Origin of the sequence: Alteromonas sp. MmMcT2-5 (assembly GCF_022348315.1) — a bacterium.
Taxonomy (GTDB): domain Bacteria; phylum Pseudomonadota; class Gammaproteobacteria; order Enterobacterales; family Alteromonadaceae; genus Alteromonas; species Alteromonas macleodii.
Genome location: NZ_JAKRFB010000001.1, coordinates 57672 through 115342 on the forward strand (window position 1 = coordinate 57672; position 57671 = coordinate 115342).

Genomic DNA, 57671 nt, shown 5'->3' on the forward strand with positions numbered 1-57671 from the left:
CCACTGTGATTTGAACCTATTTGAGTGATTTCTTATTGTCTGCATCCTGCGTATAAACGTCGATGCCTTCTTCGAGATCGTGATAATAAGTAAGTTTGCCTTCATCTATGATAACGGCAGACGTACAGAACTCGCGGATTTGGTCAAGTTCATGGCTAACCATAATAACGCCCGCTTGTTCACTTTTTTCTTTTAGCGATAAACGCGCTTTTTTTCTAAAAAGCGGATCGCCTACAGATGTCGCTTCATCGATAAGGTAAATATCAAAATTAATATTCATGCAGCACGCAAATACGAGTTTGGCGCGCATACCAGATGAGTAAGTTTTTACAGGAAGGTCGAAGCGTGCGCCGAGTTCGGCGAATTCTTGCACTTGCTCTTCGTATTCTGGAAGCGATTTGACGTTGTTAATTCGGCCCACAAAACGCGTATTTTCACGCCCTGTCATTTGCGGGTGTACACCTGTTTGAAGGGCAACCGGCCACGACATGGATTTATTCGTTAAAACTCGGCCTCTGTCAGGGTATTCGCTTTTTGCTAGCATCCGGAAAAGAGTCGACTTACCCGCGCCATTTTTACCCAAAATTGCGACGTTGTTTTCCGTAGGAAAATCAAAATTCAAATTTTTGAAAATATATTGAGGGCCCATTTTACTGGGATAACTCTTTGTTAGATTCTCAATTCTTATCATCGAGACAACACCTTCTTCCATGTGATGTGATACATCGAAAGGCTTAGGAAGAGAAAAATTATAGTAATTTCAATTAGAAAGCCAAGGGATACGCCCTTTGTTCCATAGGATTCGAAACAAGCGTAACGGGCGAGTTCATTGAAGTGAACAAGAGGATTCCACGTTAAGTAAGGCCAATATTCTTCAGGCAGATCTTGAAGACTGAAAAAAACGCATGAAATAAACATTAATGGGCGGGTAAGCATTGATTTTATCTTATCCACTTCCGGCACGAATGCGGCAGCGATAGCAAAAATCATCCCTATGGATATTGAAAATACCCACAAAAGAAGAAACAGAGATATCAGCAGCAACGGGTCATTTACCGTAAAGGTCTCGCCCATCAGGTAAAGCGCAAGACATAGTAATGCGACAACCACTACCTTTACTGAAAACTCGAGGAAGCCCGCTGTGAGTATCGCTGAAATAGGTTGAACCTGTCTGAACGCATAGAGCGGCTTATTTCTGCGCACAGAAGTTGATACTGACTGGAGGCATGTAGTCAAAGACTGCAGGCCGACCATTCCGATCATCATAAATAGAAAAAGAGGAATAGAGTGGATATCATCGCCGCTGATCAGTCCACGAAGGTACGACAGCGCGAAAATAAAGGCGAAGGGCTCTAAAAATGCCCAGCCTAAGCCAAATTTATCGTTAAATTTACTTTGAAGCTCGCGCAGGAAAAGCGCGAATATCACGCCTCTCCATGCGTAGAGCTGGTCTTTAAACGTTACCATGTTTAGTTAGTAGCTACGTTGGCTGCAATAGCAATCTGATAAACAATCTGAGTAATGTCTTTAACCGCTTGCAATAGCTTGGTATCGATAGCAGGCAATACAATGATCTGATCACCTGGTTCTAACTTACTATCGTTGCTAGCTAGGAATGAGCTGTTGATGCTGGTAAAGGTAACATTACCATTCTTACGAACAATAAGGATTCGTTCGTCTTCAGCACGTTCAGTGAATCCGCCGGCCCAAGCAACATAATCTTCAGTCGTGGCTTCTGGGTTAAAGACTACTGACTGAGGAAGTAACACTTCACCACCTACGTGCACTAAGTCAGTTACCTCTGGGATGACAATGGTGTCATTCGGTTCTAGCAGAATGTTTGCGATATCACCATTTTCAGAAACTACGACTCTGCCTTGAGGCTCAATTTGGCGAGCACGTGCGATAAAGTCAGCGACAAGCTGAGCTTCTTGGGCACGGATGGCTCCTTCACCCGTCGAGCTAATGGGAGCGGTATACATGCTCCGCTCAAGACGCTGAAGACCTTCTTCGATGATTTCTTTTTGCTTTACAGCAACGCTTTCTCTTAACAGATAAATGTTCTGGGTATCAGAAAGGGCTGTATCTGCTTCGATGTGATCTAGTACATCGATAAGGCGTGTGCCTTTATCAACCATAATCTGAGAGGCGCCAGCAAACGCGCCAGCTACATTAATGCGATAGATTTGGGGCTCGTGGTCAGCAAGGTATTCAACCGTGTCGCCTGCACTTAGTTCGAGTGAAGCAAATTCATCCAAGCTCAAGTAGCGAGCAAACTGTTTGTTATTTCGAATACCAGATACCGAAGCATGGGAGGAAAACTCACCTGGTCGCGCAAAGTAATTCACCACGCCGCCGTTCAATTCTTCGTTAAGAAACTCAAAGGTGAAGCTATTTCGAGCGCCTGTTTCAACGACAATAGTGTTGCCAATTGGGTGCACTAATATGGTATCGCCATCTTTAAACGACATCTGAGGCAACTTACCATTTCTGAAAAATGCATATAAATCGGCAGTAGCGACTACTTTACCATTGCGCACTACGTCTATCTGCCTAAAACTTCCGCGCTGAAAATCAATACCACCGGCGCGTTTTAGGTAATACAGCACGCTATCTGAGGCGAGGCCTGCATATTGACCTGGTCGTAGCACCGGACCGGAAACAAAAATTGACACGGGCGTTGACGTAAGAAGGTTTACGTAAACATTTACATCGTTTGTGTAAACCTGTCTGATTTTTGCAGTAACGGTTTGATTTACACTGCCAGCAGGTGTATTTGCAATACGAATAGGACCAATGTTAGGAATAAAAATATTGCCTTGATTATCAACGGTTACTACGTCAGAAAAGTTAACCGCCCCCCACAGCCATATTGAAATTTTATCGCCTGGCGCAACGAGATAGTTATCATTTAGACCTGTGCTGCGTTCCGACTCAAATCCACCAATAAATAAGTTGGCTGCAAAAGGTGGGTTTTCCATAGGCGCTTGCGCAGGAAAAACAGTATCAATAGTTGGCTCGCCAGGTAAGTTTACGCCATTACGAGGCTGGGTTGAAAACTGTCCCATGGTATTTGCAGAACTGCTAGCGCCTGGAAGCGTTCGCTGGGTTGAAATACTCAGTGGCGATACGGACTGATTAGCAATGCCGCTACTCTGGCTCTGCTGAGCTCTTTCTCTTAATTGCTGCAATTGTTCCACGCTTTGCGCGCTTGCAGTGCCCACATAAGCGAAAAGAAGTGACGTTGCACAAGCCGCTAGCGTCAGGCGCTTTAAAGTTTTTTTGATGCTGGTTGACTGCATTTATCTATTCACCTTGCACTGTTGCCGAAGCTACTAAGGGAGTAATTACTCGCCATTGACCGTTTCGCTGACATGTCGTCATTTTACGCTGAATATCAGAAGACGCTGTTTCACCGTCTTGTAAAGAAAATCGGATACATTTATTGCCTGTGGCGGATATATAGTGCTTCAAGGACTCGTATTGGTGGCCATTGAAGCGTATTGAAAATGATTCCTGCGTATCATGATAAATGTTGGCTTTTGGAATATTTATTGCAAGCTCTTTGTCCGGTGCAAGGGAATAAGCAAGAGAAGAATGCACCAAAGGAATGTCAGCCTTAGTGGCGGTAGGAGTGTTAGAACACCCAGCTACACCTACCGTAACTACGATAGGTAAAATTAGACGAGATAATTGTTTGAACATTAGCTTTCATATCCATATAGCAATTTCGCGCTAGGATAACATAAGTTTTAAAAAAAGCATGTTCGCTATCGCAGTTGCTGAATTGTCTGAGTCTTCACCAAGACCGCAATATAGAAGACAAGTTCATATCAATAGTGTAACTCGATATGTTTTTGGCATTGCAAAGGCTGGAAATAGACGAATAAGTTAACAGGTTAAAGGAATAAAGTAGTTATTCAATCGTTACAACAGAAGCTGAGATAGTTCGAGAGAGGCGGCGAGAAGACGCACAACAGGTTCTCTTTTTAGCGGTGATTAAGGTAATTCTCGCAACAAATGAGTTTTTAACACGTTTTGATACGTTATTTATGCATGAAGGGTGGTTACTTAGACAAATGTTTTATATTATATCGAAGTTTTCTATCCGCATACTCATAACAAGATGCCCTCATCGCGCTGGAAGAAATGGAAGTTGTAAATAAATGGAAGCAACATTTAGTTTTTTATCAAAATTTGCATGTGTATTGACAGAAACTATTACAAATAGCTGTGTTTTTGTCGGTAACGCGAGGTTGTGTGTTTTATGCTAGCTTATTTGCAGTTTGTCCCGCTTTTTACTGCATTTTTCGTCGCCCTTATCCTTTTGGTGGTCATGACGCCTTTAGCGCATCAATTTGGCTTAGTTGACCAACCATCAGCGCGAAAACGTCACGCCGGAATTGTACCTCTAACAGGTGGTGTGGCTATTTTTATGGCCGTGCTTGTTGCCAGCGTCGCGACTGATGTGTGGATGAAAAACAATCCTCTGTTTTTCACCGCATCAGCATTTGTTGTCTTGCTTGGTATGTTGGATGACCGTTTTGACCTGAGTGCCAAAGGCCGCCTTATGTGCCAATTTGGTGTTGCAGCGATCATGGCATGGAGCGCGCAAAACTATATTACATCTTTGGGTAATATCTTCGGAACAGGTGAGGTATTTCTCGACCTAGGTGGGTATTTCTTTACGATCATTTGTGTGGTCGGTGTCATCAATGCGTTTAACATGATAGACGGTATTGATGGATTAGCCGGCGGTATGAGCCTTGTTATTCTATTAACAGTTGCGGGCTTTTTGATCTTTACTGGTAACGGAGCCTCCATCATGGAGCCGCTTATCATCGTTGCAGCTATTGTTCCTTTTCTTGCTTTTAATTTGAGTTGGAAAGGGTTTAAAGGCAATAAGATATTTATGGGTGATGCTGGCAGTATGTTCGTTGGGCTCACTATCGTATGGTTGCTTGTTGATCACACTCAAGGTGAAGCTGCTGCATTTAGGCCCATTACTGCGGTGTGGTTAGTCGGCCTTCCATTAATGGACATGGCCGCGATCATGTATCGCCGTGCGCGGAAGGGGCAATCAATGCTCAAACCTGACCGTCAGCACCTTCACAATATCTTTATGCGTGCAGGGCTTAGCAGTAGAAAGTCACTTGTTGCTATCCTTTTGCTCGGAGCATGTTATTGCTTAATCGGTATATTAGGAGAAGTCTATCAGGTAGCTGAAGCCGTCATGTTCTGGGGCTTTATTGGGCTACTCGTTGTGTACAGTCTTGTTATCCAACATATTTGGAGTGTACTGCGCTTTGTGAAGCGATTAACCGCATAGTTTGAGTAAAATCGTGGCAGGCTTAGTAAAATCTCTGTAACATGCCAACAAATAAAAGCGCACAGTTAAGGCGCTTTTATTTTCTCTGTTACTTTTTTACGTTGGTAAAATTTCTTGATAAATCAATTCTCTATTCTTCAAAATAACAATAAAAAACAGCATGTCGAATCGATTATTGCTATGGCGGTTTACCAAGCTGACAATGCGAAGTGGCTTCGCGAAGCCATTGAAAGCATGACTGAGCAGTCTTACACAGATTTTCTTTTCGTTATTGTCGCCGACGGACCTGTACCTCAACAAATAACTCGCCTACTAGAGGATGTAGCAAGTAAAGACGACAGGGTAATAATAGCGTCGAATAGTCACAATGTGGGGCTAGCAAGTAGCATGAACTCAGTTGCTGACTTCGGTATGCAGTTTAACCCATCGTTTTTCATAAGAATGGATGCGGATGATATTTCTGAAGAAAACCGCCTTCTACGTCAAATCACCTACCTTAAAAAGCACAGCAATATTTCTGTACTAGGATCAGCACTAACGGAAGTTAATGAAAGTGGTGTTAAAGTTGGCGCGCGAGTAATGCCCGCTTCGCACAGGCAGATCGTTCGTATCTTGCCGAGACGATGCTCGCTAAACCATCCAACAGTAGTTATTCGTTACAATGTATTTAATGATGGGCATCGTTACGACAGTGACTTGTTAAACACACAAGACTATTTTTTCTGGATAACCTTAGCGTCTAAGGGGTATATCTTTAGGAACTTAAAAGATCGACTTTTGAAGTTCAGACGAGTCAATAACTTTTATAAACGTCGAGGCTTAAGTAAGTCGCTCAACGAGTTCAGAGCTCGTTTATATGCCATACGTAAATTAAAGCAACTTTCACTCTATAACTTTTTTTACGCTTGTGGTGTTTTAGCATTGAGGTTAATGCCTGGAAAAGTGGTTAAACTTGCCTATAAACTTGATAGACATTTACTGGAAAGGTTTGGTAAACATTGAGCGTCGGCGTTGTTGTTATACTATTTAATCCTGATGTTGAGCACGTGCGTAGTCTCATCGATGCGTTTTGTGCCCCTGACTGGAACGTCATCTTAGTTGATAATTCTCCAAGTCCTCAGCAGGCTCTTTTAACAACTGATGTTACTTATCTTCATTACCCCTCAAATATTGGTATCGCCCACGCTCAGAATGTCGGCTTGAAAGTGCTCTTTAATGAGGGAAGCGACTACGCCTTTTTGCTTGATCAAGATAGCTTGTTCTCTCCCGATATTGCTGTTGAGTTAGTGAGGCAATTCCAAGACCTTGAGCAACGTTCCCCAATTGCAGCCATAGGCCCTTCTATCTATTGCCAATTTTCAGAGTGTGTCGATCAGGGTGTTCTGCAAAAAGGGAAGCAGGTTTCCGAAAAGTTAAAAACAGTAAAGCAAATCATTGCCTCAGGCATGTTAATTTCCAAACGTGCTTTTGAACGTGTGGGTGAAAAAGAAAATGAGCTCTTTATCGATGGCGTTGATCACGAGTGGTGCTGGCGTGCTCGAGCCAAGGGCATGGTTATCTATCAGTCGCTCAGTGCATGTATGCCTCATCGACAAGGCGATGATAGAGTGAAAGTTTGCGGTGTGACATTCAAGCAGGGCGCACCGATAAGGCTCTACTATCAGTTTCGTAATGTACTCATTTTAGCGCGCCGCCATTACGTTCCTCTTTATTGGAAACTTCGTCATGTTTGTGCAATACCTCTGAGGTATCTTGTAAACAGATATTGCTTTGAGCAAGGAAAAACGCGAGGCGCTTTCATGTGGGCAGGACTCAAAGATGGATTAAAACGCAAAACCGGCCCCATAGAGCATGCACTAATTCCAAAAAGTAGTGTGAAAAAAAGCGACACTTGATGTGTAGGAAAGGAAGGACAAATCATAAACGCTTTCACTATTATGGTGCATTAGATATTATTTATCCCTAATTTTGTGCTTTTATCGGTGGTTTTGAGCTGTTTTGCCCATTTTCAATACACAGACGCTCTAAAAAGGTAATTGGAACATCGATTGCATTAGTCTTGCGAACAACAGTGAATATATCTCAGCTTAAGGAATAACAAACGGCTGAAAGTCGACTTAGGCGTGTATTTAGGATTTTAAAAAAGGATATTAACTATGAGTCAGGTTAAAAAAGCGGTAATCCCTGTAGCGGGCCTTGGGACGAGAATGCTCCCAGCAACGAAAGCTATTCCAAAAGAGATGTTGCCAGTGGTTGATAAGCCATTGATCCAATACGTGGTAAGCGAATGTGTTGCTGCAGGACTAAAAGAAATTATCCTAGTAACGCACGCGAGTAAAAACAGCATTGAAAACCACTTTGATACCTCTTTTGAGCTAGAAGCCACGCTAGAAAAGCGTGTAAAACGCCAACTGTTAGAAGAAGTTCAGTCAATCTGTCCAAAAGATGTAACTATCATGCATATTCGCCAAGGCGTTGCTAATGGACTTGGTCACGCAGTACTTTGCGCCCGACCTCTGATTGGCGATGCGCCATTTGCGGTAGTATTACCTGACGTCATTATTGATGATGCAGCAAGTAATCCTAAAAAGGATAACCTTGCAGACATGGTTGCCAAATTTAACACCAGCCGAGTAAGCCAGGTCATGGTTGAGCAGGTACCAGACGAAGATATCTCTAAATTTGGTATCGCAGACCTAGATGGCGCGGCAATTGCGCCAGGTGAGTCAGCGAAGATTCACAAAATGGTTGAGAAGCCGCCTCGCGACGAAGCACCTTCTGACCTTGCCGTTGTAGGCCGATACGTTCTGTCAGAAAAAATCTGGGATCTGTTAGAGTTCACGCCTCCAGGAGCCGGTGGTGAAGTTCAGCTTACTGATGCTATTGATGCATTGATGAAACTTGAACAAGTTGATGCTTACTACATGAAAGGTAAGAGTCACGATTGCGGTAGTAAGTTGGGTTACATGAAAGCTAACGTTGAATATGCGTTACGTCACCCATCGTTAGGCGACGAATTTAAAGAATACTTAGCTTCTGTTGTTAAATAGTCTTACTAGGGCTTGTTGATCTTTAGTGTAGATGAAAGAACAGCAGGCCTAAGGCAATTAAATAGCTTTAAACGATTAAAAATGCGCCCTTGCGGCGCATTTTTTGTGTGTGGAGCCAGCGTACCGCCTTTTCGCTTTAGTCCTTCTATCTTACCTGTACATAGCCTTCAATTTTATTAAGCATCTTTTCACCGATACCTTTCACTTGAGTTAATTGTGCGACCTCAAGAAACGGGCCTACTTCTTCACGATATTTAATAATAGCTTTCGCTTTAGATTGTCCAACGCCGGGTAGGGTAATTAATTGCTCTACGGTCGCCGAGTTTAAATCGATACGTTGTTGTTGGCTTGTACCTTCATTAGCTTGCGAATTTTCGCTATCCGCTGGTTGAGCGTGAACCGCTGGCGTTTGAATGGCTAGTGCAGATAGTACGAGTAAACCTGAGATTAATTTTTTCATCATCTTTCCTTGTATGTTGCTAAGCGCGCCATAAAGCGTTATCGGCGCAATATTTAAGTAAATGGGTTTAAGTCATGTACCAAAGCGCGCTGACTTTTGTAACCTAGATGCAAGCGGAGCAGGCCTCTTCAAAAATTTCCTGTCTTCTGTTGTAACCAAGTTACAAAGCTCAGCACACTTCAACGTGTACAAAGGAAATAATAAAGGTGAACGAGAAAAGCGGTAGTCCAGTTTTAGTACAGTTTAAAGCAGGGGAGTGATTAATAGAGGCATAAAAAAACGGGCTATTAAGCCCGTTTTGAAATAATTGAAAGGTGTAAGCTCAAACGCTTATAGGCGGTCAAGAAGCGCCTGAGTGAACTCGGTTGTACCTGCTTCACCACCAAGGTCACGTGTTGTGCGATCGCCAGACTCGATAACGTCTTTTAGTGCTGCGCGAATTTTCTCTGCTTTATCGCCCATGTTTAGGTACTCAAGCATTTGCGCTGCTGCCAAGATTACTGACGTCGGGTTAGCTAAGTTCTTACCAGCAATGTCTGGTGCAGAACCGTGAACGGCTTCGAAGATTGCACAATCTTCACCGATGTTTGCACCTGGTGCCATACCAAGACCACCGACAAGACCAGCACATAGGTCAGATAGAATGTCACCGAAAAGGTTAGTCGTAACGATAACGTCAAACTGATGCGGGTTCATCACAAGCTGCATACAGCAGTTATCAACGATCATTTCAGCTGACTCGATGTCAGGATAACGCTCACCAACTTCACGGGCTACTTTAAGGAAAAGACCTGATGTTGACTTAAGGATGTTAGCTTTGTGAACAGCTGTTACTTTCTTACGACCTTCACGGCGCGCTAATTCATAAGCAAAAACAACGATTTTTTCAGCGCCGTCACGAGTGATCTTACTCATTGCTTCAGCTTCGTTACCGTCTTCTGATACAACTTGGCCAAGACCAGAGTACATACCTTGCGTGTTTTCACGAACGGTAATGATATCGATGTCTTCGTAACGTGCTTTTGTGCCTTTGAATGACATCACAGGACGAAGGTTTGCGTACAGTTTGAACTGCTTGCGAAGACTAACGTTGATTGAAGTAAAACCTTCACCAACGGGGGTCGTTAAAGGACCTTTAAGCGCAACTTTGTTTTTTGCGATTAGGTCTAAAGTTTCTTGAGGTAGAAGCTCGCCATGTTCTTCCAGTGCGACTAGGCCAGCATCGGCATAGTCATAGGCAAAGTCACAGCCAACCTTATCTAAAATTTTTGTGGTTGCATCGATAATGTCCGGGCCAATGCCGTCACCGCGAATGACTGTAATACGTTGCTGAGTCATGTGGAGGGATCCTCTGGTAATTCTGTTGTCAAAATCGTTAGGTTTATTCAATTTGTAGCTTGGCGTTTATGAGCCAATTTCTGCCTGCTTAATTATTATAATGGAAAATGTAGGGAAAAAGGGTTAAGCACTGCAAAAGTTGCCGTATTTTATACGATACCTGGCGCAAGTTATAGCCATTCGTAAAGATTAATTAAATAGCCGAGTACGATGTATTGGAGTAAATGGCGTTACTGCGCAAGCGGACAGAACAAAAGTGACCCATTAGCGTCTAGTGCGTTTACCACATCATCTCGTCGAATACCTAGGATATTTAAAAGTGTTTTGATATTGATATCCTGAAGTAATGGATAAATATCCTGATTAAATAAGCATGCTTTGGCGAGAGCGAAGCTCAACACCAGAATTGCTTGTTCCTTTTGAAGTGATTTAGCAACGTCCGTACTTACTTTACTGCATTGGTGTATAACGGCACGCCACGTCGAGCTTTGATGCCAACTTCCAGCAAGTTCAGAAGCGATTGCTAGCCAAGGCGTGTCAGATTTGACCTTGAATGCGCTATTAATGGACACAGCTTTGCTGAGGTCGACGGGTAATGCTCGTGACACTTTAAACCCTGGTAGCGTGAACAAGGGAGTACAAACAAAGGTCATAGTCAATGCGGCAGATTGCGGCGAAAACTTCGAATCGGCGAGTTGTGCGAAATAGCTTGCAAATGAACAAGCCAATAAAGTTAATTGCTTGCACATGCCCATCAGTGGAAATTGGTTTTGCGTTAGCCGTTCTAACAGAGCAAATTGAATAAGCATGTCACCCACACGTTCAATGCCGTAGGTCAAAACCGCCTGTTTAATGCTTTTAACCGGAAGCTGAAGACGGTTGTCCTGACTCGCAGTGTGCATCAAAAAGTGATTAAACGTGGGCACGCTTTCAATTTTTTCGCAAAGTTGTTCAATATCTACATCGCGCTTTTGCAGCTCATCGATAATAGTTATAAGAGCTTTAGGGGGATGCTGAATTGCGAATGTAGAAGGTAAAAATGGTGTGCCGCCATGATTTACTCTCGCAGTGGCGGTATCAGTGTAAAGAGCAACAAAGTGCTCAAACGGCATTGATAGTGAAATGGGAGAGCGTATTGACGATAGAGGCAGCCACTTTCCATCTTCATCGTCTTGACTAAGCATAAATACGTAGCCGTGATTTTGCTGAATGTCGACTAGCGCGCCCGGTACGCCGTTTGCGTAAACCTTTGCGCCAGGTAGCACACCATTAAATAGGTTGATAAGTGGTGCAATAAGGTGACGATGATGTGCTGGAAGGCGTAAAACGATCTGAGTGAAAACCTCACGATAATCTGCTTTTTTTGTTTTAGTAGCGAAAACATTTGCTAGGAGACAAAGCCTTTGAACCATATTAAGCCGAATGTCTGCAACGTAGTTAATGGGCTTGTCTGACCGAAATGCTTTTTGAAGTTTAATGATATCCAGCCAAATCGAGAGATTGTGTTTACGCAAAAAGCGAATGATATTGGCCGTTTGGTCGCTTGGTGTTCCTTTACTTGAAAGCCAGAGGGATGCGAGTAAAGACGCAAGCACATGTTGTAAATAGTGGTCGTTTAATCGGCAAAGCTTGCCAAACAGCGCCAATAATAAAAGATGTTGAGTATCTTTGGGAAGGTCATTATCGATGTGTAACGTTGCTGCAGCAAGCGCTGGATTGGCGTTTACTAAGGTCAGGATCCGTTTAGCGATTTTCAACCAATGGTTTATACGCTGCTCGACAGAAAGTTCAGTGTTACCTAACTGAACCAGGCGTTTAAGCGTGGAAATGATGTCGCTCACTCCCCATCCTTCTAACTTTTTTGGTAACTGGAGTAAGCCCCTTCACCCCATGCAATAAGTTTGTCGTTTTCAAAAAGTAACGGTGTACATTCATCTTGCGTGGTTAAGCCGTCAGCGCGCACATGTTGTGTCCTGAAAAACATAACCTGTATCGCCGTTGCTCCTTGTCGCTTAGCTTCTGTAATGTCAGGTGAGCCTAACAAAGCCAAAACCTCTTCTCTTGTACTGCCCAACTTCAACTTGGTAATTTGCACACGGTTATATTCTTCACGGTCTTTCCAATCCATATTTTCTGGCTTATCGGGATAGAACGCGATAACCATAAAAACAAACACCGCATAAAGGGCGATGCCAGCTAAAATTAGACGAATAACCTTGGTATTCATGACCGTTACTTCTCGTTTTTCTTTACTTTAATGTTAGTGTTAATCACGAGTGGGACGCATTTCCATCACGTTGAGAGAAAGCTTGATGCTTTAATGCGTAAAACAATACTCTTTAGTAGTGTAACGCAAAACGTCTGCCAAGCATAAGTAGTAAACGTAAGCAAATGCGTCTTATCACGGTTATCGGTTATTCATTACCTTATTTTTCATTCTTCACAACGTAACACGGTTCATATGCCGTCCCCGGGAGCTTCATTCGGTGCTGTTTTACAAAGGATTCTAGCAGCGTATCGACTTTTTCCATCAGTGCACTGTCACCAGTAAGTTCAAACGGACCATGTTTTTTAATTTGGGCAATACCCTCTGCTTTAACGTTTCCTGCGACAATACCCGAAAACGCTTTTCGCAAATTAGCGGCAAGGTCACTTTTGCTTTGATCCAAATGAAGCTGAAGTGCAGCCATGCTTTCATGAGTTGGAATGAAGGGTTGTTGAAAATCTTGCTCTATCTTTAACGACCAGTTGAAGCTAAAAGCGTCACCCATGGCACCTCTAAACTGCTTCACTTTTTCAAGCTGCTTCTTCATAGTGCGGGCAACTTCTTCCGGGTCGTTCACAATAATTTGATATTTTGATTGCGCTTGTGAACCAAGCGTTGCACCGACAAAGGCGTCAATAGCCTCGAAATACTCTTCGCTACCAGCAGGGCCAGTCAATATAAAAGGGAAGGGCTGCTGTGCATTTCGTTCATTCATCAAGATGCCAAGCAGGTAAAGCAGTTCTTCTGCTGTACCAACACCTCCTGGGAACACGACGATACCATGGCCCAATCTAACGAACGCTTCTAGGCGTTTTTCGATATCCGGCATGATAATGAGCTCGTTTACTATGGCATTCGGTGGCTCAGCAGCAATGATACTCGGCTCTGATATACCAATGTAACGCCCGGTTTTATGGCGCTGCTTAGCATGACCAATGGTAGCGCCTTTCATTGGGCCTTTCATTGCCCCAGGGCCGCATCCGGTACAAATATTCATATCACGTAAGCCAAGTTGATAGCCTACTTCTTTAGTGTATTTATACTCAACCTGATTTATAGAGTGGCCACCCCAGCAAACAATAGTGTTTACGCCGTCGTTACCCTCAAGTGCTTTGGCATGGCGTAGCATGTCAAAAACCATATCGGTAATGTCGTTACCTTCCGCTGGAGCGGTTTGGTGAAGAAATGCATACTTATTACCCATGTAAAGCAAGTCGCGCAGTACAGCGAAAAGATGTTCGTGTACACCACGTACGAGTTGCTCATCTACGAACGCTACCTCGGGCGGATTGACGAGCTCAATTTTTACGCCTCGTTCACGACGTATGAGCTTAATTTCAAAATTCTCATAGGGGGCGAATAGCGCTTCGAAATTGTCTTCATCAACGCCGCTGTTCAATACAGCAAGGCAGCAGTTTCTGAACATAGCGAAAAGCTCGCTATTAGTGGCATCTTGAAGGCGAGAAACTTCTACTTGCGACAGTTGGCTCATCCAGCCAACAGGGTTAAGCTGCACTTTCTTCATACTTTACTTCCTATAAGTCAGTGCTTAAATCAGTGACTACGAGATTGCGGCCGTTACGTTTCGCTTTATAAAGGTATTCATCGGCGCGCTCGAAAACCGTTTCTGTAGTATCATTTTCACCGAAACAGGTTGCGCCGAAAGAAGCGGTAATTTTTACTTTTTCTTGCTTAAATTTGAACGGCATAGCAGCGAGCTTTGTTCTAACTTCATTAAGCTTTTTATCAATATCTGCCATCTGCGTGTTAGGCAGCAGCATAACGAACTCTTCTCCCCCCCATCTGGCAACAAAATCATTTTCTGACAGGCTTTGTTTCAGAAACTTGCTCACCACTTGCAGAGTTTTGTCTCCTGCAGCGTGACCAAACCTATCGTTGATCGATTTAAAATGATCAATATCAACAACGGCAACTGCCAGAGTATCCCCACTAGATTTAAAGTGAGCATACGCTGCGTCTAATTTTTCGTTATATGCTTGTCTATTAGGAAGGCGTGTTAGCGGATCGGTTCGACTCTGCATTGCTTGCTCGGCGAGTTTCTTTTTATAAACGCTGGTTTGTTGCTGAAGCGTATCTATGCGCGACTGCATTGAAGACAGCAATGCCATTAGCGCTTCTTGGCCTTGCTGATCGTTGCTTTGCTGCTCGCTTAAGGTGCTTACAAGCTTTTCAACCCGAAACTGGGTCTGCTCTTTAAGGGCTTCTAAGGAGCTGCTTTCTGATACAGCTTCTTCTATGTGGCTAATCTCACGCTTAAGCTGTTCATTGCCCGCTTGGCGTTGCTCGAATTGGGCTTGACTCCCCTGAATGGTATTGTTTACATCGTTGCTTACTTCACCTAGCGAACGGTGTAGGCTCTGAATGACTTTCCCTGTCAGGCTAGCCTCTGACATGGCGTCTTGCACAATCATCCGCAAAATTACAACGCAGCTTTTCAGTAACTGGTCTTCATCCATGCCGTCATCGAGACGTTGCTTTATGTCATTGAGCTGAGGATCATTCGGTTTTTTCTGCGCGTATGAAGTAATCAAATGATTAAGTTCAACTAATATAGAGCGGTAGTGAGGATTGTCATCTTTAAGCGAGCGAGTGGTCGAATTTTCTTGCTTGTTCGATGGCGCTTCAACCGACCCGGTTGGTTCGAGGCCTACCATTTTCTTGTTAAGTGCAATGCGGTGAAGGGCAATGGCTTTTGCGTATAGTTTATAAATACTAAATATATCGCCCACAGGCTGATTCAATTTAATCAACTCTTGTGTTGTCAGCCCTTTCAACTCACTGTCTTGAAAAACAATTTTCTGCAGCTGTTTCATCGCATCTTCTAGCGAAGATACAGTATCAACGCTGTATTTTCTCAGAGTTATTTCTTGGTGCTGTAGAGATTTATTAAGCTTTTCAATACTGACCGCCGCTAGGCTGAAATTTGGTGTGCCAGATAGATGGCCACGCAATACCTTGAGTTCAGTATCTATTTTATCGGAGAAGCCCTCGTAAAATGCTGAGAGCTTCACAATAAACTGGCAAAGAAGCGCATTATTTTGTTTTAAAGTTTGTAGTTGTTTTGCTTCCATAATCTCGTCTTAGTTCTAATTCACTGTTACCGCCGCGGCTGTGTTAGCTTTAGGGGTGTACTTCACCGTAATATTACTGACGTGCTTGACGATGATTGGCATAAGGCGCTTCATAATTCGAACGGAAGGGGTTGATGTCTAAACCGCCTCTTCGTGTATAACGAGCGCACACCGTTAACTTATCTGGCTGACAATGTTGCATTATGTCGTTGTAGATGCGCTCAACACACTGCTCATGGAACTCATTGTGTTGCCTAAAGCTAATCAGATATTTCAAAAGCCCTTCATGTTCAATAGCTTTTCCTTCATACCTAATTTGAATACTAGCCCAATCTGGCTGACTTGTGATTAAACAATTAGATTTAAGTAAGTGGGAAATAAGCGTCTCTTTTACTTCTGCACCACTCTTAGCCAGAGCTAAAAACTGGGTGTTGGGGGAGTATTGTTCGATTTCTACATCAAGACTATCTAACAATGTCCCTTCAAATTCTTTAAATTGCAAAGAGGTAAACTGCTCGGGAAGAATTAGCTTTACCTCAACAGTCTCGCCTGCACATGCTGATAAATCAGCCTGTAGCACCTGTCGTACGTCCTCTGCCGAGGCAAACTTTGTCTGATTGAAGCTATTTAAATAGAGCTTAAATGATTTTGATTCAATTAAGTTTTCTGAGGTGATAGGGACATGGCATTCTAAAATAGCAACATTGGGCTTACCTTTTAAATTAAGCCAAGAAAGTTCGTATCCAGTCCAGGTATCTATACCGTCGAAAGGTAGACTAGAGTTAGCGAGATCCAATGTGTCGCGGCTTAAACTGCGCGGGACGCCTTGCAACAAGCCGGGGTTATATTCAAATTCGTAGTCAACCTGTTTACCCAAAGAGAGGTCATCAGGTGCAGTGATAGTAATTTTTTGAGGTGAATTGTCAGTCGACATGTGAACCTTTTATCCATCTACGTGGGGTTTGAATAAGAGAACTGCAGTGGCGAACTAATGTCGTGCAGTATAGTCGAAACAACCCCAGTATTGACTTAACTGTTTAGTTGTATAGTGTACCCCAAAAATACGCAGGTAACGTCATAATGGCTCTAACAATTTCCGCACAATTAGATAAATTTGTATCATCTTATGTCGAACACACCAAGGGAGAAGGGTTAAAGATCGTATATGATAGCGAGTGGCCCTCGCCGTGCTATGAAAAGACGGCGCAAGATGGGGAGTTTGTTAGATGGACACCAACACTGCAGTCGCCCCCGCAGTCTTTCAATAACGTTGAAGAGGCGCTATCGCTAAAGCTAAATCCAGAATACTGTGAATACTTCACTCGTTACTACAGCGATAATTTAAGGGCTGCCGCCCCTCAAGGTCGCTGCGAGCTTCTACAAGTTTTCAATAGCGAAGACTTTGAGCGACTACAACAGAACTTGATTGGCCATTTGCTAATGAAGCAGAGGCTGGGGCAAGCGCCAACGTTGTTCTTTGGGTTGACTGATGAAGAAGATTTTATCTTAACGGTTGTCAATGAAAGCGGTGAAGTTGCACTCGAGCAGGTAGGTAAAGAGCCTTCTCAAATTCTTGCTCCGTCTCTTGCGGCATTTTTGGAGCAACTTACGCCCACTATGTAAGCTGTTTATTTAATTACATTGTCTGGCAGGTATAAAGTAGCCTGCCGGCAAAAGTCATTACTACTTTGCGCTAATTACCTCATTTAGCACACGTTTTAGTTCTGCCACTTCTTTTTCTAACGTCTCTACTCGTGCTTGCAGACTACTAACTTGCCCCGCGCTATTAGTTGAATTTTGTTGCGAGTCTTCTTTTTCGCTTGGCACATCTAATTTAGGTTTATGCGCGTTAAATCGCTTAATTGCCTCAATGGCTTCGGTTACCGATACTTTAAAAGGAGCCCTAGCACGTAAAATCCCCACCGACGGTGTTTTACCTTCTTTATGCATTTGAAGGCATAAAATATGGAGCTGCTGTAAATTAGAATTACTCATAATTCGAAAATGATTCAATGTCGTCAAAATTAGCAGTGTAGCTTGTGTGTATAGTCAATTTCACTAATAAGTTACTTATCTCACTACTTTTTTTTAAGAGTTCAATACTGGTGAAACTATAATTTATATAAATATCAGTATCTTATATTTTGGCCTTATTCTTGTTTATTCAGTCCTAAATTACGTTATCACTTGTGCATACAATGGTTACTTTTCTCGCGTATTTATGTCTATTCAGTGTCGGTTCACAAAGTAGACGTAGTATCAAATAAAAACAACACACATAATTTAAGGAATACACATGAAAACGGTTCTTCTTTCTTTAGCTTTAGCATCTTCAGTTTTACTTTCAGGCTGTGTGGTATCTGTAGGTGGAGGGTCAGATAGTCACTATGGTGCCGATTGGGAAGATAGAGAGTTTAATAATCGCAAACACATTGCGAATCTTGAGACAGGGACAAGCTACGAAACTGTGCTGAGAAAAATGGGTGTTGCTGACTTTAACGAATTGTTCGAAAAGCAAGACGGCACTTATCGCGTACTTTACTACCGTACTCAAAAAACAATGGGCGACGGTATAACTACAAAAGACGAGTGCACCCCATTAGTTTTCAGAAACGGCAATTTGGTAGGTTGGGGTGACAGCGCCTATAGCTTGATGCACTAAACACGCTTCAATTTTAGTGACTAAATATAAAAGCAGAATTTATCTTTACTTTTAAATGTTAATAAAAAGTTAACATGTGAGGGGTTTTCGAGTAGGCTAAAGTTTGAACAGCTTGTGAGGTGGTTGGCGCAATGTTAAATGCGGCCGCATTTTTATCCACCTTGCCCATCTTATTTGAATGGGCATTTGCAACTAACAACTTTGCGTACAAGGAGCCCCTGATGAATACCGATGCGATTAATAACGCAATAGCCCCCTTGCAAGATACGGTTAAAGCTATCTACTTATCTGTTGATGACCTGAAAGTTGCTGCCTCCATTCTTTACAATGCATACGTAGACGACCCCCTTTTCATCGACATTTTTCAAGCAGAGAAAGAAGGCTATGAAAGCCGCCTTCGTTCCGCGATTCGCGAAGAACTCAACGCATTCTGGGTTGCAGAACAACCCATGATAGGTCTGTTTGATGACGACAGGCTTATCGCTGTGGCGTGTTTAACCGCACCCGATGCGGCATTTGGTTCAGGACGTTACTGGCATTGGAGATTGCGGATGCTTTTGACGGCCGGATTATTTGGTACTAAGCAAATGTTAGAAAAAGAAGAAAAAGTACGCGCCTTAGTACCCGCCGACAATTTCCATATGTTGAGCTTTATCGCAGTACATCCTGATTATCAGCACCATGGTCTTGGACATATTTTATTAGGTGCAATTGACAGCGTTGTAGAAGAAGACGCCAAAAGCGAAGGCATCGCGGTTTTTGTCACCGTGCCTTCCCATCGTCACTTCTTTAACGACGACAATTATCAAATCGTTAGTCAACTTCATTTGTCACATATAGACGGCGATATAATGTTTAGGAAAAAACAAAACTAGTATATTGCCAGGACACCTATACTGAGGTTCTAAAATGGGTTCTAATTTAATGCGTTCAGAATTGAACGCATTAAACAAAACACTGTTTACCTTTCGGACAGTACGTAATCGCGGAACTCGTGACTTTTCGGAGTTACAATTCTCGCCGGTAAAGGGCCGGTATAACTCGATTTCATAAATCTTTGTATATTATCGATATCCGCTAACGAGCCGTTGATTCGATCGATAACTTTTTGAGTGACTAAAATGACACCTTCTCGGGTAACTGTGAAGCCTTGTTGTTTTGCTATAGCGGTATCAGCAATTACGAAGTTAGGCGGGATGTTTACCCCTTTATCAACAATTACATTAGCTAACTTGGCTTCACTGCCTACATTTACCTCGGGTAGCAACACGCTTTTATCTATTATTGACCCTGTGCCAATACTAACATTTGATGACAAAACTGACTGACTCACAGAGCAACTGTTTAACTTACAGCCTGAACCCACTAATACTTGTTTAAGTTCACAGCAGGTCGAGTGGTTACCATTAGTAATTTCGGTGGGCGCCCGTGAAAAAGAGCTTCCCCAAATAGGCCACGTGGGATCGGATAGGTTTAATAAACTTGAGTTATTCAGCAAGTCCATATGAGCTTGCCAATAGCTGTCCAAGGTGCCCACATCTCGCCAATAGGGAATTTGCGCACCATTGGGGCTACGAAAGCGATGAGCGAAAACTCGATGCTGAGCAATAATTGAAGGGATGACGTCTTTGCCGAAATCATGCTCAGAGTTAAGCGAGCCAGCATCTTCGGTGAGTAATTTGAACAATACATCAGCGTTAACTACATAATTACCCATGGAAGCCAAACAATAGTCAGGAGCATCGACCAGTGCATGGGGAACGCGGGGCTTCTCATCAAATGCGGTAATTTGACTATTGCAATCAACCTTTAACACCCCCAACTGATTCGCGGCTAACTCAGTAGGCACTTCGATGCATGACACTGTCATTTCAGCATTACTCTTCACATGGGTAGTTAAGAGTTTACGGTAGTCCATGTTATAGACATGATCTCCTGAAAGAATCAAAACGTATTTCGGAGCCACCGACTTAATATAACCCATGTTCTGATAGCACGCGTCTGCCGTTCCCTGATACCAGCTTTCAGACCGTTGTTGTGATGCCGCTAAAATATCCAATCGACCGCCAAAGCTGTTGTTCAACGGGCTCCAATGCTGCATCAAATGGCGAATTAAACACTGTGACTTATACTGAGTCAGCACGGCAATTTGCTTTAGACCTGAATTAACACAGTTCGATAATGGAAAATCTATAATACGACAGTGGCTCCCAAACTCTAGTACAGGCTTAGCGCGCATTTTGGTTAATTCTTTCAACCTTGAGCCCTGGCCACCGGCCAAGACTAAAACTAAGGTATCTTTCATTATCTGGTAAATATCTGTTTCAGCATTCATATCAGGCTCCGAATTCAGCCGTCCCTGGCGCTATTTGTATCTAGTCTGTTATCTCAATCTTACGCTGTAATTCCTGTGCTTTAGCCGATTTAGGAAGAAGTATCTTGAGTACTCCTTTCTTAAAATTTGCGTTAATAGCATCTTGCTCTACGCTCACAGGTAACCTGAAACTACGCTGAAAACTGCCGTAACTACGTTCCATCACGTGTATGTTGTCTTCTTTATCTTCATCGCTTTCATACTTCTTCTCCCCGCTTATAGTGAGAATGTCGTCTGACAGCGATAGTTTTATGTCCTTACTCTCTAACCCCGGTAATTCCGCAGTCAATTCATAGCTTTTTTTACGCTCAACAATATCGACCTTGGGCGTAACGAAATCTAGTTTGGTGTCTATAAGACCGGAGGACTCTTTTGAAAAGGGAAAATGACTAGAAAAATCTTGAAAGAAGTTATCAAGGGCCTTTTGTCCAAAGAAGCTAGACAAGAAGCTGTTTGATTTACTGTCACTGGAACGATTAGTTATGGGTAAATTACTCATAATAAGTCTCCTATCGCAATAATAAGTAGATTATGGTGAGCCGAACTACCTAAGCTTTGACTTATCAGCTGCTAATAGTTAACAAGATTTAATCGCTAATGATATTGATCCCAGTCAATATAAGAATAGTTTATTTTTTAATCGATAGTGGAAAAGGTATTGCAAATTTTCACCGCGCTTTAGACAAGCGTAAACGGAGCACGATTAGATATTCGCTCTTATATGCTTATAACTAATATGTCGTCTGCATTGCTATGCCATTGAGGAAAAGTACCGTCCATTAAACTTGTAGTCACAAGCTTAGCTTTCAAAGTAACTCAAGATGTAGGTAAACTTTGCTAACGCTTTCTTGGTTGTCCTCTCGTTTCCTAGCATATTTACAAAAATGCATTTTTGCCTCATTCGCTTGTAAGACATTTCCTACAAACGCTGTGAGTGATCTTACCTAAATTCTGAAATAAAAAATTATACTAAAGTATAAAGTCTTTGATTCTATTGCATATTTTTAAAAGTAGTCGAAAGTCGTACAAAAAACTTTCTTAAATCCCTGTAATTCAATATGGCGGTAATAATTGGAAGGGATACTATGAACATGTCACAAGGAAACACGACGAGTCACGGATTGAGTAAGGAATCATCAACGGAATAAGTTAGGACAACTTAAGGATGAGACTCTCACAAGGCAGTGAGTAAAGGGAAGAGAAAGCAGATAGGATGCTGCATTAAACGGACGTTGAAAACGGATTTGATAGGGAATAAAGGAATTCAAGGACGAGAAACGTGATAGGACATCACAAACAGGACGTTGCAGGGATAAAGGGACTAAAGCTAGCAAGGAGCTAGAGGCAAGGAGCCAACGGCAGGAGAGCCATCAAGGAATTTCTAGTTTGCATGGACGATCAAACCAAGGATGAAAGAAGGACATGCTAAAGGATTAGCAAAGCTGTAGCAGGATGTGCAGCGAAAAATGGAACGAAGGAAGGGATCGTCAGCGGAGCCTGACAAGGACAGCCTCAGGATGAGGAACACTGCATGTAGGATGTGCAGTAATTTAGGAAAAAAGGAAAGGGACCTACGCATGGAAGTGTAGCTCGCACAGGAAGGCGCGAGAGTAGATGGAAAGGGGCGTATACGGATTTTAATCGGGAAGATTTTAGTCGCAAAGGATCGCGGAGAAGGATACTCAAAATTCCAGGAAAAAGGGGAGCCGCTAGGTTCCCCTTTTTTTGCGTTGTTTATTACCAATCCGTATGCATTTGTTATGTAAAACCTGACCTGAATGGTGAATTAAGAACCGCTCACGCTTTTTGACATAGAAGCTTAAACTCTATGCGGCGGCACCTCTGTTCGCATAACCCTTACACCTATCAATTCAACTTCCCCAGTATATCGATCCTCACCATTACTCGAAAACTCAAAGTTGAATACACTGTGCCAGTCAGGCTTTCCATATTTGAATGAAAATCGTGTTTTAGCTCTTGCCACACTCAGCAATTGTAAACCGTGTTTATCGCAGTATTGCTTTAGGTAAGTGTTTGTTTGCTCAGAAATGGCTCGAATGCGCCAAAACTGATAGCCAGTAAACCCAATAACCATCCACACCACTAACTCAAGTAACGTCATTTACTTTCTCGCTTGTGCAAACAATTGTTGAAATGCATTGCTGAGAATCTGAGGGTTGGCTTTGGAATGCAGGAGTGTTAGCACTTGTCTGCGTAACTTCGGGACTTGTACTAAATCTGAAAAGAAGCCTGCGAATAAGGCGCCCTTATGACCCTCTTTTTCATCAACGTTTGCCGCCTGCTCTAAAAAGGCACTAAGCAGTAGTGGTTCCATTTGCTCGAAATGACGTGCTGCAATAACGCTTAAAATATCAAGTCTCTGCGACTTTTCGCTTTTTAATAATTCGAGTAGTTTGTTGTTGATGGTCGGGTGGAAACTACCTTCTGACGTGCCCCTCAGCGCCGCTAAATTGATGTCGTCACTTTTATCTATCTCAATTAAGTACGCCGCTAATAGATTTTCAGGTAGAGAAACGCTTTCGCTCATTTCCATCAATGTGTTAAGAAAAACCTGTGAGTAGAGTGAAGTGTTGGTTTCAATTGCTTGCGTTAATACATCTTGTTTGGGGTGATGGCTTAGGCTATGTACAAAGTCGGCCACGCTCTGCATGGATATTTGCTGCCAATCAACAAGTTGCGGGGCTTGAATGTAGGCCTCAACTTTCTGCGACTCTTCACTTAAAGGTTGGTTTAGGGTGCGTTTAACTAATGCGTTAAATTGAGCGAGCTGCGATTGATTGGGAACAAACGAATAAGGATTATCAGGCAAAGTTTGCGCGTTTTCAGTATCTTCAGCAACAGACTGACCAAGTGCATCAACTATGATCTCTAGAAAATGATTTCTTGCTGCGGCCACCACTAAGCCTTGCTCATCAAGCGGCAGTTTCACAAACCAAATATAGTGTTGCGTGGAGGCATTTTTATTCCAAAAGACGATGCCGAACCACGCATGCTGCTGACGAGGGTAGGGCGCGTAAGCACTGCCGTTTTCTATTTCTAGAAAGGTTTGACTATCGGTGGGTTCAAGGCGACGACCTAAATCAAAAACCTTATATTCAGTGCCTGCATGTAACAAAAACTCGCTGATAGAATTAATACCGTTAGCGCTCATAACTCGTTCCAAAATACTGCTTTAATCAAAATTTGCCAGGCTGTCACATCTATTCAAAGGGGCACATCGATGAGATACCGCCAACAAAGACGGGTAATGGTATCACAGCAGAAGAAATTCAACGATAAGACACGCAGACTTATGTTGACCTTAAGCCCCTGATATACTGCGCACTTCGAAATTAAAGCGTTTTTGAATCGCGGAGAGGATGTGATTAAAACGAATAGCACTCATCACATAGCATTAAGTAAAGCATTGATACAATTAGAAACAGACATGTATCAGGATGATATTTGGCCAAATGAAGAGCCTGCGGAACAAGATTTAAAAAATGCTATGGAAAGTGCAGTTCCTTTTGCGGTCGACTGTTTAGCGTTTGAGAGTTGGTTGGCTTTTATTTTTATTCCCAAAATGCGCATTTTGTTGAAACAGGAAATGCCTTTACCACCCATGCAAATTACGCCTGCAGCAGAAATATATCTGTCATCGGCGCATCAGCGCACTCTGTCCCAGCTTCAAGTTATTGATAATATTGCCAATGGAGACGTTGGGTGAGCAAACACAACGCACTATGCAGAACGATTTAAAAGGCCAATTAACTGTGCATTCAGATGAGCAAACAATAGGAAAGGTAGACGTTGGTGAGGAAGATAGTGTTGACGCTCTTCATTTACCTGTGTTGTACCAAGATGAACATATCATCGCGATTGAGAAGCCGCCAGGCCTACTAGTACACAGAAGCCCGATTGATAGACATGAAACGGTGTTCGCAGTACAGACACTTAGAGACCAAATAGGCCAGCACGTCTATCCTGCTCATCGTTTAGACCGACCCACTTCAGGTGTGCTGGTGTTTAGCTTTAGCTCAGATATTGCGGCAAAGCTTGGACAGCAGATGATGGACAAGCAGGTAGTAAAAACGTATCACGCTATAGTTCGCGGTTTCGTGCATCACACAGGGTATATCGATTACGCCCTAAAATACCGCTACGACAAAATAGCCGACAAGCATAAGCGCCCGCAGCAGCCGCCACAACCAGCATCAACTATGTATCAGTCAGTGGCAAAATTCGAAGTGCCTGAGCCTGTGGGCAAATACCAAAGTGCACGATATTCGCTAGTTAAGCTTTCTCCTAGTACCGGTCGTAAACATCAGCTTCGTCGGCACATGGTTCATATTCGTCACCCCATTATCGGCGATACTACCCATGGAGACGGAAAACAAAACAAATTCGCCAAGCAGCACTTTAATTTTAACAATTTGGCCTTAAGTTGTACTCAAATGGGCTTTTCTCATCCTATCACTGGAAAGTGGGTAACGATTAATTCACAGATGCACGGTGAAATGCGACTATGGCTCGAAAAATTAGCGCCGTTTTGCGTTTAGGTTGATAAAATAGTAAGAATTTCCGCCTGTCGACAAAGGCGACGATCATTGGTTTAAGAGGTAAAAATGGCAACATTGAAAATTATTGCTGGTACAGTTTACGGCAATGCGCAACACGTAGCTGAGCAGGTGGAAGAGAACTTAGCTGAACAGGGCGTGGATTGCTCACTAGAAAGCGACCCGTCGGTTGCAGATTTCACTGAAGCTGACGCACTTTTGATCATTACCTCTACAACAGGGCAGGGCGATGTACCACCAAACCTTGAGTTTGTGTTTTCAGATTTGAAAGACGAATCGCCTATGTTAACCGGCAAGCCATTCGCGGTAGCAGCGCTAGGCGATAGCAGCTATGGCGATAGTTACTGTGGTGCGGGTAAACAGTTTCATGCGTTATTGACCGAGCTACAAGGTAACGCAGTTGCCGATATGTTAGAGGTTGACGCGATTGAAACCCTAGAGCCCGAAAAAGACGTAGTAGAGTGGGTTAACACCATTAAAGATAAGCTGTTGGCTTAAGTCTTAGGAGTGTCCTGATTACGAAAAGAAAGAGGCGCATACGCGCCTCTTTTAATTTGTGAGTCTTTTAGCATGTGGCTTGGCTAATTGAGCTTAACCCGAGCCATTAGCGATAAGCCAGAAATACTGCTTATTCTACGCCGCGAAGTAGCGCGTTGATACCTACTTTCGCGCGGGTCTTAGCATCTACTTTCTTCACGATGATAGCGGCGTAAAGGCTGTATTTACCATCTGCGCTTGGCAGGTTACCCGACACTACTACTGAACCTGCTGGTACACGGCCATAGTGAACTTCACCGGTTTCGCGGTCATAAATACGAGTGCTCTGACCGATGTAAACGCCCATTGAGATAACAGAACCTTCTTCAACAATCACGCCTTCTACGATCTCAGAACGCGCGCCGATAAAGCAGTTATCTTCGATAATGGTGGGGTTAGCCTGAAGTGGTTCTAATACGCCGCCAATACCCACGCCACCTGAAAGGTGAACATTCTTACCAATTTGCGCACACGAGCCTACCGTCGCCCACGTATCAACCATGGTGCCTTCGTCAACAAATGCACCAATGTTTACATAAGAAGGCATAACAACCGCATTCTTACCTACGAATGTACCCGTACGTACCGCTGCTGGTGGAACAATACGCGCGCCGTCAGCCGCAAACTGTTCAGCAGTATAGTTTGTATACTTAAGCGGTACTTTGTCATAAAACTTACTTTCGGCGCCTTCAATCACATCGTTGTTGTGAAGACGGAAGAAAAGTAGAACAGCTTTTTTAAGCCATTGATGGACTACCCATTCGCCAGCAATTTTTTCTGCAACGCGCGCTTTACCTTTGTTCAAAAGGTCAATAGCTTGTGCTACTGCATCTCTTACTTCATCAGGTGCAGATGAAGGGCTAATGCTATCGCGATTTTCGAAGGCGTCTTCAATGATGGCTTTCAATTCATTCATGGTATTGTGATATCTTCAAGTTGGTCGAGTTTGAACAGGATACGCTTTTTAAGGTTCACCTGTTGTTCTTGGGTTAATGCTTTGCCAGCCTCATTGCTGACGATAAAAATATCTTCGGCTCGCTCGCCAATGGTGGCAATTTTCGCAAGCTTAAGCGTCATATTAGTATCAACGAATGCGTGACCAATTTTAGCTAAAATGCCCGGTGCGTCTAGGGCTTCTAACTCAATAAGCGTGGCTTCATCGTTGATATTAAAAAAGCGTACCTTAGTAGGCACGTCCAGTTGTTTCATTTGCCGTGGCAATTTACGCTTATTTTCGTGCGAACGCCCCGGCTTTTCAAGCTGGGCAGAAATAGCATTTTCAATGGACGCAATGCGAGACTCTGAGCTTATTCGACTGCCGTCATTTTCAAGAATAAGCATGCTATCGAACACATAGCCATCTCTAGTCACGGTAACGTGGGCGTCGTGAATTGAACAGTTGCGACTGTCCAGTACTGACGCAACTTGCGCAAACAATGCTTTTCTATCTTTGCCGTAAACAAACACCTCAGTGCCACCTTTCGCACTGTTGTCATTTGCCTTTACTAACAGACCATCGTGCTCTGGTGTAAGCCATTCATTCTGAGCTTTAATAATTTCGTCAGTATGCCACGCGATTTGCGTAGGCTTAAAGCGAACAAAGTAATCGTCGTCCAGGCGGGCCCACAGCGCATCTATGGCAACGGGGTCAATGGCACGCTCTTGTAATATCTGTCTTGCCTGATGTTTGTGAGTGGTTACTCGCTCGTTAAGTGTTACCTGGCATTGAAGACCGTTGTCCAATGCCTTTTGCGTCATTAAATATAACTCGCGAAGTAAAGATGCTTTCCAGTCGTTCCAAAGATTGTCATTGGTGGCACGAATATCGGCAAGGGTGAGCGTATAAAGCAAATTAAGGTGATTGTGGCTTCTTACCGCGCCAGCAAACTCGCTTATAACGTCAGGGTCATAAATATCGCGGCGTTGGGCTACCACTGACATCAGTAGGTGGTTTTCTACAAGCCATGCAATCATTTCAGCATCGTCGCCAGGAACATCGTGTTGCTGACAGAACTTTGCTACATCCTGGGCCCCTAGCGTGGAATGATCGCCATTTCTACCTTTGGCGATGTCGTGGAAAATAGCAGCGATATAAAGCACTTCTGGTTTATCGAGGTTTCTGCAAATTCTGCCGCAGCGCGGGAAGTCTTTATTTGCCTTTGAGAAAAAGTAGTTAACATGCTTCACTAATCGGTGAGTGTGCTCGTCCACCGTGTAGGCGTGAAACAAGTCGAACTGCATCATACCTACAATCGCATCCCATTCAGGAAGATAAGCTTGTAAAATGCCGTATTGATGCATGATGTCCCATGCAAAATCAAAGAACTCAGGCTGTTTCATTAAGCGCATGAATTTTTCGCGGCACAGCGGGCGCTCAACATAGTATTCTGCTTCAAAAGCGCGGTGAGCGTTGCGAAGCTGACGTATGCAAATCGTACTGAGGCCTTGTACTTCTGGCGTGTTGGCCACCAAATGCAGAAAGTCCAAGATTGCTTCGGGAGAGGAGAACACGGTTTCGTGTCGTGGCGATATCATATTGTCGAGCAGCTCGAAATCTTCGTTTATGATCACGCTTTTCTGAACGCTTTGGTTCAGCATGTCGTACTTGAAGCGCTGAAGCAGCATTTGATTCAGTTCAGACACCCGCGCTACGGTGCGGAAAAAGTCCCGCATCATTTTTTCGACAGACGATTTACCTTCTTCACCATACCCCATCATTTTTGCAACGTCAGGTTGGTAATCAAACAGCAGTCGGTTTTCGCTTCTGCCTGCAACCAGGTGCAGTGCACAACGCATTTTCCAAAGGTGCATGCGACAAGCAATTAATTCACTGTGCTCTTGTTCTGTAAAGTAGCCGTGACCAACTAAATTCCAGCCGTCATATTCTTTAAAATGCTTTTTGGCGACCCAGCCAATAGATTGAATATCACGCAAACACCCGGGGTTTTCTTTGATGTTAGGTTCAAGGTTATATGCGGTACCGTTGAATTTGGCGTGGCGTTTTTTCTGCTCGTCATACTTGGCTGAGAAAAACGCTTTGCTCGACCATGAGTTTCGACCGTTAACTTCATCCCACAATTTATCAAAGGTGGCTTCACTGCCGCAAAGTAATCGGCTTTCCACTAAATTGGTCGCAATCGTAATATCGTCTTTTGCTAGCTTAACCGTTTCTTTGATAGTGCGAACTGACTGGCCAACATCTAATTTGATATCCCATAAAAGGGTGATGAACATGCCAATTTTTTCTTGTACATCGGGCTTAAGTTTCTTTTTACTAACTATGAGTAAATCGATGTCTGAATGAGGTTGCAGATGACCACGGCCGTAACCACCAACGGCGCAAAGCGATAATTCATCGACGGTATCTAAACCATAAAGTTGCCAAAGATGACAAAGCAATGCATCGACGAACTGTGCACGACCGGTAACGAGTTGATTAACCGGCGTAGCGTCGAAGGACTCCGTTATCCAGGCATAACTGGCTTCCACGCACGATTTAATGGCGGGAATTTCATCAACAGAGCTAATTGTGTCGATATTCTTTATCAGTGATTGCAGCGTCAAAATACACCTTTGAAATAGCCTTCTTTTTAGACGCTAAGAACAATAGCATGAATTGCTAGTAGTTCGCAGTAGCAAATTAATGCATAAGTTAGGTTGAATTGTGAATATTTATGGTTTTTTGTTATAGGTGTGTAGCGCAGTAAATATGAGGGGAGTGGGCACACGATGCCGAACTTTGATAGTTGGAATTTGAGCTAACGAGCCAATAAAAAAGCAGCCGCGAATTCAACGGCTGCTTTGCATAATTCGATAGACTCAATCTTCTGAAATCATATTTTTAACGCGATTATTCAAAACGTTATCAATATTGTCGAAGTCGATTTATCCGTGAGAAATGATGCGTTCCAAGGTTTCTTCTTCGCGAAGCGTAAGAATCTCAACGCCGGTTTCAGTGACCAATAGGGTGTGCTCCCATTGGGCGCTTAAACTTCTGTCTTTAGTTACCACAGTCCATTGGTCTGGTAGCACTTTTGAGTAGCGCTTGCCTGCGTTGACCATAGGCTCGATGGTAAAGCACATACCTGGCTCTAACACATCACCTGTACCTGGCTTACCGTAGTGAACAATTTGTGGTTCTTCGTGGAAACTAGCGCCAATACCGTGGCCGCAGTATTCACGAACTATTGAATAGTTATGCGCTTCTGCGTGGGTTTGACAAATATGACCGATATCGCCAAGGCGCATACCCGGTTTCACTTGCTCAATAGCTTTATATAAGCATTCTTGGGTAACGCGAATTAGGCGCTCTGCAAGGATAGAAGGCTTACCCACCACAAACATCTTTGACGTATCGCCATGATAGCCATCTTTAATAACTGTGACGTCGATATTAATGATGTCGCCGTCTTTCAGTTTCTTATCAGAAGGAATACCGTGGCAAATACAGTGGTTTACTGACGTGCAGATAGATTTAGGAAAAGGCGGGTGGCCGTAGTTTAAAGGCGCAGGTACCGCTTTTTGCTCATTTACAATATAGTCGTGGCAAATAGTATTTAGCTCATCAGTGGTAACGCCTTTCTTTACGTAAGGCCCTATCATAGTAAGCACTTCGGCTGCCAATTTACCGGCTACGCGCATTTTTTCGATTTCTTCTGGGGTTTTGATAATAGCTGTCACAGCGCCTCTCAAATCGTTTGAAACTAGTTTGATGAAGAATTTTGATTACTTACGCATTATAACACTATTCAGGTCATTCTTAGTAAGGTGGTGATATTGTTGGCTTTTATCTGCAAAAGGCAGAGGTGGAAAGCGAGTTCATTAAGGGTTCTATACTTTCTTTAACCTAAATACTTCAAATTGTCGCTTTTTACCCTCAAAACTTGAGGGTTAGGTGGGATTGTGGTATAAAGCGCGCGCCCTGACGGAAAGCTCATTTTGCCACGTGCATTTGGCACCGTTTTAGAGGGTAAATTTATTTTATTAAAACACACATATACCGACACTTCGTATCGGGGTGTTCAGTTCAATTTAGGTTGGTCTGAATCGATACAAGGGGTATATGGAGGCCTAACCCCAAGAGGAAAATAAAATGGCTAATGTTTCTATGCGTGACATGCTGAAAGCAGGTGTGCATTTCGGTCACCAAACTCGTTACTGGAACCCAAAGATGAAGCCTTTCATCTTCGGCGCTCGTAACAAAGTTCATATCATCAACCTTGAAAAAACGGTTCCACTTTTCAACAACGCACTTAACTACCTTTCAGGTGTTGCGTCTAAGAAAGGTAAAATCCTTTTCGTTGGTACTAAGCGCGCAGCTGGCGAAGCAGTTAAAGATGCTGCTCTTAAGTGCGACCAGTACTACGTAAACAAGCGTTGGTTAGGTGGTATGCTGACTAACTGGAAAACAGTACGTCAGTCAATCAAGCGTCTTAAAGATCTTGAGCAGCAAAGCCAAGACGGTACGTTTGAGAAGCTAACTAAGAAAGAAGCACTTATGCTTCAGCGCGAAATGGACAAGCTTGAAAACAGCCTTGGCGGTATCAAAGACATGGGCGGTCTTCCAGACGCGATCTTTGTTATCGACGCAGATCACGAGCACATTGCTGTAACAGAAGCTCGTAACCTAGGTATTCCTGTTGTTGGTGTTGTTGATACTAACTCTAACCCAGACGGTGTTGATTACATCATCCCTGGTAACGACGATGCTATCCGCGCTATCCAACTTTACTTGGATGCTGCTGCAAACGCTATCAACTCAGGTCGCGAAAGCAACCTTGAAGTACAAGCTGAGCAAGACGACTTCGTAGAAGCAGCAGAGTAATTCTGATTGCTTACTGTCATATCTTAATAATATGGCAGTACTACAATACGAAACGTATTGAGAGGGGCGACATCGCCCCTTTTACCTAACGAATTTATATTTAATGCTGAGGAATTGAAAAATGGCAGTGACTGCAGCACTAGTTAAAGAACTGCGCGAACGTACTGGCGCAGGTATGCTGGATTGTAAAAAAGCCCTGGTTGAAACGGATGGTGACATTGAGTTAGCCATTGAAAACATGCGTAAATCAGGCCAAGCGAAAGCGGCTAAAAAAGCAGGCCGTATCGCAGCTGAAGGTGTAATCCTTACTAAGGTTGAAGCAGGTCGTGCGACTATGCTTGAACTTAACTGTGAAACTGACTTCGTAGCACGTGACGAAGGTTTCCTTAAGTTTGGTAACGAGCTACTAGAAGTAGCTGCTGCTAACAACATCAACGACATCGACGCGCTTAACGATGCAGAACTTAACGGTTCTAAAGTAAGCGAAGTTCGTGACGCACTTGTTGCTAAAATCGGCGAAAACATCTCTCCTCGTCGCGTTATCAACGTTGAAGGCGATACACTAGGCGCGTATGTACACGGCGGCCGTATTGGTGTTATCTCTATTCTTACTGGCGGTGACGAAGAGCTAGCGAAAGACGTTGCAATGCACGTTGCAGCTGCAAGCCCGCAGTTCGTTAAGCCTGAAAACGTTCCAGCAGAAGTTGTTGAGAAAGAGAAAGAAATCCAAATCGAAATCGCTATCCAGTCTGGTAAGCCAGCTGATATCGCTGAGAAAATGGTTGCAGGCCGCATGAAGAAGTTCACTGGCGAAGTGAGCTTGACTGGTCAGCCTTTCGTTAAAGATCCTTCAATCTCTGTTGCTGAGCTTCTTAAGAACAACAGCGCAGACGTAATCAACTTCGTACGTTTCGAAGTTGGTGAAGGTATCGAGAAGAAGACTGAAGACTTCGCTGCTGAAGTAGCTGCTCAAATGGCTGCTGCTAAGAAATAATTGAGTGTTTATCTTTTGCATTAAGCAATAGTTAGATAAACTACAAAGCACCTCTTAGGAGGTGCTTTTTTATAGCTGAACGTCTTTAGTGTTGCCATTGCAATGCGTAAGTGTGAAGCTAGGCGAGATTAAGTACGCGCCTGCCTGACAAACGAAAGCGCTTTGTCCTATGTTTTTTACATCAGTGGCTTGTTGAAAGACATAGGACAAAACGGGTTTACGAGGACAATTCAAACTATGAGTATCACACCAAAATCAGCATACCGACGCATTTTGTTAAAGCTTAGTGGTGAAGCCCTAATGGGGGCGGAAGGCTTTGGCATAGACCCTAAAGTGCTAGATAGAATGGCGCAAGAAATTAAAGAGCTGGTTGAACTTGGTGTTCAAGTTGGTCTTGTTATCGGTGGTGGTAACTTGTTCCGTGGCGAAGGCTTAGCAAAAGCGGGAATGAACCGCGTTGTTGGCGATCACATGGGAATGCTGGCTACCGTAATGAATGGCTTAGCCATGCGCGATGCGCTTCATCGTGCATTTGTAAATGCGCGAATGATGTCAGCAATACCGCTAAACGGTGTTTGCGATGCCTACAACTGGGCAGAAGCCATTAGCCTTCTTAAGTCAGGCCGTGTTGTTATCTTCTCTGCCGGTACAGGCAACCCTTTCTTCACCACAGACTCAGCGGCTTGTTTACGCGGTATCGAAATTGAAGCCGATGCGGTATTGAAAGCGACAAAAGTTGATGGTGTTTATAGTGATGATCCGGTGAAAAACCCAGAAGCAACGCTTTACGAAGAACTGACTTATCAAGAAGTACTAGAAAAAGAACTTAAAGTGATGGACTTGTCAGCGTTTACTTTGGCGCGCGATCACAGCTTGCCAATTCGCGTATTCAACATGAATAAGCCAGGTTGCCTGAAGCGTGTTGTGATGGGCGAAAAAGAAGGTACTGTTATTCGCCACGCTGACAACGATTAATTAAGAACAATAGGATACAAATCGTGATTGATGAAATTGAATTAGATGCGCAAGAGCGCATGGAAAAAAGCCTAGTTTCTCTTAAGGGCCAATTCAGCAAAATCCGCACAGGTCGTGCGCATCCAAGACTTCTAGATGGCATCATGGTACCTTATTACGGCGTAGACACGCCGCTAAAGCAAGTGGCTAACGTCGTAGCAGAAGACAGTCGTACCCTAGCGTTAACTGTGTTTGATAAAAGCGCCATTCAAGCGGTAGAAAAAGCCATTATGCAGTCTGATTTGGGTTTAAACCCAATGAGTGCAGGTGGTTCAATTCGTATTCCACTTCCTCCTCTTACTGAAGAGCGTCGTAAAGACCTTATCCGCGTTGTTCGCAATGAAGCGGAAGGTGGTCGTGTCGCTATCCGTAACATCCGTCGTGACGCGAACGGTGACATCAAAGATCTTCTTAAAGAAAAAGAAATCAGTGAAGATGAGAGCCGCGCTGCTGAAGAGAACATTCAATCTATTACTAACGATTTCATTAAGAAAGTTGACAGCATGCTTGCTGACAAAGAAAAAGAACTAATGGAAGTATAAGTAAGTATTATGATTGGAAAGCGTTTAAGCGCAGCCAAATCGACAAAAGCAGAGGTGCCAGCAGAATCTGCTGGCCCGAAGCATGTTGCAATCATTATGGATGGCAATGGTCGATGGGCGCAAAAGAAAGGGAAAATTCGTACCTTTGGTCATAAAGCCGGGGTAGAGTCTGTTCGTTCTGTTGTGCGCTTTGCACGTCAAAACGGTATTGAATCACTTACGCTATTCGCGTTTTCAAGTGAGAACTGGAAACGTCCTGAGGAAGAAGTCAGTGTCTTAATGGAGCTGTTCAATCTTGTCCTCAATAGCGAAGCAAAAAGACTACACAAAAATGGTGTACGTCTACAGGTTATTGGTGATGTTGAGGCGTTTGATGCCAAGCTTGTCGAAAAAATTCGTAAAGCTGAAGACATGACCAAAGACAACAAAGATTTGGTCTTGAATATCGCCGCAAATTACGGTGGTAGATGGGACATTGTAAACGCGGCTAAGCAGCTTGCTACGCAAGTGAAAAGCGGCGAACTTGATGTGGAAAGCATCTGTGAAGACGCACTGAATGCGCACATTTCAACAGCTAACCTTCCTGAGTTAGACCTTCTTATTCGCACAGGTGGCGAACACCGTATTAGCAACTTCTTGCTGTGGCAATGTGCCTATGCAGAGTTGTACTTTACCGACGTACTATGGCCCGACTTCAACGAAGACGTGTTTCAATTGGCCGTAGACGATTTTAACGTTCGCCAACGTCGCTTCGGTTTAACCGGTGAACAGGTAGTCACAGCCGATGGTTAACACCATACAGGCAATTATCAGGCTTGCCCTGGTAACGATAGCCAAAGGCAAATTATGCTAAAACAACGAATAATAACTGCATTAATCCTCGCGCCACTGGCGCTTTACGCTATTCTTTTTCTTCCTATTTTTTGGTTTGAAATAGCCATTGCTGGTGTTGTCGGGATTGGCGCTTATGAATGGGCGAATATGTCGGGCGTATGTGAACGTCCTAAAAAGCTCATTTATATGGCAGGTGCCTTTGCCATATGTATAGCCTTGTCTCTTATTGTTGATGCCAGCACGATTTGGTATCAAGGCCAATTACATGGTTTATACCGTGCCATATTAACGGTTGCCGTATTATGGTGGATAGCGTCTTTATTTATGGTGCTAGCCTATCCCAAATATTCCAAGTTCTGGAAAGACAGTCGCAGCGTTAGAACCCTATTTGGGGCACTTACGCTTATACCCACATGGGTAGCGGTTGTTGCGCTTCGCACGAGCTTGCACGATGTTGATCCTTTCTACGGCGCTTCACTCATCTTCTATGTGCTGGGGATTGTTTGGGCTGCAGATATTGGTGCATTCTTTGTTGGCGTAAAATTCGGACGCCACAAGTTACGCCCTAACGTATCGCCAGGTAAAAGTTTAGAAGGCTTGTTAGGCGGTATTGCAGCTTCATTCGCTATTATCGCTTTTGCGGCCCTTCACTATCAGGTAGAGCCTTCGCGTATTTGGCTTCACCTTGCTATCGGCGGTATTACGGTGGCTGTTTCCGCCCTTGGCGATTTAAACGAAAGCATGCTTAAGCGTTGTGCGGGCATTAAAGACAGCGGCAAAATTCTCCCTGGGCACGGTGGTGTACTCGATAGAATCGACAGCTTAACCGCGGCATTCCCTGTTTTTGCGTTCTGCTATGTAACCTGGATGGCGTAATGCAAACAGTAACAGTGTTAGGGGCCACAGGCTCCATTGGTTGTAATACACTCGACGTAATAAACCGCCACCCAGACAAGTATCGTGTATTTGCTATTACTGGCAACTCACAGCTTGAATTGCTTATGGAGCAGGCCCAAAAATGCGCGCCGCGCTATGTGGTAATTGCTGATGACGCAAACTACAAACTAGCCTGTGAGTTAGCATCCCAGTACGGTGTGGATGCAGAAATTCTCGCTGGTGTTAAGGCGCTGGAAGAAGTATCCAGCGCGCCTGAAGTTGATGCTGTAATGGCAGCCATTGTGGGTGCAGCAGGGCTTTTACCCACAATGGCAGCAGTAAAAGCGGGTAAAAGGGTTTTGCTTGCCAATAAAGAAGCGTTAGTCATGTCTGGTGCTTTATTTATCGAGGCTGCGAACCAAAGCGGCGCTGAAATTCTTCCTATTGACAGCGAACACAACGCCATATTCCAGTGCCTCCCGCACGATTATGAATACGGTAACTTTGCTGCATCCGGCATTCGTAAAATTCTCTTAACCGGTTCTGGTGGTCCGTTTAGAGAAAGGCCACTTGATAGCTTCTCATCAATTACAATCGATGAAGCCAGTACACACCCTAACTGGTCGATGGGCAGAAAAATTACAATCGACTCTGCAACTATGATGAACAAGGGGCTGGAGTTTATTGAAGCCTGTTGGCTGTTCGGTGCTGGCGCAGATGATATTGATGTGGTTATTCACCCGCAAAGTATTATTCATTCCATGGTGCAATATATTGATGGCTCGGTGATCGCACAAATGGGTAATCCTGATATGCGTACCCCTATTGCCTATGGTTTGGCGCATCCTAAGCGAATCGAAGCTGGCGTGACGCCGCTCGACTTTTCTGACATTGGCAATTTCAGTTTTCAAACCCCTTGTTTTGAGCGTTATCCGAATTTGAAGCTGGCTATTGATGCGTGTAAAGAAGGGCAATGTGCAACAACGCGAGTGAATGCGTCAAATGAAGTGGCTGTCGAAGCCTTTCTAGAAGGCAAGATTGAGTTTTGCGATATTGCTAAAGTAAATGACGCCACGCTTAATGCTATGCCCAATGTGTCGGTGAATTCTATTCAGCAAATACTAGAGCAAGACAGCCTTGCAAGAGCAAAAGCTAACGAGATTATTCGAGGTAAATTCCAGTGCTAGCATTTTTATGGAGCCTTGGTGCATTCATTGTAGCCTTAGGTATTTTGGTTGCTGTACATGAATGGGGGCACTTTTATGTGGCTCGTAAATGCGGTGTGCAGGTAGAGCGCTTCTCAATTGGTTTTGGAAAGCCTATATGGCGTAAAACAAGTAAATCAGGCACAGAATATGTCATCGCTATGATCCCATTAGGTGGATACGTTCGCATGCTCGATGGACGCATTGATGACGTACCGCCTGAGTTAGAAGACAAAGCGTTTAACAATAAACCCGTTTTGCAGCGCATGGCGGTTATTGCTGCTGGCCCTGGCGTTAACTTTATTTTTGCGTTTTTCGCATTGTGGTTGATGTATTTAGTAGGCTTAGAAACCGTGAAACCTGTGGTTAAAAGCGTTGAACCAGAGAGCATCGCAGCCATTGCTGGTGTACAACCTGGCGATGAAATTATCAAAGTAGGCGACAGGAATACGCCTGATTGGGAAGCGGTAAATCTGGAAATAGTTTCTAATATTGGTGCCGAAAAAGCCAATGTCACGGTTAAAAATTCGTCAAATGTTGAAAAAGAACTGACTTTTACACTGGGTTCTTGGAACTTTGACCCAGATAGTGAGTCTCCTTTAAGCAGCTTAGGGTTAACCCCTTATCGTCCAGATGCAACGTTAACCGTTGGGTTTGTAGGTGAAGGAAGCGCGGCTCAGCAAGCGGGTTTAAAACCCGGTGATGAGCTTCTTGCATTAAATGGCGCTAAGTTGTCATCGTGGGAGCGATTAGTTGACGTTATTGTTGAAAGTCCCGGCGAGAATATCTCGCTTGATATACAAAGGGATGGACAACAACTGACGTTAGATGCCACGATAGCGCGCCGCGATACACCACAAGGGCAAAGTGGATATCTCGGTGTAAGCCCAACATTTGAGCCTTGGCCAGAAGGGTATGTGTTTACGCATCAATATGGCATTATAGAGGCTATTGGGAAGGCGCTAGATAAAACATGGCGTCTTATGACACTCAGTGTCGAAATGATAGGTAAGCTCATCACGGGCGACGTGTCAGTGAAGAATTTGAGTGGGCCTATCTCAATTGCTCAAGGTGCGGGAACAAGTGCTGGGTATGGACTTGCGTACTTTTTGAGTTTTCTTGCCTTAATAAGCGTAAATTTAGGCATAATAAATTTATTACCCTTGCCCATGCTTGACGGTGGTCACCTCATGTTTTTTATCGTGGAGTGGATCACAGGCAAACCTGTGCCTGAAGCGGTGCAGGAATGGGGTTACAGAATAGGTGGCGTGCTTCTGTTTATGATCATGGGTATCGCAATTTTTAACGATATCGCTCGCATAACCTGATACAAATCAGGAAGTACAAAACAGCTAATACAAAACGCGGCCAGGAAAAGAAAAATAGATGAAGTTAAAACAGTTAGTAGCAGCCGGAGCCATTCTTTCCAGTGCTAGCTTTGCCAATGCTGCGGCGCAAGACAGTGAATTTGTCGTTGAAGACATTCGCGTAGAAGGTTTGCAACGAGTTGCACTTGGTGCAGCCTTAACCTACTTGCCCGTTCAAGTTGGCGACGAGCTTAATACATTCAGGGTAACGCAGCTTATTCGCTCGTTGTACTCTTCAACTCACTTTGAAAATGTTGAAATTCTTCGTGATGGCAATACGCTTGTCGTGCGTGTCGCTGAGCGTCCTACCATTAGTAATATCATCTTTGAAGGCAACGATGATATTAAAGATGAGCAACTTCAGGAAAGCTTAGACGGAAACGGCGTTCGTATTGGTGAGCCGCTCGATAAGACCGTACTAACCTCTATCGAGAATGGCCTGAAAGACTTCTTTTACAGCATAGGTAAATATAATGCTGACGTGACGGCTATTATAACGCCGCTACCGCGTAACCGTGTTGACTTGAAATTACTTTTCGAAGAGGGCGACGCGGCTGAAATTGAACAAATCAATATTGTAGGTAACGAAATCTTCTCAGACGAAGAGCTGATGGAGGCTTTCGAGCTACAATACGACACGCCTTGGTGGGATTTCCTGTCGGAAACTCGCTACCAGCAGCAAACGTTGCAAGGGGATATGGAAACGCTGCGTAACCATTACTTAAACCGTGGTTACCTTCGCTTTAACGTTGACTCTACACAAGTTTCAATGACACCTGAAAAGTCAGGTATCTACATTGCCATGAACGTAACCGAAGGTGAGCAGTACACTATTTCAGAAGTTGAATTAGTAGGTGATGTACTTGGCCATGAAGAATATATTGAGCGCGTGCTTCCGCTGACAGAAGGTGAGCTATATAACCAAGCCGAAGTAACCTATACAGAAGAGTTCATCAGTAAATATCTTGGTCGTTTCGGATATGCTTATCCAACGGTTACTACCGTTCCTGAAATTAATGACGAAGACAAAACAGTTAAGTTGACGTTATCTGTTGATCCGGGCAAGCGTATTTATGTTAACCGCATTAAATTTAACGGCAACGTAGTAACTGCCGATAGTGTTCTGCGTCAAAATGTCAGCCAGATGGAAGGCACGTGGCTTTCAAATAACTTGCTAGAGTCTTCCAAGAACCAGCTTTCTCGACTTACTTATATGGAAGAAGTAGAGTATGAAACTGTACGTATTCCTGGCTCTGAAGATAAGGTTGACGTTAATTATAACGTTAAAGAGCAGCCTTCTGGCTCATTTAATGCGGGTATCGGCTATGGTGACAGAACCAAGTTAAGCCTACAGGCGGGTATCCAGCAAGATAACTTCTTGGGTACAGGTAAACGAGTTGGCCTTAACCTAAGCACAGTTTCATATCAGCGCAGCGCACAGATTACTTATAACGATCCTTACTTCACGATTGACGGGATTAGCTTGGGTGGTAGTTTAGGTTACAGTGAGTTTGACGGCTCAGACTTTAACGTTATCCAGTACAATTCTAAGCGTTGGTCAATTGGTGCGAATGTTGGTTATCCAATAAACGAATTCAACCGCATTAATTTTGGCTTAACCTATAGTAACGTTGAGCTATACAACCGTGGTTACTACGAGCAAACTGAGCAGTTTTATAACCAGTTTACGAACGGTGAAGACCCAGATGCAGCGATTAAATACGATAGTTACCTGGCAAGCATAAGCTGGAGTCGAAGTACGCTAAACCGTGGTTTGTTCCCAACGGCGGGTTCATCTCAACGAGCGTCATTTAGCATTACCACACCAAACTCAGATGTTAACTATTTTAAAACGGTATTTGACGGTAAGTGGTACTTCCCATTATCTCGTAACCAGCGCTGGTCTTTCCTAGCGCGCGTACGTCTTGGCTACGGGAATGGTTACGGTGATATTAACGGCAATGAGCAAATATTACCGTTTACAGAGAACTTTACAGCAGGTGGTTCTGATTCACTACGAGGATTCGAGAATAACACGGTAGGTCCTCGCGGTGTATTCCTAGGCAATACGGGTACTATAGTTGGGCCTGATGGTGAAGTGTTCCCAGGCGATCCAGCTGATGCGCAGCTGTCTTGGTCAACGCGAAGCCTAGGTGGTAACGCGATGGCACTTGGCGGTATCGAGCTTATTGTTCCTACGCCATTTGTTGAAGAAGAAATGGATAACTCAGTTCGTACAAGTTTGTTTGTGGATGTGGGTAACGTGTGGGATACTGAGTTCGACTATGACTATTACCGTCAGTTTGACATAGCATCTACACAACGCGGTGAGCTATTGGACTATTCTGATTGGAGCCTGTATCGTAGCTCGGCAGGTATATCGGTCCAATGGGTATCACCAATGGGACCGATGGTATTCAGCTTCTCGAAAGCGATACAGCAACGTGATGGTGACGATGCGAGATTCTTCACTTTCAACATTGGTCAAACTTTCTAAGACATTAAAGCGAGCGCGTTTTTAGGCGCGCTCTATAATAAGATTCACAAAAGGAGTTCCCTTTGAAACAGTTGGTTAAACATATCGTTGCAGGAGCAATGTTGGGTAGCGCTTTAGTTAGTACATCTGTAATGGCTGAGCAGAAAGTTGCAGTTGTCGATGTGCAAGGTATTTTCCAAGCGATGCCTCAAGCGGCTGAAATTCAAAACGCTATTCAGGCTGAATTTAAAGATCAGCTTGAAGAAGTGAATCAACTGCAGCGTGATGGTCAGTTCTACGCAGAACGTCTTCAGCGCGACGCAGCGACAATGAGCGATGCAGAGAAGAAAGAACTAGAACAAAAAATCTTGTCAGTACGTGAAGAGCTAGCTAAGAAAGGTCAACCTTTGCAGCAAAACATTCAACGTCGCAGCAACGAAGAGCGCAACAAGCTTCTTGGACTAATCAAGCAAGCTATTGACTCTGTTGCAGCAAAGCAAGGTTATGACCTAGTGCTTAACGCTGGTGCGGTTGCGTTTGCAAAAGAAGAGCACGACTTATCTGAGCAAGTTCTTCAGCAAGTAAGCAAAACTAACTAATAACTGCACTAGTCAGTTGTAAAATTTATCAGACCAACTCCCCAAAGGTGTTGGTCTGATTTGTTTTTTGCGCTTAACAGCGTATGGTTGCCGCCGTTTTTAGTTTTTACGGCGAGTTTGACCAGAATGCCAATCAATCATCTGTATTGGTATAAAATAGTTGTAGGTCATGCTTGTATACAGGAGAAAGTTTTTGGCCAATTCACTTAATACCATCGAAATTCAGGAAATATTGGAACTGTTACCTCATCGGTATCCATTCCTACTTGTTGATCGTGTAACAGACTATGTTCTGGGTGAGTCTGTAAAGGCTTATAAGAATATCACTATCAATGAGCCGTGTTTCATGGGGCACTTCCCTGAACAGCCAATTTTCCCAGGGGTATTAATTCTTGAAGCAATGGCACAAGCTGCCGGTGTTTTAGGATTTAAGACAATGGGTAACAATGATAAGTTATACTTGTATGCAGGGATTGATAACGCACGCTTTAAGCGTCCTGTTGTTCCAGGTGACAGGCTTGAGTTTGATGTTGCTCTAGTTAAAGAGCGCAGAGGGATTTGGAAATTTAAAGGCACTGCAAGCGTTGATGGCGATATCGCTTGTGTTGCAGAGTTTATGTGTGCGATGAGAGAGATAGCTTAACGTGATCCATCCAACTGCGGTAATTTCAGAAAGTGCAACGATTGGTGAAAATGTCACCATTGGTCCATTTTGTGTGGTAGACGACAACGTCACCATAGGTGATGGCTGTATTCTGAAATCACATGTGGTGGTACGCGGCCCAACGCGTATCGGTAAAAACAATAAATTTTATCAGTTTTCTTCAATTGGTGAAGACTGCCAAGATAAGAAGTATGCGGGCGAGCCTACTGAACTTGTCATCGGTGACGATAATGAGTTTAGGGAAGGGGTAACCGTTCACCGAGGCACTATTCAAGACAACAGCATTACTATTATCGGCTCTCGCTGTTTATTTATGGCCAACTCTCATGTTGCCCATGATTGTGTTCTTGGCAACGACATTATTATTGCAAACAGTGTTGCGATTGCTGGCCATGTTCACATGGACGACCACGTCATTGTTGGCGGTGCCGCAGGTATTCACCAGTTCTGTAAGATTGGTGCCCATTCGTTCTTGGGGGCTGGCGGCATTATTCTGCGCGACGTGCCTCCTTTTGTTATGGTCAGCGGTCAGAAAAATATTCCTCAGGGTATTAATTCTGAAGGACTTAAGCGTCGTGGCTTCAGCAAAGAAGAAGTTATGGCCATTAAACGCGCTTACAAAGCCATATACCGTGAAGGCAATACCGTCGACGAAGCCATTGAAAAACTTGCCGAACCCGCACAGGAGTTCCCTGGTGTGGCCCTTATGGTGAAGTTCTTACAAGACTCTAAGCGAGGCATTATTCGCTAATTATGTCTACGCCTATCCGTATCGGCATGGTTGCCGGAGAGCCCTCTGGTGACGTGCTTGCCGCCGGAATGGTTGCAGAGTTAAAACGCCAATACCCTGATGCTGTTATTGAAGGGATTGGCGGTCCAAATATGATAAACGCGGGTTTTCATAGTCTTTTCGATATGGAAACCTTGTCGGTTATGGGACTTGTCGAAGTCCTCTCCCATCTACCTGCCATCTTGAAAGTTAAAAAGCAGCTTCTTGCTCACTTTGAGCAAAATCCGCCAGATATTTTTGTGGGTATTGATGCGCCTGATTTTAATCTAAGAGTAGAAAAAGCGCTTAAAGCACGCGGTATCAAAACCATGCACTATGTGAGTCCTACTGTGTGGGCGTGGCGTGAAAAGCGCATCCATAAAATAGCGAAAGCGACTAATCGCGTGTTGGGTTTATTTCCTTTCGAGCAGCAGGTTTACGATAAATACCACGTTCCCTATACCTTTGTGGGACACACAATGGCTGATGCTATAGCAATTGAGCCCGACCAAAACGCGGCGCGCCAAGAATTAGGTGTAGATGGTAATGCTTCCGTATTGGCTGTACTTCCCGGCTCACGCAGAGGCGAAGTAGAAACGCTACTTCCAGTATTTCTGGAGACCATAGAAGCTATTCATGCTAAACGCAGTGACATTCAATTTCTTATCCCGGCTGCTAATGAACATCGTCTTGCACAAATAAAAGGGATATTGCTTGAAGCTGATAATGCAGAAGAACGCTTACCCATTCAGGTAACGCAAGGCACATCGCGAGATGCGATGATAGCTAGCGATGTTATCTTACTTGCTTCAGGCACGGCTACCTTAGAGGCCATGTTATGTAAGCGCCCCATGGTGGCCGCTTATTTACTTGCACCACTCACGTATAAAATTATGCAGCGCCTGTATAAAGCGCCTTTCTTCACGTTGCCAAATCTATTGGCTAATGAAGCTATTATTCCTGAATTACTGCAAGAAGAAGTAAATGCAGAGAATATGAGCAATCAGCTACTCAACTTCTTCGAAAGTGATAATTCAACCCTTATTTCCCGTTTCACCGACCTCCACCATACGCTAAAATGCAACGCTGATAAAACAGCAGCAAAAGCTGTCGTGGAGGAATTGTTTGCATAAGTTAATTGCCGGCGTTGATGAAGTAGGTCGTGGCCCGTTAGTCGGTGATGTGGTCACCGCCGCGGTCATTCTCGACCCTGAAAATCCCATTGAAGGGCTAACCGACTCTAAAAAACTGAGTGAAAAAAAGCGCGTAGCGCTTGCCCAAGAAATTCGTGAAAAAGCACTCTACTGGAATATTGGCAGAGCGAGCCCAGAAGAAATAGACAAGCTTAATATACTGCACGCTACCATGCTCGCCATGATCCGCGCAGTGGAAGGTTTACCTGTAAAGCCTGACTTTGTGCGTGTAGACGGCAACCGGGTTCCGGCGTGGAATTTTGAGTCTGAAGCGGTAGTGAAAGGCGATAGCCTGCACGCAGAAATTTCCGCGGCTTCCATTATTGCCAAAGTAGAGCGAGATAACGATATGATTTTGCTTCACGAGGTCTACCCGCAATATAACTTTGCCGGGCACAAAGGTTACCCCACAAAAGCACACTTTGAAGCCATCGCTGAATATGGCATCTTAGATTGCTATCGAAAAAGTTTTAAACCTGTAAAAGCGCTACTCGAAGAGAAATAACATCATGTCATCGCCATTTATTCATTTACGTGTTCACAGCGACTTTTCGATGATGGACGGCCTGAATAAGGTTAAACCTATTCTAGGTAAAGTGGCCGCGCTTGGCATGCCTGCCGTGGCGATCACCGACCAAATGAATATGTGTGGCTTGGTAAAGTTTTATTCCGAGGCACATAACTTAGGTATTAAGCCCATCATCGGCACTGATTTTTGGGTTACTAATGAAGTCTTTGGAGATGAACCTTTCAGACTAACCCTTATTGCAATGAACAATGAGGGATATAAGAACATTACTATTCTTATCTCCAAGGCCTATCTTCGCGGGCACCTCTCACACCGAGCGGTCATTGATCAAGAATGGTTGGCAGAGCACAGCGAAGGTGTGATTGCGTTATCGGGTGCACAGCATGGTGATGTTGGTGTGGGTTTAATGAAAAACAACGCCAAAATTCTCGATAGTGCCCTTGAGTTTTATCAAACTCATTTTCCCGACCGCTTTTATTTAGAGCTTATCAGAACCGGTAGGCAAGGTGAGGAAGATTACTTGCACCTTGCCGTGGAGCTTGCTGAGCAGCGCGGCTTACCCGTGGTTGCCACCAATGAAGTGTGCTTTATTGACCGTGAAGGCTTTGATGCTCACGAAATTCGTGTATGTATTCACGATGGCTACACGCTTGATGATAACCGCCGCCCTAAACGATACAGTGACCAGCAATATCTGCGCACTGCGGAGGAAATGGTTGAGTTATTTAGCGATATTCCTGAAGCCATAGAAAATACGGTTGAAATTGCCAAGCGCTGTAACGTTACCGTACGGTTAAACGAGTACTTCTTGCCGCAATTTCCAACCGGCGGCATGACCACCGAAGACTTCTTGGTTAAGGTGTCAGAAGAGGGGTTGGAAGAACGTCTAGAATTTCTATTTCCCGATGAAGAAGTGCGCAAAGCGAAACGTCCAGAGTACGATGACCGACTTCGCATTGAGCTTGAAGTTATCAACCAAATGGGTTTCCCAGGCTACTTCCTTATTGTAATGGAGTTCATTCAGTGGAGTAAGGATAACGGAATTCCGGTAGGGCCAGGGCGGGGTTCTGGTGCGGGCTCATTAGTGGCCTATGCCCTAAAAATTACCGACCTAGACCCGCTTGAATTCGACTTGCTATTCGAACGTTTCTTGAACCCAGAGCGTGTATCCATGCCCGACTTCGACGTCGACTTCTGTATGGATAGACGAGACGAGGTAATCGATCACGTTGCTGAGCTTTACGGGCGTCAGGCGGTATCGCAGATCATTACGTTTGGTACTATGGCGGCAAAAGCGGTAGTGCGCGACGTAGGCCGCGTACTTGGTCACCCATACGGCTTTGTAGACAGGATCTCAAAGCTTATTCCACCAGATCCAGGCATGACGCTTGAAAAGGCGTTTAAAGCAGAGCCACAGCTACCAGAAGTGTATGAAAGCGATGAGGAAGTGAAAGACCTTATCGATATGGCGCGAATACTTGAAGGGGTTACCAGAAACGCTGGTAAACACGCCGGTGGTGTTGTTATTGCGCCAACCACAATCACAGATTTCTCGCCTTTGTATTGTGATGACGAAGGTAAAAACCCCGTAACCCAGTTCGACAAAAACGACGTTGAAACGGCGGGCTTGGTAAAATTCGACTTCTTAGGTCTTCGTACGCTGACTATTATTCAGTGGGCAATAGATATGATCAAAGAAGGGAAAAACGTTGATGTCGATATCAGCGCTATTCCTCTTGAAGATCCTAAGAGTTTCAGAACCCTTCAAAACGCCGAGACAACTGCGGTATTCCAGCTGGAATCTCGCGGTATGAAAGAACTAATTAAGCGCCTTAAACCTGACTGCTTCGAAGATATTATCGCACTGGTGGCCCTGTTCCGTCCGGGCCCGCTGCAATCAGGCATGGTAGATAACTTTATTGATCGTAAGCACGGACGTGAAGAAATTTCCTACCCCGATGCTGAATATCAGCACGAGTGCTTGAAAGAAATTCTAGAGCCTACCTATGGCATTATCTTGTATCAGGAACAGGTAATGCAGATAGCCCAGGAAATGGCGGGCTACTCACTGGGCGGCGCTGACTTGCTTCGTCGTGCTATGGGTAAGAAAAAGCCTGAAGAAATGGCGAAGCAGCGCGGCACGTTCGCCGAGGGTGCGAAGGGCAATAATATTGACCCGGACCTTGCGATGAAAATCTTCGACTTGGTAGAAAAGTTCGCGGGTTACGGTTTTAACAAATCTCACTCTGCCGCTTATGCCTTGGTGTCTTACCAAACCCTGTGGCTGAAAGTGCATTATCCTGCGGAATTCATGGCTGCGGTAATGTCGGCGGATATGGATAACACCGATAAAATCGTGACGCTTGTCGATGAATGTGAGCGCATGGGCATCGAAATACTGCCGCCAGATTTAAATGCGGGTAAATACAAATTTACCGTTGATAGCGAAGGTCGCATTGTTTACGGTATCGGTGCGATTAAAGGGGTAGGTGAAGGCCCGATTGAAGCGATTATTGAAGCGCGGGAGACCCAAGGGGCATTTAAAGATCTTTTTGATTTCTGCGCCAAGATAGACATTAAACGGGTAAACAAGCGAGTGCTAGAAAAGCTAGTACTAGCGGGGGCAATGGACAACTTAGGTCCGCATCGCGCCAGCCTTATGGCGAGCTTACCCGAAGCCCTTGCCGCCGCTGGACAGCACGCAAAAGCCGAGTCTTTTGGTCAGTCAGACATGTTTGGCCTACTGACTACCGAGCCAGAAGACGTGAAGCAAGCGTTTGCCGATGTCCCTGAGTGGCCTGAAAAAGTATGGCTAGAAGGTGAAAAAGACACGCTAGGCTTGTACTTAACCGGCCACCCCATCAATCAGTACGCGGAAGAACTGCGTTACTACACCGACGGTCGATTAGTTGATTTAAAACCAACCAACAAAGACCAAATGGCCAGTGCAGTAGGACTGGTGCTTGGCGTGCGTGTTATGACGAACAAGCGGGGGCGTCGCTGGGCCATAGTGACACTGGATGATAAGAGTGCCAGAATAGACGTACGTTTCTTCCCCGATATGTACGAACAGTTCGAAAGTGTGTTAGAAACTGACAGAATATTGCTTATAAAGGGACAGGTCAGCTTTGATGATTTCTCTGGGGGCAATACAATCACCGCCCGTGATGTAATGGACATTGTTCAGGCACGAGAGAAAAACGCGAGAGCGCTGGCACTTAATATTGATACCCAGCTGCTTGAACCGAAGAAAATGAGTCAGATGCAATCTATCCTGCAGGCATTTAACGGTGGAAGTTGTCCTGTTCAGTTAGCGGTAACCCATCCAGACGCTGAAGTAATCTTAGCGTGTGGTGCAAGATGGTACGTTACCCCTGAAGACCAACTTTTGCACGATCTCAAACAATGTTTGGGAGACAAAGCCGTTTCAATTCTCTACCATTAAGGGTAAGAGTTCGATAGATTGGACATCTCGCGTTTGCATAGACGAGCGTAGTACGAATAGGACATGAAATGAGTATACAGTTTTTGGACTTTGAACAGCCAATAGCCGAACTAGAAGCAAAAATTGAAGAGCTTAGGTTGGTGAATCAAGGTGGCGAGTTTGACGTTGGTATTGAAGAAGAAATCAATAAGCTTCGCGGTAAAAGCGCAGAGCTGACCAAAAAGATCTTTTCTGATCTTGGCGCATGGCAAGTTTCCCAACTTGCACGTCACCCAATGCGTCCATACACGTTAGATTACATTCCTCGTATTTTTACAGAATTCGACGAGCTTGCTGGTGATCGCGCATTTGCTGACGATAAAGCGATTGTTGGTGGCCCAGCAATGCTAGATGATCAGCCGGTGATGATTATTGGTCATCAGAAAGGGCGTGACACCAACGAAAAAATTAAGCGTAACTTCGGTATGCCTAAACCAGAAGGCTACCGTAAAGCCTTGCGTCTTATGAAGATGGCTGAGCGCTTTAACATGCCTATCATCACTTTTATCGATACGCCCGGAGCGTATCCAGGTGTTGGTGCTGAAGAGCGCGGCCAAAGTGAAGCAATCGCGAAAAATTTATTCGAAATGGCTGAGCTTACTGTTCCAATCGTGTGTACCGTAATCGGTGAAGGTGGTTCAGGTGGTGCACTAGCGATTGGTGTTGGCGATCGCGTTAATATGCTTCAATATTCTACGTACTCGGTTATTTCACCAGAAGGTTGTGCGTCTATTTTGTGGAAAAGCGCAGAAAAAGCACCACTCGCTGCTGAAGCCATGGGTGTAAGTGCACCACAAATTAAAGAGCTAGGCCTGATTAACAGTATTGTTGAAGAGCCTCTAGGTGGCGCCCATCGCGACCATAATGGTATGGCGGCTAATTTGAAGGCCGTGATTAAGCAGCAGCTTAACCAGCTTAAAGAACTAGATAAAACTAAATTGATGGAAGAGCGTTACCAGCGTTTACTGTCGTTCGGTTATTGCTAATTTCATTAAGAAAACTAGCATAAAATTGCATTTAGCCGCTATGTACACCTGCGCTCTATCAGTTTAGACGCTTGATATAAAATCTAGCGAGCGGCGGCTTAATTCATGTCGGTCATGTAATGTCGTATACGAACAAGGGGGTTGTTTACCAAAGGTAACCAACCCCTTTGTCTTATTAAAAAGTGTCTTATTAGAAAGTGTGTTATTAGAAAGCCAGTGCTTAGCCAAATACAAAATTAAACCTCAGTAAAATATAGCGTTGAAAGAATAAGGTATTACCGGTCTGTGACCCCTCTACAATCCCCAACAATCGAACATATCGTCAACCGCATAGCGACATCTCTCACTGATGTAGAGCTACCACTTCAAACGCCACTCGTCGTTGCTTACAGCGGTGGTGTGGATTCGACCGTTCTGCTCCAAGCCGTTATTGCGTATAGGGAGCAGTTTGATAGCCCAATTCATGCTGTACATGTACATCACGGTTTAAGTGATAATGCCGAACAGTGGGCAAAGCACTGCGAATTACAGTGTCGTCTTGAAGACGTAGCATTTCATTTGTATCGAGTTGATGTTGATACGGGGTCGAGAAAAAGCCTGGAAGCAGAAGCGCGTAAGGTTCGATACAACGCATTGTTAGAAGTGTGTGACCAAATAGGCGGTGTACTGTTATTGGGACAACATGCCGAAGATCAGCTTGAAACCGTATTGCTTCAGCTTAAACGCGGTGCTGGTCCTCAGGGCTTAGCGGGTATGGGAGAAGTTCAGTACCGAGGTGACACCTTGATAATGCGCCCTATGCTAGCACTAGAGAAAGCCGAGATTGTGGCTTATGCCGAAGAGGAAATGTTGCAGTGGGTTGAGGATGAATCTAATCAGCAAAATAGCTTTGATAGGAACTTCTTAAGGAACGAAATCATACCTCACTTGCTGGCCAGATGGCCTAAGTTAACCAAAACCGTGGGGCGCAGCGCCGAGCTTTGTGCTGAACAAAGCGCACTAGTCAGCGATTCTGCCCAAAAATATTTTGAAGATTGTAAACGCACAGCTCTCAGGCTCGACGGGCAACAACTCGCAGCATTGTCGTTACCGTGGCAGGCTATGGTCATTCGCGCGTGGTTTCGAGCTCAAGGCGAGCTGTCGCCCTCAAAAGCGCAGACAGACCAAGTACTTGCTATGTTAAAAGCAAAGCATGATGCAACCCCTGAAGTGAACTTTAAATGGGGCAGGGTTATACGGTTTGACCAAGACCTTTATTGGGTGGTGAACGCTACACATGAAGTACCGCAAAACCTAAAATTAGTGCCCAACCAAGATATCGCGCTTCCTTGGCTTAGAGGCCATATTCGAATTGCAGTGCCAAAAGCGCGAGAAGAAGATACCGTTTCTCTGCAAACCAATGCTCGCAACCTTAAAGTAAAGCCAGAAAATGCGAACGTATCTAAGTTGCTGAAAGAATGGTTTAAGGTATGGCGCGTGCCAAGATGGGAGCGAAACGGCGTGCCGGCAATCTTGATTAACGACGAGCCTGTCGCACTGATTGTTGAAGGACGGTGTGTTTATTTGCAGCCCAAAGCGCCAGATATAGAAATAACCTTTAGTCTCGACTGAATCTATGTAGCACTAAAAGTGCCGTTTTTTGAAAGGGCTAGATACTCTTGCTTATGGTATCCATGGCAATAATGTGCAAAAGCGGCATTGCTTTGCCGCCATCCTGATAAATTCGTATCGCGACGTTACGCTGCGTGATAGCTATTTTTTCCAGAATTTTTCACGCGATACAGGGCGTTGTCAGCACGGTCAAATAGGCTACTCATCGTATCGCCGTCGCGATAAATCGCGCCGCCAAGGCTGGTTGATACGCCTAAGCGAGATAAGTAGCTAGAGCTATTGATACTCATTTGAATACGCTGGGCTGCACAAGCTAGTTGCTGTTGCGACTGACAGTCTAGCAAACAACAAAACTCATCGCCGCCATAGCGAAATGCTTCGTCTTCATCCCGCAGAACATTAGATAAATGTGATGCAACATGGACAAGTACTTTGTCACCTTCGCCATGACCAAAATTATCATTCACATACTTAAAGTTGTCTAAGTCGATCACCAAAAGTGCGAAAGGATCATCGTGTCTTTGCGCCCAGCCAAGTTGTCTTGTCATTGACTGCTCAAAGCCCGCTCGGTTACCTAAGCCAGTTAACACATCTTTAGTCGCCATCTGTTGCACACGCATCAATAAAAGAGCGTGCTTTACTTGTTTTCCAAATAAATCATGCAGTTGGAATAGACTCTCCCGTTGCGATAACGACAAGGGTGAACTAATGTAGTAATAGACATGAGCTTGATCGCCATTAACGGCATTGGCACCTTGTAGTGGTAAATCAATGAGTGCTGACGATATCTTTGCATTACCGTACACCCAACGCGAGTCAAAGTCAGACAAGCTAAACCCGACAATAGGTAACAACGTGTTTAGCTGCTGAAAATACACGCCACCTAGCTCTTGTAGTTCAAGAGTAGAAAGTAGCTGCGTGATAAAGCCTGATAATTCACTAAAAGAGAGTGATTTACCTGTGCTCTCAGCAGGGTAAAAATTGTTATGTTGTGTGCTATCGTAGACTGACGTTGAAAAATCCACAGTAGTGCCCCTATACAAAATGCGTTGATATGCAAAGAAACAAGTGTCAAAGCCCTGACGTTTCTGTGGCCACATCTGCATTTTCGCGGAATTTATGGCGATCACAGCGGCAAAACTTGCCGGATCTGCATTTACACAGGGGATTTTGCAAACTAGATGCCAACAAAGTGTTTCAGGCACTAGTCTTTAGTTTAAAGCGTAAAATCGCGTGATTTATCGCGCTTGTTTTACAAATGGAAGTTTATGTAGCTTTAGGAGGTAGTGTGGGGACGAGCTTTTTAAATATCGTGATATTGATGTTTATATCGGTATGTGCGGTCGCATTATTTAAACGCATTCATCTCCCTCCTATTCTTGCTTATCTGTTTGCCGGCGTACTCGCGGGTCCACAACTATTATCTGTGTTTGCCCACCCAGAAGAAATGCACCTGCTCGCTGAAGTGGGCATAGTGTTTTTGCTCTTTTCACTTGGTCTTGAGTTCTCGTTACCTAAATTGTTGGCAATGCGCTCTTTAGTATTCGGTGTAGGATTAGGGCAAATGGTGTTTACCACGGCAGTGTTTACCTGTGTTCCTCTGTTTCTCGGCATTCCAATGAGTGCGTCCATCATTATTGGTGGTACGCTGGCGTTAAGCTCAACCGCTATTGTAATTAAGCAAGCTACCGAAATGGGCATTCTTAATAACAGGCGTACACAATTAGCGGTGAGTATCTTACTCTTTCAAGACTTAGCGGTGGTTCCGTTCCTAATTGCTATTCCTCTTTTAGCCCAGACTGGTGAAGTAAGTATTGCGCTAGCTTTAGGCGAGGCGTTGCTTAAAGGTGTGTTTGTCATTGCGTTTCTAATGTCAGTGGGTAAGTGGTTACTACCTTGGGTGTTTAGAGAGGTAGCAAGAACAAGGACTGACGAGCTGTTTGTTCTGACCACTATATTGATTGCCCTATTGGCAGGAGGGCTAACTTATTACTTCGGGCTATCCATGGCGCTAGGCGCTTTCTTGGCGGGTATGATGTTGGGGGAAAGCCAATACAAGTATCAACTTGAAGCCGACATTCGTCCGTTTCGAGATATTTTAATGGGGTTATTTTTTGTTACCGTGGGTATGCAGTTAGAACTCACTGTACTGTGGAACAGCCTGTTTGAGATTGTTTTTGGCGTTTTTGCTTTGATGATAGTTAAAGTCATTTTAGTAAGAGGCGCATCTCTATTAGTTAAAACCGATGTAATAGATGGCTGGTCTGCTGGGGTTAAACTTTGTCAGATTGGCGAGTTTAGTTTTGTAATTGCTGCGCTTGCTACGACACACGGCGTGTTAACGTCAGAGCAGTCATCGCTGATTGTGTGCATGGGTGTAATCAGTATGGCGTTAACCCCGTGGCTTATGAATAACAGCGTCACTATAGCAAGGCGTATTGTTAACAAGGATATCTCGTTCGATGACAATGTGAGCTTTGGTAATGCAGAGCCGTTAACCAACCACGTCATTATTTGTGGGTTTGGCCGCGTTGGACAGTCGGTAGCACGTATGCTGAAAATGGAAGGCATTCATTTTGTTGCCATAGATATGGATCCTGTCAGAGTACACGAGAGTCGAAACGCGGGAGAGCCCGTCATCTTCGGTGATGCGAGTCAAAAAGATATATTGATTACTGCCAATGTAGAAGGTGCCAAGCTTGTGCTTGTTACGTTTGATCAAGTCGATAAGGCCAAGCAGGTGATAACGCAGACCCGAAGCATTACGAGCACTACAGATGTTATGGTGCGTACCAAACGAGACTACCAGCTTGAAAGCCTATACAGCGCGGGTGCCAATCAAGTCGTGCCAGAGCTGCAAGAGGGGAGCTTGATGTTGGTATCGCAGGTGCTGCATTACGCCGGCGTGCCAATGTCTCGTATTTTAAAGCGGGTGCGAGCTGAGAGAAAAGGTCGCTACGATCATATGCACGGCTTTTACCCGGGAGAAACAACAGAGATCACCTATGGCACAGAAGACAAGTTAGAGTTTATCCATGCTGTGGTGTTGTCCGAACACGCTTCCTGTATTGGCAAAGCCATAAAAGATATCGATTTCTCGAGAATGCGAGTAGCGATTAAGGGCCTAAGACGGAATGGAAATGAAGTTAAAGACCCAGACCAAGACGCTATTTTGCAAGCCCATGACGTGCTAGTGATTGCGGGTAAACCCCGGCGTGTGGAGCGAGCAGAGCGAAAACTATTAGAAGGGAGCTAGCACGCAGTTAAACTTAGCGTTGTTTAGTCTAGCGCGCTTGCCATGGAACATGTGTTGAATTACGTGAGTTCAAGCTTACGCTACGCGGTCGCTTTCTAAGTCTGCAAATTGCTTTTTTAGGTCGTAGCGCTCGTCTGTCACTATCTTCTCAAGCACAGAAACTCGTTCCTTAAGCTCTGCAATTTCGGCTTTATAAGCATCGGTTTCTTTGCTGCTAAGTTTCTTCTTACTTTTGTCTTTTGCACTTTCGACAATGGAAACTAAGGCCCAGGCACAAATGGCTACTATTGCAATCGCGGTCATATTCACGGTGGTATCCCTCACAAATGGCTTTAAAACAGTGTAGGTGAAAATTTGGCCTGTTGCCTAATTCACCCCGTATTTAGTTAAATACTCATCGGTAAAATTACTGCTTCGCTTCAGGTACTATAGCGGTTATCTAACATACTTTTTAGTAAAAAATGTAACCTGTTAAGTCCATCACACTAGCAGTGTTATAATGAGAGATTGCAAGTAGGTTGCCAAGTGACAAAAGTCATTACTTTCTAAGAAGTTAGAATGTTTACCTAAGCTAATACAAAATAAATATTAATGAATTTCACCAAGTAAAGTAGCAAAATTGACGAATGAGTGACCAAAATAGCAACCGTCCAACACCAAATTTCGACCTTGCAAACAAGCAAACGCAAGAAAAAGAGGCTGTGCAGGAGCCGTTGACTGAAATCGCAATGGAAGACATCGCGACAGAAGAAGACATAATGTGGATGAGGCATGCGTTAACGCTTGCCGATAAGGCTGAGTCGATTGGTGAGGTGCCAGTCGGCGCCTGCGTAGTATTAAACGGTGAGCTTATCGGTGAAGGCTTCAATACGCCGATAACGGATAATGACCCATCTGCGCATGCAGAGCTACGCGCTGTTAAAGAAGCAGCAGCTGCGGTGCAAAACTACCGACTTATTGATGCTACGTTGTATGTGACATTAGAGCCCTGCTCTATGTGCGCAGGTATGCTGGTACATGCACGGGTAAAGCGGGTGGTGTTTGGCGCAAAGGATGCGAAGACAGGCGCTGCGGGCTCGGTCATGAACCTATTGCAACATCCTGCGCTTAATCATCAACTTGAGGTTGTATCTGGCGTATTAGCTGACGAATGTGCTAACAAATTGTCAGATTTTTTTCGCAAGCGCAGGAAAGAAATAAAGGCTGCCAAAAAGGCGAAAAGACTGCTAGAGGGGGATGCTTCAAACTAGTGTTTTATGGTACCGCTTGAAGTTGTGCTTATTCGTGTTTTCGCCCATTTGGTATATACCGGTTACATGGTCAATCATTGTGAACCAGATGGCATAGAGGTGGCTTAGCCAGGCGTACGGGTTAACTGAGTGAACATATCGCTGGTAACAAATAGCTTGCGGCGCTGAAGTACTTTTTGGTGACAACGCTTAAGCATAAGTCTGCGTCTGTTGTTGTTTTTCAATTTTATTCCTTTTTTCATAAATCGATTTTTTTTCATTTGTTCTCCTTTCTCGCGTTGTGGCCACTTTATGTTTTTCGTGACCACTTTTCTTCCGTTGTGCGCAGCTCTCTTTATTTGAACAAGTCTCACGTTATTCGAGAGATGTTGTCATTAAAAGCCGCTGCTCTTCTAGAGCTTGTCATCGTTGAGAAAATAATTATTCTGAGAAAGTAAGTCAGTGTCTGACTAACTTCTTTTTAGGGTACAGTACAAAGATGACATCGAAATGACAGTTTTCAAGAGAGAAGTAAGGTGAACTGCGTCAAATTTTTCCTTGTTCGTCCAACCATACTAAGCTGTCATAATAACGACGAATATTTTCCACATACTGTAACGCTTCATCGCCTCTTGCATAGCCATAGCGAGTAGTACGGTAATATTTCTTTTGCCTAAGCTGTGGCAAGCGACGCTTTACATCTACCCAAAGGTCTGGATTGCCACCTTGTTGCTCGGTAAGAATGCGTGCGTCTTCTAAATGGCCCATACCTATATTATACGACGCCATAGCCATCCAGGTTCTATCTGGCTCGCTAATTCGCGCAGGTATGCGATTGAGCAAACTGGCAAAATAACGAGAGCCTCCGCGAATGCTTTGTTCAGGATCGGTTCTGTCATCTACGTTCCAGTCACTTGCCGTATCCATGGTGAGCATCATTAGACCGCGAACGCCAGTTCTTGAAATAGCGTCACTGTCCCAGTGACTTTCTTGATAACTCATGGCCGCAAGCAGTCGCCAGTCTAATTCACCTGCATACTGTTGAAATAAGGGTTTGTATTGGGCAAGTGCTGTCTCGGCGGCATAATTAAACGCACGACTATCGACGTAATCAAACTGGCGAATATGGCCAAAGTACTTGTCTTCTAACACCGTAAACCAGCCTGACTGATGTACAGTACCAAAATATTCAATCAGCGCTGCTTTCACTGAGTCATCTTGATGTAATGGGAGTGCCCATGCCATCGGCATATCTTCATTAAGGGTTTTTGCCACGGCTAAGTTAGGATATCGCCTGCGCTGAAGGGCTAGACGGTTGCTGTCTGCTACCGTATAGGCAATGTCGCCATTGGCAACTTGTTGCAACAGTTCTTCAGAGTCAGAATCTTCGGTGGTAACAAGTTGGGTTTTTATTATTGGGTTTTCACCATCACTTGCTTGGTCGGTTACCTCGTCTAATAAATTAGACAGTAAGTGAGCTTGGCTGCTACCTGCCACAGTAACAATAGGGGCATCAAGTTCTAATAAGTCTTTAGGTCTCGATGTCCCTGCTTGGAAGACGAGCTCTTGTTGAACGTGTTGATAGGCTGGGCCGTAAGCAAAACGACTTTTAAGTGAAGGCGTTACCGCATCGCCTGTCGCGACAATGTCCAGATTACCTTCTTCTAACTGTTCTAACATGACTTCATAGCTGTAGAAGGGGTAAAGGTCGAGCGTCACGCCAAGGTAATCGGCAAATCCTGCCAGCAGTTCATATTCAAAACCCTGCGGCCCCTCTGCGCCGTTATAAAATGTTCCTGCACCATAAACGGTTCCCACGCGGATCGACTCTCGTTCCAACAATGAAGAAAGGGCAGTGGGTACGGAAGGAACGCCACAACTTATAACAGCAATAGATAATATGATTATTAATTGTAGTTTTAATCGTTTTTTATAGTCTTGTGACTGCATAGACCTTTACTTGTTGTCATTAAACCATCTAAGTTTAAAAAAAAGTTCATGTAAGCGCGTTATGAGGTTACTTACTGCGCATAATTACTCTATAATCCGCGCCGAAATACTCATCAATCCAAGAGGCAACGCGTCGCATTGGTGGTCGTTGTTTCTAACAAACCAGGTAAATCAATATGTTGGTCCTTCGAGGCGCTCCTGCACTATCAGAGTTTAACCAAACTAAACTGATTGCAAAGCTGGGTCAATCCGGCGTTAGGGTTAAAAACCTATATAGCGAATATGTTCACCTAGTCGATTCCCAAGGTGACTTGTCTAAGCAGCAAATAGAGATACTCGAGAAGCTGCTCACTTACGGCCCCGCGAGGCAAGCACAAACCCCTTCTGGAACCTTCTTCCTCATTACTCCTCGCCCCGGCACTATCTCTCCCTGGTCTTCTAAAGCCACCGACATCGCTCACAACTGCAGTCTAAAAAATATCAACCGCATAGAACGTGGTTGTGCGTTTTATATAGAAACAGAAAACGGTGTGAGTGAAGATGATTTTGCGCTTATCGCTAGTTTCTTACACGACAGAATGACC

General features: G+C 44.2%; 54 protein-coding genes (2 of these 54 cut by a window edge). 30 read left to right on the plus strand and 24 right to left on the minus strand.

The window, feature by feature from the left end; all coding sequences use genetic code 11:
• The 5 genes in view from MHN09_RS00285 to MHN09_RS00305 are tightly spaced (at most 12 nt apart) and all read right to left on the minus strand, a layout consistent with a single transcriptional unit that may run on beyond the window.
• Positions 1-4, minus strand: partial view of a capsule biosynthesis protein gene (locus MHN09_RS00285; protein ID WP_069943856.1) — the 5' end (the start) only. 1115 nt of this gene lie to the left of the window's left edge; only the first 4 of its 1119 coding nucleotides appear in the window; its start codon is at positions 2-4; the stop codon falls past the left edge of the window.
• A gap of 12 nt (positions 5-16) precedes the next feature.
• On the minus strand, positions 17-691 hold the full coding sequence (locus tag MHN09_RS00290; RefSeq protein ID WP_014948525.1) for an ABC transporter ATP-binding protein: 675 nt from the start codon (positions 689-691) through the stop codon (positions 17-19).
• Entirely contained in the window at positions 688-1467 is a 780-nt protein-coding gene (locus MHN09_RS00295; protein WP_014978534.1) for an ABC transporter permease, read from the minus strand. Before MHN09_RS00295 ends, MHN09_RS00290 begins: the two co-directional genes overlap by 4 nt.
• 2 nt (positions 1468-1469) lie before the next feature.
• On the minus strand, positions 1470-3302 hold the full coding sequence (locus MHN09_RS00300) for a polysaccharide biosynthesis/export family protein (RefSeq protein ID WP_014978535.1): 1833 nt from the start codon (positions 3300-3302) through the stop codon (positions 1470-1472).
• 4 nt (positions 3303-3306) lie between these two features.
• Positions 3307-3705 (minus strand): hypothetical protein, encoded by a 399-nt coding sequence (locus MHN09_RS00305; protein ID WP_014948528.1) that lies wholly within the window; start codon positions 3703-3705, stop codon positions 3307-3309.
• A gap of 562 nt (positions 3706-4267) precedes the next feature.
• Here MHN09_RS00305 and wecA point away from each other — a divergent pair.
• From wecA to galU, 4 genes are all read left to right on the plus strand, one after another.
• Positions 4268-5329 (plus strand): UDP-N-acetylglucosamine--undecaprenyl-phosphate N-acetylglucosaminephosphotransferase, encoded by a 1062-nt coding sequence (gene wecA / locus MHN09_RS00310; protein ID WP_014948529.1) that lies wholly within the window; start codon positions 4268-4270, stop codon positions 5327-5329.
• Positions 5330-5443: 114 nt separating this feature from the next.
• The gene (locus MHN09_RS00315) at positions 5444-6331 is read left to right on the plus strand and encodes a glycosyltransferase (protein WP_239238513.1); all 888 of its coding nucleotides are present in this window, start codon (positions 5444-5446) and stop codon (positions 6329-6331) included.
• Positions 6328-7224 carry a glycosyltransferase family 2 protein gene (locus MHN09_RS00320; RefSeq protein WP_014948531.1) on the plus strand — a complete coding sequence of 299 codons (897 nt, stop codon included), beginning with the start codon at positions 6328-6330 and terminating at the stop codon, positions 7222-7224. The genes MHN09_RS00315 and MHN09_RS00320 overlap by 4 nt, the downstream gene beginning before the upstream one ends.
• A 261-nt stretch (positions 7225-7485) precedes the next feature.
• Entirely contained in the window at positions 7486-8379 is an 894-nt protein-coding gene (galU, locus tag MHN09_RS00325) for a UTP--glucose-1-phosphate uridylyltransferase GalU (protein WP_014975843.1), read from the plus strand.
• A gap of 145 nt (positions 8380-8524) precedes the next feature.
• Here galU and MHN09_RS00330 read toward each other — a convergent pair whose 3' ends face one another.
• The 7 genes from MHN09_RS00330 to queF form a co-directional block, all read right to left on the minus strand.
• Positions 8525-8839, minus strand: a complete 315-nt coding sequence (locus tag MHN09_RS00330; RefSeq protein WP_049585970.1) for a ComEA family DNA-binding protein — start codon at positions 8837-8839, stop codon at positions 8525-8527.
• 330 nt (positions 8840-9169) lie between these two features.
• On the minus strand, positions 9170-10177 hold the full coding sequence (locus MHN09_RS00335) for an isocitrate dehydrogenase (protein ID WP_014948534.1): 1008 nt from the start codon (positions 10175-10177) through the stop codon (positions 9170-9172).
• Between the two features lie 230 nt (positions 10178-10407).
• On the minus strand, positions 10408-12018 hold the full coding sequence (locus MHN09_RS00340; RefSeq protein WP_239238516.1) for a histidine kinase: 1611 nt from the start codon (positions 12016-12018) through the stop codon (positions 10408-10410).
• Positions 12019-12029: 11 nt separating this feature from the next.
• Positions 12030-12404 carry a DUF3192 domain-containing protein gene (locus tag MHN09_RS00345; protein WP_014948536.1) on the minus strand — a complete coding sequence of 125 codons (375 nt, stop codon included), beginning with the start codon at positions 12402-12404 and terminating at the stop codon, positions 12030-12032.
• A gap of 199 nt (positions 12405-12603) precedes the next feature.
• On the minus strand, positions 12604-13968 hold the full coding sequence (gene ppnN, locus MHN09_RS00350; protein ID WP_049585972.1) for a nucleotide 5'-monophosphate nucleosidase PpnN: 1365 nt from the start codon (positions 13966-13968) through the stop codon (positions 12604-12606).
• Between the two features lie 10 nt (positions 13969-13978).
• On the minus strand, positions 13979-15535 hold the full coding sequence (locus tag MHN09_RS00355; protein WP_168462598.1) for a GGDEF domain-containing protein: 1557 nt from the start codon (positions 15533-15535) through the stop codon (positions 13979-13981).
• 73 nt (positions 15536-15608) lie between these two features.
• Positions 15609-16469 (minus strand): NADPH-dependent 7-cyano-7-deazaguanine reductase QueF, encoded by an 861-nt coding sequence (gene queF, locus MHN09_RS00360; RefSeq protein ID WP_049585974.1) that lies wholly within the window; start codon positions 16467-16469, stop codon positions 15609-15611.
• Between the two features lie 146 nt (positions 16470-16615).
• On the opposite strand from queF, the gene syd reads away from it, so the two are divergent.
• Complete coding sequence (syd, locus tag MHN09_RS00365; protein ID WP_156086041.1) at positions 16616-17158, plus strand: SecY-interacting protein; 543 nt, start codon at positions 16616-16618, stop codon at positions 17156-17158.
• 60 nt (positions 17159-17218) lie between these two features.
• Here syd and MHN09_RS00370 read toward each other — a convergent pair whose 3' ends face one another.
• Positions 17219-17530: a hypothetical protein gene (locus tag MHN09_RS00370; RefSeq protein WP_049585976.1), complete on the minus strand. Its 312-nt coding sequence runs from the start codon at positions 17528-17530 to the stop codon at positions 17219-17221.
• 301 nt (positions 17531-17831) lie between these two features.
• On the opposite strand from MHN09_RS00370, the gene MHN09_RS00375 reads away from it, so the two are divergent.
• Together MHN09_RS00375 and MHN09_RS00380 are read left to right on the plus strand one after the other, a co-directional pair.
• Positions 17832-18197: a DUF3192 domain-containing protein gene (locus MHN09_RS00375; RefSeq protein ID WP_014997556.1), complete on the plus strand. Its 366-nt coding sequence runs from the start codon at positions 17832-17834 to the stop codon at positions 18195-18197.
• 221 nt (positions 18198-18418) lie between these two features.
• Positions 18419-19072: a GNAT family N-acetyltransferase gene (locus MHN09_RS00380; protein ID WP_044556927.1), complete on the plus strand. Its 654-nt coding sequence runs from the start codon at positions 18419-18421 to the stop codon at positions 19070-19072.
• An 86-nt stretch (positions 19073-19158) separates the two neighbouring features.
• Here the strand turns inward: MHN09_RS00380 and glgC are convergent, their stop codons facing one another.
• From glgC to MHN09_RS00400, 4 genes are all read right to left on the minus strand, one after another.
• Entirely contained in the window at positions 19159-20532 is a 1374-nt protein-coding gene (glgC, locus tag MHN09_RS00385; RefSeq protein WP_239238520.1) for a glucose-1-phosphate adenylyltransferase, read from the minus strand.
• Between the two features lie 40 nt (positions 20533-20572).
• Complete coding sequence (locus MHN09_RS00390; RefSeq protein ID WP_199820706.1) at positions 20573-21070, minus strand: Hsp20/alpha crystallin family protein; 498 nt, start codon at positions 21068-21070, stop codon at positions 20573-20575.
• A 1320-nt stretch (positions 21071-22390) separates the two neighbouring features.
• Complete coding sequence (locus tag MHN09_RS00395; RefSeq protein WP_049585979.1) at positions 22391-22693, minus strand: DUF3301 domain-containing protein; 303 nt, start codon at positions 22691-22693, stop codon at positions 22391-22393.
• Positions 22694-23743 (minus strand): DUF3549 family protein, encoded by a 1050-nt coding sequence (locus MHN09_RS00400; protein WP_049585980.1) that lies wholly within the window; start codon positions 23741-23743, stop codon positions 22694-22696.
• A gap of 210 nt (positions 23744-23953) precedes the next feature.
• On the opposite strand from MHN09_RS00400, the gene MHN09_RS00405 reads away from it, so the two are divergent.
• The 3 genes from MHN09_RS00405 to MHN09_RS00415 all read left to right on the plus strand — a co-directional run bounded on the left by MHN09_RS00405 (position 23954) and on the right by MHN09_RS00415 (position 25646).
• Complete coding sequence (locus MHN09_RS00405; RefSeq protein WP_239238523.1) at positions 23954-24298, plus strand: YqcC family protein; 345 nt, start codon at positions 23954-23956, stop codon at positions 24296-24298.
• Positions 24291-25130 carry a tRNA pseudouridine(65) synthase TruC gene (gene truC, locus MHN09_RS00410; RefSeq protein ID WP_239238823.1) on the plus strand — a complete coding sequence of 280 codons (840 nt, stop codon included), beginning with the start codon at positions 24291-24293 and terminating at the stop codon, positions 25128-25130. Before MHN09_RS00405 ends, truC begins: the two co-directional genes overlap by 8 nt.
• A gap of 66 nt (positions 25131-25196) precedes the next feature.
• Positions 25197-25646: a flavodoxin domain-containing protein gene (locus tag MHN09_RS00415; protein ID WP_202941036.1), complete on the plus strand. Its 450-nt coding sequence runs from the start codon at positions 25197-25199 to the stop codon at positions 25644-25646.
• A gap of 130 nt (positions 25647-25776) precedes the next feature.
• Here the strand turns inward: MHN09_RS00415 and dapD are convergent, their stop codons facing one another.
• From dapD to map, 3 genes are all read right to left on the minus strand, one after another.
• Positions 25777-26601, minus strand: a complete 825-nt coding sequence (dapD, locus tag MHN09_RS00420) for a 2,3,4,5-tetrahydropyridine-2,6-dicarboxylate N-succinyltransferase (RefSeq protein WP_239238525.1) — start codon at positions 26599-26601, stop codon at positions 25777-25779.
• Entirely contained in the window at positions 26598-29249 is a 2652-nt protein-coding gene (gene glnD, locus MHN09_RS00425) for a [protein-PII] uridylyltransferase (protein ID WP_239238527.1), read from the minus strand. Before glnD ends, dapD begins: the two co-directional genes overlap by 4 nt.
• Positions 29250-29570: 321 nt before the next feature.
• The gene (gene map, locus MHN09_RS00430; protein ID WP_014948551.1) at positions 29571-30365 is read right to left on the minus strand and encodes a type I methionyl aminopeptidase; all 795 of its coding nucleotides are present in this window, start codon (positions 30363-30365) and stop codon (positions 29571-29573) included.
• Between the two features lie 412 nt (positions 30366-30777).
• Here map and rpsB point away from each other — a divergent pair, with 412 nt between their 5' ends.
• From rpsB to tilS, 17 genes are all read left to right on the plus strand, one after another.
• Complete coding sequence (gene rpsB, locus MHN09_RS00435) at positions 30778-31509, plus strand: 30S ribosomal protein S2 (RefSeq protein ID WP_014948552.1); 732 nt, start codon at positions 30778-30780, stop codon at positions 31507-31509.
• 121 nt (positions 31510-31630) lie between these two features.
• Positions 31631-32503, plus strand: a complete 873-nt coding sequence (gene tsf / locus MHN09_RS00440; RefSeq protein ID WP_014978551.1) for a translation elongation factor Ts — start codon at positions 31631-31633, stop codon at positions 32501-32503.
• Between the two features lie 237 nt (positions 32504-32740).
• The gene (gene pyrH, locus MHN09_RS00445; RefSeq protein WP_014948554.1) at positions 32741-33478 is read left to right on the plus strand and encodes a UMP kinase; all 738 of its coding nucleotides are present in this window, start codon (positions 32741-32743) and stop codon (positions 33476-33478) included.
• Positions 33479-33501: 23 nt separating this feature from the next.
• Entirely contained in the window at positions 33502-34059 is a 558-nt protein-coding gene (gene frr / locus MHN09_RS00450; protein WP_239238529.1) for a ribosome recycling factor, read from the plus strand.
• A 9-nt stretch (positions 34060-34068) separates the two neighbouring features.
• On the plus strand, positions 34069-34851 hold the full coding sequence (gene uppS, locus MHN09_RS00455; protein WP_014948556.1) for a polyprenyl diphosphate synthase: 783 nt from the start codon (positions 34069-34071) through the stop codon (positions 34849-34851).
• A 54-nt stretch (positions 34852-34905) separates the two neighbouring features.
• Positions 34906-35769 (plus strand): phosphatidate cytidylyltransferase, encoded by an 864-nt coding sequence (locus MHN09_RS00460; protein ID WP_014948557.1) that lies wholly within the window; start codon positions 34906-34908, stop codon positions 35767-35769.
• The gene (ispC, locus tag MHN09_RS00465; RefSeq protein WP_049585984.1) at positions 35769-36956 is read left to right on the plus strand and encodes a 1-deoxy-D-xylulose-5-phosphate reductoisomerase; all 1188 of its coding nucleotides are present in this window, start codon (positions 35769-35771) and stop codon (positions 36954-36956) included. Before MHN09_RS00460 ends, ispC begins: the two co-directional genes overlap by 1 nt.
• Positions 36950-38302, plus strand: coding sequence for a sigma E protease regulator RseP (gene rseP, locus MHN09_RS00470; RefSeq protein WP_187446670.1), 1353 nt, complete (start codon positions 36950-36952; stop codon positions 38300-38302). The genes ispC and rseP overlap by 7 nt, the downstream gene beginning before the upstream one ends.
• A gap of 58 nt (positions 38303-38360) precedes the next feature.
• Complete coding sequence (gene bamA / locus MHN09_RS00475; RefSeq protein WP_049585986.1) at positions 38361-40838, plus strand: outer membrane protein assembly factor BamA; 2478 nt, start codon at positions 38361-38363, stop codon at positions 40836-40838.
• A 62-nt stretch (positions 40839-40900) separates the two neighbouring features.
• Positions 40901-41416, plus strand: coding sequence for an OmpH family outer membrane protein (locus tag MHN09_RS00480; protein ID WP_014948561.1), 516 nt, complete (start codon positions 40901-40903; stop codon positions 41414-41416).
• A 193-nt stretch (positions 41417-41609) separates the two neighbouring features.
• Entirely contained in the window at positions 41610-42059 is a 450-nt protein-coding gene (fabZ, locus tag MHN09_RS00485) for a 3-hydroxyacyl-ACP dehydratase FabZ (RefSeq protein WP_014948562.1), read from the plus strand.
• 1 nt (position 42060) lies between these two features.
• Positions 42061-42831: an acyl-ACP--UDP-N-acetylglucosamine O-acyltransferase gene (lpxA, locus tag MHN09_RS00490; RefSeq protein WP_015066413.1), complete on the plus strand. Its 771-nt coding sequence runs from the start codon at positions 42061-42063 to the stop codon at positions 42829-42831.
• 2 nt (positions 42832-42833) lie between these two features.
• On the plus strand, positions 42834-43982 hold the full coding sequence (lpxB, locus tag MHN09_RS00495) for a lipid-A-disaccharide synthase (RefSeq protein ID WP_049585987.1): 1149 nt from the start codon (positions 42834-42836) through the stop codon (positions 43980-43982).
• Positions 43975-44547, plus strand: coding sequence for a ribonuclease HII (gene rnhB / locus MHN09_RS00500; RefSeq protein ID WP_080986375.1), 573 nt, complete (start codon positions 43975-43977; stop codon positions 44545-44547). Before lpxB ends, rnhB begins: the two co-directional genes overlap by 8 nt.
• A 4-nt stretch (positions 44548-44551) precedes the next feature.
• Positions 44552-48016, plus strand: a complete 3465-nt coding sequence (gene dnaE, locus MHN09_RS00505) for a DNA polymerase III subunit alpha (RefSeq protein ID WP_075176114.1) — start codon at positions 44552-44554, stop codon at positions 48014-48016.
• A gap of 68 nt (positions 48017-48084) precedes the next feature.
• Positions 48085-49041: an acetyl-CoA carboxylase carboxyl transferase subunit alpha gene (gene accA / locus MHN09_RS00510; RefSeq protein WP_049585989.1), complete on the plus strand. Its 957-nt coding sequence runs from the start codon at positions 48085-48087 to the stop codon at positions 49039-49041.
• Between the two features lie 285 nt (positions 49042-49326).
• Positions 49327-50652 carry a tRNA lysidine(34) synthetase TilS gene (gene tilS, locus MHN09_RS21550; protein ID WP_239238531.1) on the plus strand — a complete coding sequence of 442 codons (1326 nt, stop codon included), beginning with the start codon at positions 49327-49329 and terminating at the stop codon, positions 50650-50652.
• 125 nt (positions 50653-50777) lie between these two features.
• On the opposite strand, the gene MHN09_RS21555 is transcribed toward tilS, so the two are convergent.
• On the minus strand, positions 50778-51677 hold the full coding sequence (locus MHN09_RS21555) for a GGDEF domain-containing protein (protein WP_239238533.1): 900 nt from the start codon (positions 51675-51677) through the stop codon (positions 50778-50780).
• A gap of 263 nt (positions 51678-51940) precedes the next feature.
• On the opposite strand from MHN09_RS21555, the gene MHN09_RS00525 reads away from it, so the two are divergent.
• Positions 51941-53908 (plus strand): cation:proton antiporter, encoded by a 1968-nt coding sequence (locus MHN09_RS00525; RefSeq protein WP_156078002.1) that lies wholly within the window; start codon positions 51941-51943, stop codon positions 53906-53908.
• Positions 53909-53983: 75 nt separating this feature from the next.
• Here the strand turns inward: MHN09_RS00525 and MHN09_RS00530 are convergent, their stop codons facing one another.
• Positions 53984-54211, minus strand: a complete 228-nt coding sequence (locus MHN09_RS00530; RefSeq protein WP_156079099.1) for a hypothetical protein — start codon at positions 54209-54211, stop codon at positions 53984-53986.
• Positions 54212-54534: 323 nt separating this feature from the next.
• Here MHN09_RS00530 and tadA point away from each other — a divergent pair, with 323 nt between their 5' ends.
• Complete coding sequence (gene tadA / locus MHN09_RS00535) at positions 54535-55158, plus strand: tRNA adenosine(34) deaminase TadA (RefSeq protein WP_049585992.1); 624 nt, start codon at positions 54535-54537, stop codon at positions 55156-55158.
• A 104-nt stretch (positions 55159-55262) separates the two neighbouring features.
• Here tadA and MHN09_RS00540 read toward each other — a convergent pair whose 3' ends face one another.
• Positions 55263-55418 (minus strand): hypothetical protein, encoded by a 156-nt coding sequence (locus MHN09_RS00540; RefSeq protein ID WP_014975860.1) that lies wholly within the window; start codon positions 55416-55418, stop codon positions 55263-55265.
• A gap of 265 nt (positions 55419-55683) precedes the next feature.
• Positions 55684-57087, minus strand: coding sequence for a membrane-bound lytic murein transglycosylase MltF (gene mltF, locus MHN09_RS00545; RefSeq protein WP_239238535.1), 1404 nt, complete (start codon positions 57085-57087; stop codon positions 55684-55686).
• A gap of 176 nt (positions 57088-57263) precedes the next feature.
• Here mltF and purL point away from each other — a divergent pair, with 176 nt between their 5' ends.
• Positions 57264-57671, plus strand: the 5' end (the start) of a protein-coding gene (gene purL / locus MHN09_RS00550; protein ID WP_239238537.1) for a phosphoribosylformylglycinamidine synthase. Its footprint extends 3480 nt past the window's final position; only the first 408 of its 3888 coding nucleotides appear in the window; it begins with the start codon at positions 57264-57266; its stop codon lies off the right edge, out of view.

What these genes read in the sequence shown, in the direction of transcription:
- MHN09_RS00395 (WP_049585979.1), bottom strand. Translation starts at nt 22,693, where the DNA reads ATGACGTTACTTGAGTTAGTGGTGTGGATGGTTATTGGGTTTACTGGC.
- MHN09_RS00460 (WP_014948557.1), top strand. Translation starts at nt 34,906, where the DNA reads ATGCTAAAACAACGAATAATAACTGCATTAATCCTCGCGCCACTGGCG.
- MHN09_RS00300 (WP_014978535.1), bottom strand. Translation starts at nt 3,302, where the DNA reads ATGCAGTCAACCAGCATCAAAAAAACTTTAAAGCGCCTGACGCTAGCG.
- MHN09_RS00295 (WP_014978534.1), bottom strand. Translation starts at nt 1,467, where the DNA reads ATGGTAACGTTTAAAGACCAGCTCTACGCATGGAGAGGCGTGATATTC.
- accA (WP_049585989.1), top strand. Translation starts at nt 48,085, where the DNA reads ATGAGTATACAGTTTTTGGACTTTGAACAGCCAATAGCCGAACTAGAA.
- bamA (WP_049585986.1), top strand. Translation starts at nt 38,361, where the DNA reads ATGAAGTTAAAACAGTTAGTAGCAGCCGGAGCCATTCTTTCCAGTGCT.
- dapD (WP_239238525.1), bottom strand. Translation starts at nt 26,601, where the DNA reads ATGAATGAATTGAAAGCCATCATTGAAGACGCCTTCGAAAATCGCGAT.
- galU (WP_014975843.1), top strand. Translation starts at nt 7,486, where the DNA reads ATGAGTCAGGTTAAAAAAGCGGTAATCCCTGTAGCGGGCCTTGGGACG.
- glgC (WP_239238520.1), bottom strand. Translation starts at nt 20,532, where the DNA reads ATGAATGCTGAAACAGATATTTACCAGATAATGAAAGATACCTTAGTT.
- ispC (WP_049585984.1), top strand. Translation starts at nt 35,769, where the DNA reads ATGCAAACAGTAACAGTGTTAGGGGCCACAGGCTCCATTGGTTGTAAT.
- MHN09_RS00390 (WP_199820706.1), bottom strand. Translation starts at nt 21,070, where the DNA reads ATGAGTAATTTACCCATAACTAATCGTTCCAGTGACAGTAAATCAAAC.
- rpsB (WP_014948552.1), top strand. Translation starts at nt 30,778, where the DNA reads ATGGCTAATGTTTCTATGCGTGACATGCTGAAAGCAGGTGTGCATTTC.
- MHN09_RS00290 (WP_014948525.1), bottom strand. Translation starts at nt 691, where the DNA reads ATGATAAGAATTGAGAATCTAACAAAGAGTTATCCCAGTAAAATGGGC.
- MHN09_RS00370 (WP_049585976.1), bottom strand. Translation starts at nt 17,530, where the DNA reads ATGAGTAATTCTAATTTACAGCAGCTCCATATTTTATGCCTTCAAATG.
- MHN09_RS00375 (WP_014997556.1), top strand. Translation starts at nt 17,832, where the DNA reads ATGAAAACGGTTCTTCTTTCTTTAGCTTTAGCATCTTCAGTTTTACTT.
- MHN09_RS00335 (WP_014948534.1), bottom strand. Translation starts at nt 10,177, where the DNA reads ATGACTCAGCAACGTATTACAGTCATTCGCGGTGACGGCATTGGCCCG.
- MHN09_RS00540 (WP_014975860.1), bottom strand. Translation starts at nt 55,418, where the DNA reads ATGAAAAAAAATCGATTTATGAAAAAAGGAATAAAATTGAAAAACAAC.
- mltF (WP_239238535.1), bottom strand. Translation starts at nt 57,087, where the DNA reads ATGCAGTCACAAGACTATAAAAAACGATTAAAACTACAATTAATAATC.
- MHN09_RS00305 (WP_014948528.1), bottom strand. Translation starts at nt 3,705, where the DNA reads ATGTTCAAACAATTATCTCGTCTAATTTTACCTATCGTAGTTACGGTA.
- MHN09_RS00355 (WP_168462598.1), bottom strand. Translation starts at nt 15,535, where the DNA reads ATGGAAGCAAAACAACTACAAACTTTAAAACAAAATAATGCGCTTCTT.
- uppS (WP_014948556.1), top strand. Translation starts at nt 34,069, where the DNA reads ATGATTGGAAAGCGTTTAAGCGCAGCCAAATCGACAAAAGCAGAGGTG.
- MHN09_RS00530 (WP_156079099.1), bottom strand. Translation starts at nt 54,211, where the DNA reads ATGACCGCGATTGCAATAGTAGCCATTTGTGCCTGGGCCTTAGTTTCC.
- MHN09_RS00415 (WP_202941036.1), top strand. Translation starts at nt 25,197, where the DNA reads ATGGCAACATTGAAAATTATTGCTGGTACAGTTTACGGCAATGCGCAA.
- MHN09_RS00400 (WP_049585980.1), bottom strand. Translation starts at nt 23,743, where the DNA reads ATGAGCGCTAACGGTATTAATTCTATCAGCGAGTTTTTGTTACATGCA.
- wecA (WP_014948529.1), top strand. Translation starts at nt 4,268, where the DNA reads ATGCTAGCTTATTTGCAGTTTGTCCCGCTTTTTACTGCATTTTTCGTC.
- ppnN (WP_049585972.1), bottom strand. Translation starts at nt 13,968, where the DNA reads ATGAAGAAAGTGCAGCTTAACCCTGTTGGCTGGATGAGCCAACTGTCG.
- syd (WP_156086041.1), top strand. Translation starts at nt 16,616, where the DNA reads ATGGCTCTAACAATTTCCGCACAATTAGATAAATTTGTATCATCTTAT.
- MHN09_RS00345 (WP_014948536.1), bottom strand. Translation starts at nt 12,404, where the DNA reads ATGAATACCAAGGTTATTCGTCTAATTTTAGCTGGCATCGCCCTTTAT.
- MHN09_RS00330 (WP_049585970.1), bottom strand. Translation starts at nt 8,839, where the DNA reads ATGAAAAAATTAATCTCAGGTTTACTCGTACTATCTGCACTAGCCATT.
- lpxB (WP_049585987.1), top strand. Translation starts at nt 42,834, where the DNA reads ATGTCTACGCCTATCCGTATCGGCATGGTTGCCGGAGAGCCCTCTGGT.
- tsf (WP_014978551.1), top strand. Translation starts at nt 31,631, where the DNA reads ATGGCAGTGACTGCAGCACTAGTTAAAGAACTGCGCGAACGTACTGGC.
- queF (WP_049585974.1), bottom strand. Translation starts at nt 16,469, where the DNA reads ATGTCGACTGACAATTCACCTCAAAAAATTACTATCACTGCACCTGAT.
- MHN09_RS00380 (WP_044556927.1), top strand. Translation starts at nt 18,419, where the DNA reads ATGAATACCGATGCGATTAATAACGCAATAGCCCCCTTGCAAGATACG.
- tadA (WP_049585992.1), top strand. Translation starts at nt 54,535, where the DNA reads ATGAGTGACCAAAATAGCAACCGTCCAACACCAAATTTCGACCTTGCA.
- pyrH (WP_014948554.1), top strand. Translation starts at nt 32,741, where the DNA reads ATGAGTATCACACCAAAATCAGCATACCGACGCATTTTGTTAAAGCTT.
- dnaE (WP_075176114.1), top strand. Translation starts at nt 44,552, where the DNA reads ATGTCATCGCCATTTATTCATTTACGTGTTCACAGCGACTTTTCGATG.